General features: G+C 70.6%; 57 protein-coding genes (1 of these 57 cut by a window edge). 16 read left to right on the top strand and 41 right to left on the bottom strand.

The features are described 5' to 3' along the window. From ispG to KBY90_RS06895, 3 genes are all read left to right on the top strand, one after another. Positions 1-940: the 3' portion of a (E)-4-hydroxy-3-methylbut-2-enyl-diphosphate synthase gene (gene ispG / locus KBY90_RS06905; protein WP_254967775.1), read on the top strand. The gene continues 317 nt to the left of window position 1, outside the view; only the last 940 of its 1,257 coding nucleotides appear in the window; its start codon lies off the left edge, out of view; it ends in the stop codon at positions 938-940. Between the two features lie 113 nt (positions 941-1,053). Further along, complete coding sequence (locus KBY90_RS06900) at positions 1,054-2,403, top strand: S41 family peptidase (RefSeq protein ID WP_254967774.1); 1,350 nt, start codon at positions 1,054-1,056, stop codon at positions 2,401-2,403. A gap of 83 nt (positions 2,404-2,486) precedes the next feature. Then, positions 2,487-2,696 (top strand): DUF6737 family protein, encoded by a 210-nt coding sequence (locus KBY90_RS06895; protein ID WP_254967772.1) that lies wholly within the window; start codon positions 2,487-2,489, stop codon positions 2,694-2,696. Positions 2,697-2,742: 46 nt separating this feature from the next. Here the strand turns inward: KBY90_RS06895 and KBY90_RS06890 are convergent, their stop codons facing one another. Together KBY90_RS06890 and mfd are read right to left on the bottom strand one after the other, a co-directional pair. After that, positions 2,743-2,910: a hypothetical protein gene (locus KBY90_RS06890; RefSeq protein ID WP_254967771.1), complete on the bottom strand. Its 168-nt coding sequence runs from the start codon at positions 2,908-2,910 to the stop codon at positions 2,743-2,745. 99 nt (positions 2,911-3,009) lie between these two features. Next, complete coding sequence (gene mfd, locus KBY90_RS06885) at positions 3,010-6,621, bottom strand: transcription-repair coupling factor (RefSeq protein WP_254967770.1); 3,612 nt, start codon at positions 6,619-6,621, stop codon at positions 3,010-3,012. A 131-nt stretch (positions 6,622-6,752) separates the two neighbouring features. Between mfd and KBY90_RS06880 the strand changes: the two genes are divergently transcribed. Continuing rightward, positions 6,753-7,637, top strand: coding sequence for a hypothetical protein (locus KBY90_RS06880; protein WP_254967769.1), 885 nt, complete (start codon positions 6,753-6,755; stop codon positions 7,635-7,637). Here KBY90_RS06880 and KBY90_RS06875 read toward each other — a convergent pair. After that, positions 7,608-8,360: a hypothetical protein gene (locus KBY90_RS06875; protein ID WP_254967768.1), complete on the bottom strand. Its 753-nt coding sequence runs from the start codon at positions 8,358-8,360 to the stop codon at positions 7,608-7,610. The two genes, KBY90_RS06880 and KBY90_RS06875, sit on opposite strands and share 30 nt — an antisense overlap. Before the next feature lie 51 nt (positions 8,361-8,411). Between KBY90_RS06875 and KBY90_RS06870 the strand changes: the two genes are divergently transcribed. Genes KBY90_RS06870 through KBY90_RS06860 form a run of 3 tightly spaced genes read left to right on the top strand, consistent with a single transcriptional unit; the run spans position 8,412 to position 10,348 of the window. Beyond that, a complete protein-coding gene (locus tag KBY90_RS06870; RefSeq protein ID WP_254967767.1) occupies positions 8,412-9,188 on the top strand; it encodes a TerC family protein in 777 nt (258 codons plus the stop codon). A gap of 9 nt (positions 9,189-9,197) precedes the next feature. Then, positions 9,198-9,605 (top strand): DUF6464 family protein, encoded by a 408-nt coding sequence (locus tag KBY90_RS06865; RefSeq protein ID WP_254967766.1) that lies wholly within the window; start codon positions 9,198-9,200, stop codon positions 9,603-9,605. Next, the gene (locus KBY90_RS06860) at positions 9,605-10,348 is read left to right on the top strand and encodes a hypothetical protein (protein WP_254967765.1); all 744 of its coding nucleotides are present in this window, start codon (positions 9,605-9,607) and stop codon (positions 10,346-10,348) included. The genes KBY90_RS06865 and KBY90_RS06860 overlap by 1 nt, the downstream gene beginning before the upstream one ends. 36 nt (positions 10,349-10,384) lie before the next feature. Here KBY90_RS06860 and KBY90_RS06855 read toward each other — a convergent pair whose 3' ends face one another. Further along, on the bottom strand, positions 10,385-10,507 hold the full coding sequence (locus tag KBY90_RS06855) for a hypothetical protein (protein WP_254967764.1): 123 nt from the start codon (positions 10,505-10,507) through the stop codon (positions 10,385-10,387). Positions 10,508-10,676: 169 nt separating this feature from the next. On the opposite strand from KBY90_RS06855, the gene KBY90_RS06850 reads away from it, so the two are divergent. Both KBY90_RS06850 and KBY90_RS06845 read left to right on the top strand, forming a co-directional pair. After that, positions 10,677-11,894: a DEAD/DEAH box helicase gene (locus KBY90_RS06850; protein ID WP_254967762.1), complete on the top strand. Its 1,218-nt coding sequence runs from the start codon at positions 10,677-10,679 to the stop codon at positions 11,892-11,894. Positions 11,895-11,944: 50 nt separating this feature from the next. Then, positions 11,945-12,163: a hypothetical protein gene (locus KBY90_RS06845; protein WP_254967761.1), complete on the top strand. Its 219-nt coding sequence runs from the start codon at positions 11,945-11,947 to the stop codon at positions 12,161-12,163. On the opposite strand, the gene KBY90_RS06840 is transcribed toward KBY90_RS06845, so the two are convergent. From KBY90_RS06840 to KBY90_RS06785, 12 genes are all read right to left on the bottom strand, one after another. Continuing rightward, positions 12,136-12,288 (bottom strand): hypothetical protein, encoded by a 153-nt coding sequence (locus KBY90_RS06840; protein ID WP_254967760.1) that lies wholly within the window; start codon positions 12,286-12,288, stop codon positions 12,136-12,138. The two genes, KBY90_RS06845 and KBY90_RS06840, sit on opposite strands and share 28 nt — an antisense overlap. Positions 12,289-12,441: 153 nt before the next feature. Further along, positions 12,442-13,521 (bottom strand): methionyl-tRNA formyltransferase, encoded by a 1,080-nt coding sequence (fmt, locus tag KBY90_RS06835; RefSeq protein ID WP_254967759.1) that lies wholly within the window; start codon positions 13,519-13,521, stop codon positions 12,442-12,444. Between the two features lie 42 nt (positions 13,522-13,563). Then, positions 13,564-15,012: a TldD/PmbA family protein gene (locus tag KBY90_RS06830; RefSeq protein WP_254967758.1), complete on the bottom strand. Its 1,449-nt coding sequence runs from the start codon at positions 15,010-15,012 to the stop codon at positions 13,564-13,566. A 2-nt stretch (positions 15,013-15,014) separates the two neighbouring features. Beyond that, a complete protein-coding gene (locus tag KBY90_RS06825) occupies positions 15,015-16,445 on the bottom strand; it encodes a TldD/PmbA family protein (protein WP_254967757.1) in 1,431 nt (476 codons plus the stop codon). Positions 16,446-16,526: 81 nt separating this feature from the next. After that, the gene (acsF, locus tag KBY90_RS06820; protein WP_254967756.1) at positions 16,527-17,630 is read right to left on the bottom strand and encodes a magnesium-protoporphyrin IX monomethyl ester (oxidative) cyclase; all 1,104 of its coding nucleotides are present in this window, start codon (positions 17,628-17,630) and stop codon (positions 16,527-16,529) included. A 92-nt stretch (positions 17,631-17,722) separates the two neighbouring features. Continuing rightward, the gene (locus tag KBY90_RS06815; protein ID WP_254967755.1) at positions 17,723-18,223 is read right to left on the bottom strand and encodes a DUF2996 domain-containing protein; all 501 of its coding nucleotides are present in this window, start codon (positions 18,221-18,223) and stop codon (positions 17,723-17,725) included. A 52-nt stretch (positions 18,224-18,275) separates the two neighbouring features. Beyond that, positions 18,276-18,809 (bottom strand): hypothetical protein, encoded by a 534-nt coding sequence (locus KBY90_RS06810; RefSeq protein ID WP_254967754.1) that lies wholly within the window; start codon positions 18,807-18,809, stop codon positions 18,276-18,278. Then, positions 18,806-19,462, bottom strand: a complete 657-nt coding sequence (locus tag KBY90_RS06805) for a flavin prenyltransferase UbiX (protein ID WP_254967753.1) — start codon at positions 19,460-19,462, stop codon at positions 18,806-18,808. The genes KBY90_RS06810 and KBY90_RS06805 overlap by 4 nt, the downstream gene beginning before the upstream one ends. Before the next feature lie 3 nt (positions 19,463-19,465). Then, positions 19,466-21,817, bottom strand: coding sequence for an RNB domain-containing ribonuclease (locus KBY90_RS06800; RefSeq protein WP_254967752.1), 2,352 nt, complete (start codon positions 21,815-21,817; stop codon positions 19,466-19,468). Between the two features lie 142 nt (positions 21,818-21,959). After that, complete coding sequence (locus tag KBY90_RS06795) at positions 21,960-22,268, bottom strand: TMEM165/GDT1 family protein (RefSeq protein ID WP_254967751.1); 309 nt, start codon at positions 22,266-22,268, stop codon at positions 21,960-21,962. A gap of 88 nt (positions 22,269-22,356) precedes the next feature. Then, positions 22,357-22,779: a TMEM165/GDT1 family protein gene (locus KBY90_RS06790; RefSeq protein ID WP_254967750.1), complete on the bottom strand. Its 423-nt coding sequence runs from the start codon at positions 22,777-22,779 to the stop codon at positions 22,357-22,359. Beyond that, a complete protein-coding gene (locus KBY90_RS06785; RefSeq protein ID WP_254967749.1) occupies positions 22,776-23,132 on the bottom strand; it encodes a YkgJ family cysteine cluster protein in 357 nt (118 codons plus the stop codon). Before KBY90_RS06785 ends, KBY90_RS06790 begins: the two co-directional genes overlap by 4 nt. A 120-nt stretch (positions 23,133-23,252) precedes the next feature. On the opposite strand from KBY90_RS06785, the gene psb30 reads away from it, so the two are divergent. Next, on the top strand, positions 23,253-23,360 hold the full coding sequence (gene psb30 / locus KBY90_RS06780) for a photosystem II reaction center protein Ycf12/Psb30 (protein WP_254967748.1): 108 nt from the start codon (positions 23,253-23,255) through the stop codon (positions 23,358-23,360). Positions 23,361-23,379: 19 nt separating this feature from the next. On the opposite strand, the gene recJ is transcribed toward psb30, so the two are convergent. Next, positions 23,380-25,314 carry a single-stranded-DNA-specific exonuclease RecJ gene (gene recJ / locus KBY90_RS06775; protein ID WP_254967747.1) on the bottom strand — a complete coding sequence of 645 codons (1,935 nt, stop codon included), beginning with the start codon at positions 25,312-25,314 and terminating at the stop codon, positions 23,380-23,382. A 55-nt stretch (positions 25,315-25,369) separates the two neighbouring features. On the opposite strand from recJ, the gene KBY90_RS06770 reads away from it, so the two are divergent. Genes KBY90_RS06770 through KBY90_RS06760 form a run of 3 tightly spaced genes read left to right on the top strand, consistent with a single transcriptional unit; the run spans position 25,370 to position 27,560 of the window. Further along, the gene (locus KBY90_RS06770; RefSeq protein ID WP_254967746.1) at positions 25,370-26,107 is read left to right on the top strand and encodes an HAD-IA family hydrolase; all 738 of its coding nucleotides are present in this window, start codon (positions 25,370-25,372) and stop codon (positions 26,105-26,107) included. After that, positions 26,104-26,451, top strand: coding sequence for a DUF565 domain-containing protein (locus tag KBY90_RS06765; RefSeq protein WP_254967744.1), 348 nt, complete (start codon positions 26,104-26,106; stop codon positions 26,449-26,451). The genes KBY90_RS06770 and KBY90_RS06765 overlap by 4 nt, the downstream gene beginning before the upstream one ends. Beyond that, complete coding sequence (locus KBY90_RS06760; RefSeq protein ID WP_254967743.1) at positions 26,451-27,560, top strand: hypothetical protein; 1,110 nt, start codon at positions 26,451-26,453, stop codon at positions 27,558-27,560. The genes KBY90_RS06765 and KBY90_RS06760 overlap by 1 nt, the downstream gene beginning before the upstream one ends. Here the strand turns inward: KBY90_RS06760 and rpmF are convergent. Further along, a complete protein-coding gene (gene rpmF, locus KBY90_RS06755) occupies positions 27,521-27,700 on the bottom strand; it encodes a 50S ribosomal protein L32 (RefSeq protein ID WP_254967742.1) in 180 nt (59 codons plus the stop codon). The genes KBY90_RS06760 and rpmF overlap by 40 nt on opposite strands. Positions 27,701-27,789: 89 nt before the next feature. Between rpmF and ftsH the strand changes: the two genes are divergently transcribed. Further along, positions 27,790-29,706 (top strand): ATP-dependent zinc metalloprotease FtsH, encoded by a 1,917-nt coding sequence (gene ftsH, locus KBY90_RS06750; RefSeq protein ID WP_396122548.1) that lies wholly within the window; start codon positions 27,790-27,792, stop codon positions 29,704-29,706. Here ftsH and KBY90_RS06745 read toward each other — a convergent pair. The 3 genes from KBY90_RS06745 to thrC form a co-directional block, all read right to left on the bottom strand. Next, positions 29,650-30,633, bottom strand: a complete 984-nt coding sequence (locus KBY90_RS06745) for a cupin domain-containing protein (RefSeq protein ID WP_254967741.1) — start codon at positions 30,631-30,633, stop codon at positions 29,650-29,652. The two genes, ftsH and KBY90_RS06745, sit on opposite strands and share 57 nt — an antisense overlap. Before the next feature lie 126 nt (positions 30,634-30,759). Then, entirely contained in the window at positions 30,760-31,035 is a 276-nt protein-coding gene (locus KBY90_RS06740; RefSeq protein WP_254967740.1) for a MoaD/ThiS family protein, read from the bottom strand. A gap of 42 nt (positions 31,036-31,077) precedes the next feature. Further along, on the bottom strand, positions 31,078-32,361 hold the full coding sequence (thrC, locus tag KBY90_RS06735) for a threonine synthase (protein ID WP_254967739.1): 1,284 nt from the start codon (positions 32,359-32,361) through the stop codon (positions 31,078-31,080). 137 nt (positions 32,362-32,498) lie between these two features. Between thrC and KBY90_RS06730 the strand changes: the two genes are divergently transcribed. Then, positions 32,499-35,339, top strand: coding sequence for a UPF0182 family protein (locus KBY90_RS06730; protein ID WP_254967738.1), 2,841 nt, complete (start codon positions 32,499-32,501; stop codon positions 35,337-35,339). A 178-nt stretch (positions 35,340-35,517) separates the two neighbouring features. On the opposite strand, the gene fba is transcribed toward KBY90_RS06730, so the two are convergent. The 15 genes from fba to KBY90_RS06655 form a co-directional block, all read right to left on the bottom strand. Further along, complete coding sequence (fba, locus tag KBY90_RS06725; RefSeq protein ID WP_254967737.1) at positions 35,518-36,591, bottom strand: class II fructose-bisphosphate aldolase; 1,074 nt, start codon at positions 36,589-36,591, stop codon at positions 35,518-35,520. Positions 36,592-37,088: 497 nt separating this feature from the next. Further along, a complete protein-coding gene (locus KBY90_RS06720; protein ID WP_254967736.1) occupies positions 37,089-38,171 on the bottom strand; it encodes a Gfo/Idh/MocA family protein in 1,083 nt (360 codons plus the stop codon). A 16-nt stretch (positions 38,172-38,187) separates the two neighbouring features. Further along, positions 38,188-38,640 (bottom strand): hypothetical protein, encoded by a 453-nt coding sequence (locus KBY90_RS06715; protein ID WP_254967735.1) that lies wholly within the window; start codon positions 38,638-38,640, stop codon positions 38,188-38,190. A 22-nt stretch (positions 38,641-38,662) separates the two neighbouring features. Beyond that, positions 38,663-39,538 carry an acetyl-CoA carboxylase, carboxyltransferase subunit beta gene (accD, locus tag KBY90_RS06710; RefSeq protein ID WP_254967811.1) on the bottom strand — a complete coding sequence of 292 codons (876 nt, stop codon included), beginning with the start codon at positions 39,536-39,538 and terminating at the stop codon, positions 38,663-38,665. 56 nt (positions 39,539-39,594) lie between these two features. Further along, complete coding sequence (locus tag KBY90_RS06705; RefSeq protein WP_254967734.1) at positions 39,595-40,428, bottom strand: A24 family peptidase; 834 nt, start codon at positions 40,426-40,428, stop codon at positions 39,595-39,597. Positions 40,429-40,452: 24 nt separating this feature from the next. Next, positions 40,453-40,746, bottom strand: a complete 294-nt coding sequence (locus KBY90_RS06700) for a hypothetical protein (protein WP_254967732.1) — start codon at positions 40,744-40,746, stop codon at positions 40,453-40,455. Positions 40,747-40,914: 168 nt separating this feature from the next. Continuing rightward, a complete protein-coding gene (locus KBY90_RS06695) occupies positions 40,915-41,817 on the bottom strand; it encodes a phosphoribulokinase (protein WP_254967731.1) in 903 nt (300 codons plus the stop codon). Between the two features lie 72 nt (positions 41,818-41,889). Continuing rightward, positions 41,890-42,990 (bottom strand): 3-isopropylmalate dehydrogenase, encoded by a 1,101-nt coding sequence (gene leuB, locus KBY90_RS06690; protein WP_254967730.1) that lies wholly within the window; start codon positions 42,988-42,990, stop codon positions 41,890-41,892. 38 nt (positions 42,991-43,028) lie between these two features. Then, on the bottom strand, positions 43,029-44,132 hold the full coding sequence (gene lpxD / locus KBY90_RS06685; RefSeq protein ID WP_254967729.1) for a UDP-3-O-(3-hydroxymyristoyl)glucosamine N-acyltransferase: 1,104 nt from the start codon (positions 44,130-44,132) through the stop codon (positions 43,029-43,031). A 39-nt stretch (positions 44,133-44,171) separates the two neighbouring features. Continuing rightward, positions 44,172-45,251 carry a glutamate 5-kinase gene (proB, locus tag KBY90_RS06680; protein WP_254967728.1) on the bottom strand — a complete coding sequence of 360 codons (1,080 nt, stop codon included), beginning with the start codon at positions 45,249-45,251 and terminating at the stop codon, positions 44,172-44,174. Between the two features lie 8 nt (positions 45,252-45,259). Next, positions 45,260-45,772: a YqeG family HAD IIIA-type phosphatase gene (locus KBY90_RS06675; RefSeq protein ID WP_254967727.1), complete on the bottom strand. Its 513-nt coding sequence runs from the start codon at positions 45,770-45,772 to the stop codon at positions 45,260-45,262. Continuing rightward, a complete protein-coding gene (locus tag KBY90_RS06670; protein ID WP_254967726.1) occupies positions 45,769-46,317 on the bottom strand; it encodes a DUF3727 domain-containing protein in 549 nt (182 codons plus the stop codon). The genes KBY90_RS06675 and KBY90_RS06670 overlap by 4 nt, the downstream gene beginning before the upstream one ends. 39 nt (positions 46,318-46,356) lie before the next feature. After that, entirely contained in the window at positions 46,357-46,839 is a 483-nt protein-coding gene (ruvX, locus tag KBY90_RS06665) for a Holliday junction resolvase RuvX (RefSeq protein ID WP_254967810.1), read from the bottom strand. Then, complete coding sequence (locus KBY90_RS06660) at positions 46,836-47,918, bottom strand: hypothetical protein (RefSeq protein WP_254967725.1); 1,083 nt, start codon at positions 47,916-47,918, stop codon at positions 46,836-46,838. The genes ruvX and KBY90_RS06660 overlap by 4 nt, the downstream gene beginning before the upstream one ends. Positions 47,919-48,027: 109 nt before the next feature. Then, entirely contained in the window at positions 48,028-49,215 is a 1,188-nt protein-coding gene (locus tag KBY90_RS06655; protein WP_254967724.1) for a F420-0:Gamma-glutamyl ligase, read from the bottom strand. 80 nt (positions 49,216-49,295) lie between these two features. On the opposite strand from KBY90_RS06655, the gene KBY90_RS06650 reads away from it, so the two are divergent. After that, the gene (locus tag KBY90_RS06650) at positions 49,296-50,672 is read left to right on the top strand and encodes a PhoH family protein (RefSeq protein ID WP_254967723.1); all 1,377 of its coding nucleotides are present in this window, start codon (positions 49,296-49,298) and stop codon (positions 50,670-50,672) included. A gap of 27 nt (positions 50,673-50,699) precedes the next feature. Here KBY90_RS06650 and KBY90_RS15165 read toward each other — a convergent pair whose 3' ends face one another. The 5 genes from KBY90_RS15165 to KBY90_RS06635 form a co-directional block, all read right to left on the bottom strand. Next, positions 50,700-50,834: a hypothetical protein gene (locus KBY90_RS15165; protein ID WP_396122550.1), complete on the bottom strand. Its 135-nt coding sequence runs from the start codon at positions 50,832-50,834 to the stop codon at positions 50,700-50,702. Between the two features lie 23 nt (positions 50,835-50,857). Then, on the bottom strand, positions 50,858-51,250 hold the full coding sequence (locus KBY90_RS06645) for a dihydrofolate reductase family protein (protein ID WP_254967722.1): 393 nt from the start codon (positions 51,248-51,250) through the stop codon (positions 50,858-50,860). A gap of 124 nt (positions 51,251-51,374) precedes the next feature. Continuing rightward, the gene (locus KBY90_RS15160) at positions 51,375-51,743 is read right to left on the bottom strand and encodes a hypothetical protein (protein ID WP_396122549.1); all 369 of its coding nucleotides are present in this window, start codon (positions 51,741-51,743) and stop codon (positions 51,375-51,377) included. Next, positions 51,740-52,135, bottom strand: coding sequence for a hypothetical protein (locus KBY90_RS06640; RefSeq protein WP_254967721.1), 396 nt, complete (start codon positions 52,133-52,135; stop codon positions 51,740-51,742). The genes KBY90_RS15160 and KBY90_RS06640 overlap by 4 nt, the downstream gene beginning before the upstream one ends. Before the next feature lie 206 nt (positions 52,136-52,341). Continuing rightward, on the bottom strand, positions 52,342-54,456 hold the full coding sequence (locus tag KBY90_RS06635; protein WP_254967720.1) for a P-loop NTPase fold protein: 2,115 nt from the start codon (positions 54,454-54,456) through the stop codon (positions 52,342-52,344). Positions 54,457-54,568 lie beyond the last annotated feature (112 nt).

The raw sequence follows: 54,568 nt of genomic DNA, 5'->3' as shown, positions 1-54,568 counted from the left end.
GAGCACCTACCAGCCGGTGCCGCTGGTGGCCGACGTGCACCACAACGGCATGAAGATCGCCCTGGAGGTGGTGCAGCACGTGGACAAGGTGCGCATCAACCCGGGACTGTTCGTGTTCGACAAGCCCGACCCCAACCGCACCGAATTCACGGATGCGGAGATCGCCGCCATCGGCGAGCGCATCACCGCCACCTTCGAGCCCCTGGTGAAGGTGCTCAAGGAGCAGGACAAGGCCCTGCGCATCGGCGTCAACCACGGCTCCCTGGCCGAGCGGATGCTGTTCCGCTACGGCGACACCCCCCTGGGGATGGTGGAGAGCGCAATGGAGTTCATCCACATCTGCGACCGCCTCGACTTCCACAACATCGTGGTGTCGATGAAGGCCTCACGGGCGCCGGTGATGATGGCTGCCTACCGGATGATGGCCGACCGCATGGATGCGGAGGGGTTCCACTACCCCCTGCATCTGGGCGTGACCGAGGCCGGCGACGGCGACTACGGCCGGGTGAAGAGCACCGCCGGCATCGCACCGCTGCTGGCCGAGGGCATCGGCGACACGATCCGCGTCTCGCTCACCGAGGCTCCCGAGAAGGAGATCCCCGTCTGCTACTCGATCCTGCAGGCCCTGGGCCTGAGGAAAACGATGGTGGAGTACGTGGCCTGCCCCAGCTGCGGCCGCACCCTGTTCAACCTCGAGGAGGTGCTGCACCAGGTGCGCAGCGCCACCGCCCACCTCACCGGCCTCGACATCGCCGTGATGGGCTGCATCGTCAATGGCCCCGGCGAGATGGCCGATGCCGACTACGGCTATGTGGGCAAGACCCCCGGCACCATCTCCCTCTACCGCGGCCGGGAGGAGATCCGGCGGGTTCCGGAGGCCGAGGGGGTGGAGGCCCTGATCGCCCTGATCAAGGAGGACGGCCGCTGGGTGGACCCCTGAGGCCTTCGGGTCACGCTCAGCATCCAGGCGCTGAATCGCCCATGGCTCCCGGGATCGTCGGTCCGGGAGCGCTAGCTTGAAATCACTCTCGCGGGCCGCCGGGGTCCTCAGCAATGGCCAGGATGCGCAGCGGTCTGGTGGTGGTGGTCGGACTGGGCGCCTGCGCCGCCACCGCCGTGATGGCGCGCGAGGCTGTGGCCCCGTCCACGGGCAGCCCGCGCGTTCTGGACAGCCCCAAGGAGGTGATCGACCAGACCTGGCAGATCGTCTTCCGCGACTTCCTCGACACCAACGGCAAGTACACGGCCGAGCAGTGGCGTGACCTGCGCCGCGACGTGCTGGCCCGCAGCTATGCCTCGCCCAAGGACGCCCACGAGGCGATCCGCGGCATGCTCGCCACCCTCGACGACCCCTACACCCGCTTCCTGGACCCGCGGGAGTTCAGGGAGATGCAGATCGACACCTCCGGTGAACTCTCCGGGGTGGGCATCCAGCTGAGCCTCGACAAGGACACCAAGGAGCTGGTGGTGGTGGCGCCGATCAAGGGCTCCCCCGCCTCCCGTGCCGGCGTGCAGCCCAAGGATGTGATCACCGCCATCGATGGAAAGAGCACCAAGGGCATGAGCACCGAGGACGCGGTGCGGCTGATCCGCGGCAAGGTGGGCACCACGGTGAACCTCTCGCTGCGCCGCGACAACCAGAGCCTGGAGGTTGCCCTCACCCGCGAGCTGATCGAACTGCACGCGGTGGATCACCAGATCAATGTGACCCCCGACGGCACCAGGATCGGCTACATCCGTCTCAAGCAGTTCAACGCCAACGCCACCAAGGACATGCGCGCGGCCCTGCGCGAGCTGGAGAAGGAGGACGTGGCCGGCTATGTGCTCGACCTGCGCAGCAATCCCGGCGGCCTGCTGATGGCCAGCGTGGAGATCGCCCGCCAGCTGCTCAACGAAGGCACGATCGTCTCCACCCAGACCCGCCGGGGCATCACCGACGTGCAGCGGGCCAACGGCCGCGCCCTCACGGCCCGGCCGATCGTGGTGCTGGTGAACGAGGGGTCGGCCAGCGCCAGCGAGATCCTCTCCGGCGCCCTGCAGGACAACAAGCGGGCCGTGCTGGTGGGTGAGAAGACCTTCGGCAAGGGTCTGGTGCAGTCGGTGCGCAGCCTCTCCGACGGCAGCGGCATGACCGTGACCATCGCCCGCTACCTCACCCCCAGTGGCCGCGACATCAACAGGCACGGCATCCAGCCCGATGTGCAGGTGAAGATGAGCGAGCAGGAGGCCCAGCGCCTCAGGCTCGAGGACATCGGCACCCGCCGCGACAGCCAGTACCGGGTGGCCGAGAGCACCCTGGTGAAGAAGCTGCAGAGCGCCAGCAGCCCCGCCCGCGGCTACATGCCCGGCAGCGCCAACCTGCCCTCGGCCCTGCCCCGCGCTGACGCCACCGTGCCGCGCTGAGCTTGGACCAGCCGGATCCCGCTCAGCTGGACACCGGCCAGCCACAGCTTCAGTTTCCAGCTGAGCCTGGGCCGGCAGAGCTCGTGCCCGGCCCTTCGATCTGGGACCTGAAGCCCTGGTGGTGCCAGCCCTGGAGCATCCTGCTCACGGGGCTGCTGGGGATCGCTGCCAGCTGGTTGGTATGGCAGCGCTGGTGGCTCACAGCAGCGGCGGCCGTGGCGGTGCTGCTGTGGTGGTGGCTGTTTCTGGTGCTGGCTCCCGAGGCCTACCACAGGAGCCGGGGCAGCAGCTGAGGTGCAACACGAGCCGGGGCAGCCGCTGAGGTGTGGGGACGGGCGCTCAGGCCACCGGCTGCATCAGGCCGCCACCGGGGCCGGAATCGTCGTCGTCGTTGCGGCCACCGTCCTGGAGCAGGGCGTAGAGGCCCAGCGCCAGCACGCTGACCAGGGTGGACACCAGCGGCAGCACCCCGCCGGACGAGCGGCCCACCTCGATCAGTTCACCCATGCCTGCCGCTCCGCTGGTGCTTCATGAAAGTTCTCATCAATGTAACAAAGATTTGCCGCGTTGCCGTTGCCGGCCGCCCAGCTCACGCCGCCCGGCCGTTCACACCGCCAGCACCGCCTCGTTCTGCGCCGCCTGCTGCTCGACGCGCTGGGCCTCGGTGAGGCCGTCGGCGCCGGGGATCTGGGCGGCCATCTGGGCCAGCCACCCCTTGAGCTCCTCCACCTGCTTCTCCATCGGCAGCACCCCCAGGCCACGGGCCAGCACCTTGGCGGTGGCACCCCCGCCCGCCTGATACACCAGCCGCCCATGCAGGTGCTGGGGCAGACCCTGGCGCAGCAGCCGGAAGGCGGGCTCCTCCATCGGCGTCTCCAGGGCGATGTTGGGCTTCTCCGGCTTGATGCGTGAGAAGCCGCAGCGCCTGGCCAGCAGCTTGAGCTCCATCAGCTGCAGCAGGGCGGTCACCGGCGCCGGCATGGCGCCGTAGCGGTCGACCCAGTCGGCCGCCAGCTGCAGCAGCGCCTCGGGGGTGCCGCACTCGGCGGCGGCGCGGTAGGCGGCCATCTTCTCGTCGTTGTCGCTGATCCAGTCGCCCGGGATGAAGGCGGTGATCGGCAGGTCGATCTGGGTGTCGTCCACCGCCGGGATGTCCTGGCCCTGGATCTCGGCCAGACACTCCTGCAGCATCTCCATGTAGAGGTCAAAGCCGATGGTTTCCATCTGGCCGCTCTGCTCTACCCCCAGCAGGTTGCCCACGCCGCGGATTTCCATGTCGCGCATGGCCAGCTGGTAGCCGCTGCCCAGCTGGGCGAATTCCTGGATCGCCCGCAGCCGCTGCCGCGCAGCCTCGCTCAGGGAGGCATCGCCGGGATAGAACAGCCAGGCGTGGGCCTGGATGCCGCTGCGGCCCACCCGGCCGCGCAACTGATACAGCTGGGCCAGGCCGAACTTGTGGGCGTCCTCGATCAGGATTGTGTTGACGCGGGGGATGTCGAGGCCGCTCTCCACGATCGTGGTGCAGAGCATCAGGTCGGCCTCACCGGCGTTGAAGGCCACCATGGCGCTCTCCAGCTCGCCCTCGGCCATCTGGCCGTGGGCCACCAGCAGCTTCAGGCCCGGGATCATCAGCCGCAGCCGCTCGGCCACCTCCTCGATCCCCTCCACCCGCGGCACCACGTAGAACACCTGGCCGCCGCGATCCAGCTCCTGGCGGATGGCGCTGCGCACCGCCTCCTCATCGAGGGCGGCCAGGTGGGTCTTGATCGGCCGGCGCAGGGGCGGCGGCGTGGTGATCAGGCTCATCTCGCGCACGCCGGAGAGGCTCATGTAGAGGGTGCGCGGGATCGGCGTGGCGCTCAGCGTCAGCACGTCCACGTCCTTGCGCAGGGCCTTGATCTTTTCTTTCTGGTTCACGCCGAAGCGCTGCTCCTCATCCACCACCAGCAGACCCAGCTGCCTGAAGGCCGTGCCCTTGGAGAGCAGCTGGTGGGTGCCCACCACCACGTCCACGGTGCCCTCGTTGAGCCCTTCGAGGATGGTTTTGCGCTCGCCGGCGGTGCGGAAGCGGTTGAGCAGGCTCACCTTCACCGGGTAGGGGGCGAAGCGCTCACTCAGGGATCGCCAGTGCTGCTGCGCCAGCACCGTGGTGGGGGCCAGCATCGCCACCTGCTTGCCGGCGGTCACCGCCTTGAAGATCGCCCGGATCGCCACCTCCGTTTTGCCGAAGCCCACATCGCCGCACACCAGCCGGTCCATCGGCGAGGGCTGCTCCATGTCGCGCTTCACATCTGCGATCGCCTTCACCTGATCGGGCGTGGGCTCGTAGGGGAAGGAGTCTTCGAGTTCGCTCTGCCAGGGGCCATCGGCGGGGTAGGCGAAGCCCGGCGCCTTGTGGCGCTCGGCGTAGAGCTTCACCAGATCCACCGCCACCTTGCGGATCGCCTTCCTGGCCCGCTCCTTGGCCCGGGTCCATGCGGTGCCGCCCATGCGGTTGAGCTCGGGCGGCGTGTCGCCGGTGGCGCGGTAGCGGCCCAGGCTGCCCAGCTGGTCGGCGGCCACCCGCAGCAGGCCGTCGGCGTACTGCACCACCAGGTAATCCCGCGATTCGCCGCCGATCGCCAGCTTCTCGAGCTTCAGGAACTTGCCGATGCCGTGGTTGCGGTGCACCACGAAGTCGCCGGGGCGCATCTTGTTGGGGTCCACCGTGCGGCTGGCGGCCTTGCGGCGGCGGCGCACATAACCCGTGGCGGCCAGGGCGTGCTGGCCGAAGAACTCCCGGTCGGTGATCAGCACCAGCCGCCAGGCCGGCAGCTGCAGGCCCTCGAGCTCGGCGGTGCCCCGGCTCTTGAGGGCCACCGGCGTGCCCTGCTCCACCAGCCGCTCGATCGCCGGCAGGTCGCCGGGGTTGGGCACGAAGCGGCTGACGCAGTCGTGCTCCTCCAGCAGCGCCACCGCCCGGCTGGGCTGGGCCGAGAGCAGCCACACCGTGGCCTTGTCGCGCTGGAAGCCCTTGATCAGCTCGGCCAGCTTGCCGAAGGCGTTGGGGTAGGCCGGCACCGGCCGGCTGGTGAGATCGAAGCTGTTGCCGTGGCCGTCGCTCTCGTGCAGCTCGGCCAGGTCGAAGCCCGTGAAGGCCTGGCTCGCCTCGGCCAGGGTGTCGGCCGGCGGGCGGTGTTGCACCGGGGGCAGGCTGGTGCCGGGCTTGAGACCCAGTTCGGCTTCTGTTTCGGCGTGGTGCTCCACCACATGGTCGAACCACTGCTGGCCGTGGGCCAGACAGGCGCGCCGCTCATCGATCGCCACCAGGGTGGCGGCGGGCAGGTAGTCGAGCAGGGAGGCGGGCCGGTTCCAGGCCAGGCCCATCAGCCTCCTCAGCCCCTCGGGCGTGCCGCCCTCCAGCAGCTGCTCGAGGGCCTCAGAGCTGAGCAGCTGTTCCAGGCCCTCGGGCATGGCCTCGCGCAGGGCAGCCGCGATCAGCGGCCCGTAGCCGCTGGGGGTGAGCCGCACCACCTCGATCGGATCGAGGGAGCGCTGGGTGGCGGGGTCGAACTCGCGCAGCTTCTCCAGCTCCTCGCCGAAGAACTCCAGGCGCACCGGCAGCTCGCTGCTCACCGGGAACACGTCGACGATGTCGCCGCGGCGGCTCCAGCTGCCCTCCTGCTCGATCGTGGGCACGCGCTCGTAGCCCAGGCGGGTGAGGGTTTCGCCCAGCTCCTCGAGATCGAGGGTGTCGCCCTTGCGCAGGCTCAGGCACTGCTCCTTCAGCGCGGCCGGGGGCGGCAGGTGGGGCTGCAGGGCCCGCTCGGTGGCCACGATCGCCAGCCGCTGCTGGCCGTTGGCGTTGCTCTCCTCGCTGCCCAGATCCAGCAGCTCGCTGAGCACCTGCAGCTGGCCCCAGGTGATCTCGCTGGTGGGATCGAAGGGCTCGTAGGGGCTGCCCTCGCTGGTGGGGTAGAGCTGGCAGCTGCGCCAGCCCATCAGCTCCAGCAGCGCCGCCCAGCGGCCCGCCTCCTCCAGGGTGGGCACCACCACCAGCAGCGGCGCCGGCCCCTCGGCTCCCGCCCCGGCCTGGGCCGCCAGGGCGCTGCTGATCAGGGAGCGCGCCGCCCGGCCCGCACCGCTCAGCCGCAGGCGCTCGCTGCGCCCGATCCGCGCCAGCACTTCCCCGGTGAGGGGCACCTGCTGCAGCTGGCGCACCAGGGGGGACAGGGGCATGGGGGGCGGGCAGACGGCCCACGATCTTCGCAATCGCCGTGGGCGTGCCGCTGCACTCCGCCCCGGCGCCCGGTCAGAATCCCCCGGTGGAGCACTATCACTGCCCCCACTGCCGTGCCAGGCCGCTGGCGATGCGACGCCGTCCCGACGGCGTCTGGATCTGCCAGCACTGCGGCGCCTCCCTGAAGCGGCGCCGGGGCGTGGGGCCTCTGGCGCTGTTGGTGGGGGGGCTGGCGGCCCTCGGCTTCGGCCTCACCGTGCTCCCGCCGGCGGCGGAGGTTCAGCGGCGGCTCACCGGTCTGGAGCTGCCGGCCGTCCACGACCTGCCCCTGCTGCTGGATGCGCCGCCCCAGCTGGCCGCGCTGCTGCCGCCCCCCGGCCCGGGCGGCCTCGAGGGCATCGATGAGCCCACGCTGATGGACCAGCTGGCGCGCGCCGACGCCGCCTGGATCCCCAGGGCCGAACCACTGCCCGACGGCCGCACCCGCTATCACTACAAGCGCCGCAGCGGTGATCCCCAGCTCTCGGTGGCCGAGATCCGCTCCCTGATGCTCAATCCGCCCAGCTTCGGCCAGGAGCGTGAGGCCATCCGGGAGCTGCTGGCCGACCTCGTCGGGGTGGGCGTGCGCATCCAGCTCAGCCAGCCGCTCAAGCGGGGCGCGGCGGGTGAGTGGGATCCGCGGGAGCGCAGCCTGCGCATCAAGCCCACGGTGCTGCAGAGCGGCAGTGCCGAGTTCTTCCAGGTGCTCAACCATGAGGCCATCCATGTGGCCCAGAGCTGCAGCAGCGGTCACCTGCGCGCCTCGCCGCGGCCCCTGGGCCTGAGCGAGCAGGTGCCCTCCGCGCTCCAGCCTGTGCTCAACGACCCCCTCTACAGCCAGGCCTCGCTGCTGGAGCGCCAGCTGGAGCGCGAGGCCTACGCCAACCAGCACCGCCTGGGATACGGGGCGGAACTGCTGCGCCGCCATTGCCGCCCCGCGGCCGGTTCAGCCGCCCTCGGCCTGGCCTCCCCCTGACGGCGGCGGGTTGCCGCCGGGCTGAAGCAGCGACTCCTCCAGCAGCATGTTGAACTGCAGCAGCTGGGCATCGCTGAGCTGCTGCCGGCTGGTGAGCGCGAAGTGCCGTTCCAGGAACTGCCGGCCCTGGCCGGCGTTCCAGCCCAGCTGGCCGAGCAGCTGATCGCACTGCCCCAGCAGCTCGGCCCGGCGCAGGGGCACGGGCGCCTGGGCCGGATCGCTGCCCTCCGCCAGTCCCTGCAGCAGTTCCAGATAGGCGATCAGGTCGCGGTAGGTGGTGATGCGGCTGCGGCTGGGATGGCCGAAGGCCCGCTCCAGGAAGGTGGCCTCCTGGTCGCGCTGCCAGCCGATGCGGCGCAGCTGCAGGTCGATGCGGGTGAGCTCCGCGCTCCAGTCCTCCGGATCGGCGGGCGGTTCCTCGGCCGGCGGCGGGACTGGCTGCGGCGGCGCATCGGCCGGCGGCGGCTCCGGCACGGTTTCCGCCGCAGCCTCCGGCGGAGCTGGGGACGGCAGCTCCGGACGCGCTGGGATCGGCGCAGCCACGGCTGCGGCAGCGGGGCTGCCCAGCCGCTGCCGCAGCCGCTGCAGCGCCCGCTCCTCTGCCACTTCGGCCGTGGCGGCCTCGCCGAGGGCACGGCCCAGGGTGTTCCCCTCCCGCCGGGCGGTGACCTCCACCACCCGCGTGCCGGGCTCGGCATGCACCAGCCGCGCCAGGAACTGCATCGCTGACTGTCCGAAAATGGCCTTCCTAGAGTGATCCCCCCGCTGATCGAGATGGAAGCCGGAACGATCGACTCGCTCACGCCGATCCTGCAGTCGGCGGATCAGTGGCACGAAATCCTGCTGCTGCTGCCGCTGCTGGTGGCGCTGGAGGCGGTGCTCTCCGCCGACAACGCCATCGCCCTGGCGGCCATCTCGCGTCGGCTTCATGACCGCTCCCGGCAGGAGATGGCCCTCAACCTGGGTCTGCTGCTGGCGCTGGTGTTCCGCATCGGCCTGATCCTGGCGGCCCGCTGGGTGCTGAACTTCTGGCCGCTGCAGCTGGCGGCCTCCGCCTACCTGCTCTGGCTCTGCGGCCGCCACCTGATGCTGGTCTTCGCCGGCAAGGAGGAGGGGTTCGAGGCCGATGTCTGTGACGCCGATGCGTCACGTGCCCATGTGGGCGGCCATCCAGGCGAGCACCTCAGCGCCACCCTGGGCAGCGTGGTGGCCACCCTGGCGTTCACCGATCTGGCCTTCTCCCTCGACAGCGTGGCCGCTGCGGTGGCGGTCAGCGACCGGCTGGGCCTGGTGATCGCCGGGGGCGTGATCGGCGTGGTGGCGCTGCGGCTCACCGCCGAGCTGTTCATCCGCTGGCTGGAGATCTACCGCCATCTGGAGACTGCCGGCTATCTGGCCGTCGGTCTGGTGGGGCTGCGGCTGCTGCTGCGCCTGGGGCTTCCCGATCTGGCGCCCCCCGAGTGGCTGCTGCTGGCCGTGGTGGGCGCCCTGTTCCTGTGGGGATTCTCCGAGCGCAATCCGGCGCGACGGCTGCTGGCGGAGGCCGACTGAGGGCCAGCGATGCGGGTGGAGCTGCGCGAGATCGGCAGTGATCGGCTGCTGGAGCACCTGGAGGTGGAGGCCCTCAGCGAGGTGCCCCAGCCCGGCCGCTGGCTGGAGTGCGGCCCGCGCAGCTTCCTGGTGCTGCAGCGCCGCCATCGCTACCGGCTGCGCAGCGGCCGCTACGAGCTGGCGGCGGTGGCCCTGCAGGTGAAGATCCAGCGCCGGCCCGGCGATGCCCGCCGCTGGGGCGGCGGCTGGGTGATCGGCGATCCCCAGTGCCGTTTCAACGCCCGCAGCCCGCTGCTGCGCTGCGCCGTGCTTCCCGAGGGGCCCTGCGATCGCTGCAGCCACTTCAGTCCGCTTTCCTCGGGGCCGCTTTCCTCGGGGCCGCATTCCTCGGGGCCGCGGTCAGCAGGGCCGCTCTGATGGCGATCGCCGCCGCGCCACCGCCGATTCCGGCCGAGGCCCTGCGCTGGCATCGCTGTCAGCGGGTGCGGGGCCACGGTGTGGCCTCCGGCACGGCGCCCGGCAGCCCCTATCCCGCCGGCACGATCGCCCTCCAGATCCCTCACTTCGCCCGGCTGGGGCTGGACCTCTCCAGCTGCCATCCCGGCACCCTCAACCTGCGCGTGCCCGGCGGCCGCTGGCTGCTGCGCCAGCCCGCCTGGCATGTGGAGCGGCTGGCCTGGACCACCCTCCACCCTCCTGAAACCTTCTCCTTCTGGCCCTGCCTGCTGCGCTGGCGGCAGCCGTCCTCCTGCCCTGCGGTCACCTGCCACCAGCCCGCCGCTCCGGTGGCGGGCTGGATCTACCGGCCTGATCCAGCCACCAAGGAGCGCCACCACCAGCCGGACGACCAGCTGGAGGTGCTGGCCCCCTGGATCGAGGCCGTGGGCCACGACGCGGCACTGGAGCTGGAACTGGAGCTGGGGGTGGACGGCCGGCACTGCCGCCTGATCGAGCCGGTGCGGCTGCGCAGCCGCTTGCTGGAGTTCCTCAAGTTCCGGGTGCTGGCGGCCCAGGAGGGCTTCTTCGCGGGCTTTGACGGCGCGGAGGGGGCGACGGCCCTGCGCCGCTGGCTCGGCTCCCAGGGCTGCGCCGAGCTGCTCGACCTCGAGGACGCCGAGCTGCTGGGGGTGCTGCACACGGCCAGGCAGCTCTACACCTGAATCAATCCCGGCGTCCCTGCTCATGGGTCCAGGGATTCAGCCCGTAGGGTGAAACGCCACCGCACCAGCGTTTCCCATCACCAGCACCACCCCCGGCTCGCGGCGCCGGCGCCGGCCCGCCGGCAGCACCACCCGGCCGGCCTCCTCGCAGAGGGCCACCGCCGCCGCGGCTCCTGCGGAGTCCGTCAGCCCGTCCTCCCGTCAGGCCGCCACCGCACCGCCCACCACACCGCCCACCGCACCGCCCGCCGCACCGCCCGCCGATCGAGCTCCTGAGTGCGCCGCCGCCTTCGCCGACCTCGGGCTGGGCCTGCCGATCGTCAAGGCGGTGGCCGTCAAGGGCTACAGCCAGCCGTCGCCGATCCAGCGGCAGTGCATCCCGGCGGTGCTGGAGGGCCGTGACGTGATGGCGGCCGCCCAGACGGGCACCGGCAAGACCGCCGGCTTCACCCTGCCGATGCTGGAGCGGCTGCGCCACGGCCCCCATGCCCGGGGCGGCGTGGTACGGGCCCTGGTGCTCACCCCCACCCGCGAGCTGGCCGCCCAGGTGGCGGAGAACGTGGCCGCCTACGGCCGCTTTCTGGATCTGCGCAGCGACGTGGTGTTCGGCGGCGTGAAGATCAATCCCCAGATCAACCGGCTGCTGGCCGGCGCCGACGTTCTGGTGGCCACACCCGGGCGGCTGCTCGATCTGCAGCAGCAGGGCGCCATCCGCCTCGACCGGGTGGAGATGCTGGTGCTGGATGAGGCCGACCGCATGCTCGACATGGGCTTCATCCGCGACATCCGCCGCCTGCTGGCGCTGATGCCGGAGCGGCGCCAGAACCTGCTCTTCTCCGCCACCTTCAGCGGCCCGATCAAGGCCCTGGCCCACGGTCTGCTGCACAACCCGGTGCAGCTGCAGGCGACGCCGGAGAACCAGGCTGCCCCCACGGTGGAGCACCTGCTCCACCCCTGCGACATGGCCCGCAAGTCCGAGCTGCTGTGCCACCTGATCGCTACGGGCGACTGGCAGCAGGTGCTCGTGTTCGCCCGCACCAAGCACGGCGCCAACCGCATGGCCGAGACCCTCAGCAAGGCCGGCATGGCCGCGGCGGCCATCCATGGCAACAAGAGCCAGGGCGCCCGCACCCGGGCCCTGGCGGGCTTCAAGAGCGGTGAGCTGCGGGTGCTGGTGGCCACCGACCTCGCCGCCCGCGGCATCGACATCCACCAGCTGCCGCATGTGATCAACCTCGATCTGCCCAACCAGGCGGAGGACTACGTGCACCGCATCGGCCGCACTGGCCGGGCCGGCCATCCCGGCCACGCCATCTCCCTGGTGGCGGCCGAGGAGCATGAGCTGCTCCGGGCCATCGAGAGGTTGCTCGGCAGCCGTCTGCCCAGCCGGGAGGTGCCTGGCTTCGAGCCCACGGTGCTCTCGGCGCCACCGCTCGATCTCAGCGGCGGCCGTGGGCGGGGGGGGCGGAGCGCTCGCCAGCCGGTTGCTCCCGCCCGCAGCCGTCGGTCTGCAAACGGCAACAACCGACACAACCGCAACCGCTGACCTCCGCTCGGATAGGGGCGCCAGAGCGTTCCTCCCCCGACCTGCCTCCTATGCCCTACGAGCCCGGATCACCGCAGTGCCGCGTGCTGATCGACTGCAAGAGCCAGATCGAGTCGATGCTCCTGGCGCTCGGCCGCATCGAGGACAGCGGCCCGATCCGCGAGCAGCTGCGGGCGGTGCACCAGCAGCTCGAGGACCTGCACGGGCGCTACCGCCGCTCCCAGCCCCAGCTGGGGTCCGATCAGCCTGCCATGCGGGTGATGTCCTGACAGGTGGCGTAGGCGCAGGGGAGGGTTGCGGCGGTGCGGGTCGGACCGTCGCTGCCGGGAGCGCAGACCGCATACAGGCCGTTGGTGTGGCGGTAGATGCGGCAGCCATCGCCGGTTTCGGCCACGAACGAGAGGCTCCTGGACGCCGCTCCTGAATGTTCTTCCGGCTGGCCCCCGGGCCGGGTGGCTGTGCTGGTCCTGCCCGCGCTGTTCGTGCCGGCGCTGGTGATGGTGGTCATGGCTGGTGCCCCCGCCGTGCAGCCGGTTGTGCTCCCTCTCTAGCGATGCCTGTCGGTCTCCGAGACGTGTGAGACCCCTGACAACACAGAACGAGACATCGTCCCCAGCCGGTCGCCGGGGCGCAGGCCCAGCTGCTGCAGCAGCGCCTGCCCCGCGCAGGCCGCCCGCCCCGCCAGCTGGGCCTCCCGCAGCAGCAGCGGACAGCCGCCGGTGGCCAGCACGGCGCCGACGCCGGGCTCCACGGCCAGCACGGTGCCCGGGGCGTCGCCCAGCCGCTCCGCCCAGCGCCTGCCGCAGAGGGCGGCCGCCTCGGCGCTGAGCTGATCGCTCAGGCGCACCACCAGCGGCTCGGTGGCCAGCAGGCGCAGGCGCTGCTCGCCCCAGGTCGTGTGGGCGCCGGGATGGAGCCCCATCACTCGCCGGTGGATCGTCAGCGCCGGCTCAGCCCAGTCGATCGCGAAGTCTTCCTTGCTGAGCAGCCGTGCGTAGGTGATGCCCTCCTCGCTCTGGCGCCGCACCTCCAGCCGCGCCAGCCGCTCGGCCTGCGGGCCGGGGCCGGCCGCCTCGATGCGGGGCATCGCCTCCACCAGCAGCTCGGCGGTGAGGCTGGCCAGCCGCCCGGCCAGCTGGCTGGCGTTCTCCAGCAGCCCGATCGGGATCGCCCGTTCCACCAGCACCGGTCCGGTGTCCAGCCCGGGCTCCATGGCCATGATGCCCACGCCGGTGTGGCTGTCGCCCTCGATCAGGCTCCACTGGATCGGCGCCGCCCCCCGCCAGCGCGGCAGCAGGGAGCCGTGGCCGTTCCAGCAGCCGAGCGGCGGCTGCTCCAGCACCTCCGGCGGCAGGATCTGGCCGAAGGCCACCACCACCGACGCGTCGGCGCCCAGGGCCGCCAGCTCGGCCTGGATGGCCGGTTCCCGGCGGATGCGTTCCGGCGTGAACACCGGCACGCCCAGCTCCAGGGCGCGGGCCTTCACGGAGCTGGGCATCAGCTCCTTGCCGCGGCCGCGGCGCCGGTCGGGCTGGCTCACCACCCCCACCAGCTCATGGCCGGCGGTCACCAGGGCATCGAGGCTGGGCACCGCGTAGGCCGGGGTGCCCCAGAACAGGATCTTCATGGCCCCCAGCTTGGGCTGCCCACAGACCCCCCGCTCCGACGGTCAGGCGTCGCCGGTGATCGACAGATCCTCCACCCACACGTGCGGGCAGAGGCCGTCGGGGGTGATCTTCGCCTCGCCCTCGAAGCCCACGATCGCGTTGAGCAGCTGGCGGATGTCGCCGGCCACCGTGGCGGCCTCGATCGAGCGGGCCTCGCCGCCGCGCACCAGCCAGCCGTCGAAGGGCAGCGAGAAGCTGCCCTGGCTGGCCTTGACGCCGGCATGCAGGGCCGAGAGGGAATCGATCACCACCAGCCCGGGGCCATCGCTCTGGCCCGGCGCCCGGTGGTCGAGACCCTGCTGGCCGCCGTCGCTGCCGGGGGTGGGCCCCACCTCGAACCAGTCGGGGCTCACCGACACCTTGGCGCCCATGCCGGCGTGGCCGGTGGGCTCCACCCCGAAGGCCCGGGCCGTGGCCTCGGAGTGCAGGAAGTGACGCAGCACACCGCCTTCCACCAGGGCCAGGGGGCGGGTGGGCGTGCCCTCGCCGTCGAAGGCCGCGGCGCCGATGTTGCCGGGATGCAGGCCGTTGTCGTGGATCGACAGGAATGGCACCGCCAGGGGCTGGCCGATGGCGTTGCGACCGCTGAGGCTGACGCCGTCGAGCACGGCCCGGGCATTGAACAGGCTGGAGAAGGCGCCGATCAGATCGAGAAACGCCTCCGGGGTGAACACGCAGGTGTAGCGGCCGGTGTCGATCGGGCCGTAGTCGAGGTGGCTGATCGTGCGCTCGGCCGCCTCGTCGATGCAGCCGGCCACATCGAGGTCGTCGACGCCGTAGGCCATGCGCACGGCGCCGGCGCTGCGGGGCTTGCGGCCGGTTTCCTCCGCCCGGGCGTAGAGGTAGAGGCTGGCGGTGCTCAGGCGCTGCTGGCGGCAGGCGCCGGCGCTGTTGAGGTAGAGGCGCTCGCTCAACCGCTGGGCCAGGCCGTTGTAGGGCACGGTGCCGATCGCGGGGTGGCGCTCCAGCAGCTGCCGCTCGGCGTCCTGGAGGGTGTCGAGCAGGCGCAGGATCGGCCGCGCCGGCCGCAGGGGCTGCTCCAGCTCCGGCAGCGGCGCCGTCGCCAGGGGCGAGAAGGCGGGGGTGTCGTCGGGGTTGCCGAAGGCACTGGCGGCCCGCGCCCCCACCAGGGCCGTCTCCAGGCCGGCATCGGAGAGGTCGGAGGTGCTGGTCACTCCCACCAGTCCCTCGTCGTTCCAGACCCGCACGGTGATGGCGCTGCGCTGGGCACCCTTCATCTGCTTGGCCTCGCCCCGGTCCACCTGCACCGAGATGTCGGTGCTGCAGGAGGCGCCCAGGTCCCACTGGCGGATGCCGTGGCTGGCGGCGAGGCGCTCCAGCGTGCCGCGCAGGGCCGCTGCATCCAGCCCGCTCGCGGCGGCGTTGTCAGCGGTGGCGGTGGCGGTGGCGGTGGCGGTTGACGGGGTGACGGCTGCGGTGGTCGGTGTCATGGTCAGCGGCCCCCCACGGTGATTGTGTCCACCTTGATGTGGGGCTGGCCCACGGTGACGTTGACGCTGCCGCTCACCGAGCCGCAGAAGCCGGCGGCCAGCTCCAGGTCGTTGGCGCACATCGAGATGCGCGGCATCACCTCCTTGGCCTCCCCGATCAGGGTGGCCCCCTTCACCGGCCTGGTGAGCCGGCCGTTCTCGATCAGGTAGCCCTCCTCCACCGAGAAGTTGAACTGGCCGGTGGGGCCGACGCTGCCACCCCCCATGGATTTGCAGTAGAGGCCGTGGTCCACCGAGGCGATCAGCTCCTCGGGGGTGTGGGGACCGGCGGCGATGTAGGTGTTGCGCATGCGGCTGGCGGCGGCGAAGCCGTGGCTCTGGCGCCGGCCGCTGCCGGTGCGGGCGTGACCGGTGCGCAGCTCGCCGGCCCGGTCGGACAGGAAGCGCTGCAGCACGCCGTTCTCGATCAGCACGGTGTGCTGGGGCTCCATGCCCTCGTCGTCCATCGACAGGGAACCGAAAGCACCGTCGCTGACACCCTCGTCGATGGCCGTCACGGCCTGGTGGGCGATCGCTTCGCCCACCTTGTCGGTGAAGGGGGTGGTGCCGCGCTCCACCTGGGTGGTCTCCAGCAGATGGCCGCAGGCCTCGTGGAAGATCACCCCGCCGAAGCGGTTGGCCAGCACCGCCGGCATCTGGCCGGCCTCCACGTAGTCGGCGTAGAGCATCGTGCCGGCGCTCTCGCACACCTCCCGGGCACTGGCGTCCACGTCCCACTCGCGCAGCTGGTCGGGCCGGCCGGCGCTGCCGTAGCGGCGGCCGATGCTGGCGCGGTGCTCGCCGTCCGCCGCCAGCACACTCAGCCCCAGGGACTGGTGCAGGCGCACGTCGCGGGCGAAGGTGCCGTCGCTGGCGGCCACCAGCACCTCCTGCCAGTCGCGGGCGTAGCTGCCGCGGCGCACCTGCAGATGGCGGCCCACCTGCTCCAGGCGCCGGGTGCCTTCCAGCAGCCGGCCGGTGGCCTCGGGCAGGCCGGGACAGCGCTGCAGCCAGTCCCCCTTGCCGAGTCCGTGGTCGCGCAGGTCGGGGAGGCCGTCGAAGCGGCTCGCCGCCACGGCGCTGAGCTCCAGGCCGAGCATGCCCAGGGCCTGCTCCAGGGCGGCCATCAGGCCGGCCTGGCTGAGGTCGTTGGTGCTCACGAAGCCGTCGCGCAGACCCCGGAACACCCGCAGCCCGGCTCCCATGCCGAAGGCCGGGCTGACGCTGGTGATGCCGTCCTGCTCGGCCAGCACGCCGACGTGTTCGATGCGCTCCAGGAACACCTCCACCAGGTCGGCCCCGGCGGCCCGGCCGGCGGCCAGCAGGGGCTCGAGCCGGTGTCGCCAGCCGGCGTCCAGCTGCTGCAGGCGGGGCGGGGGAGCGGTGACGACCATCGGCATCGAACGCGGTCCGCTCGTCCTAGCAAATGCACCCCCGGACCTGGACGCCACGGCGCCCGGTCCGGGGGCCCGGGTTCAGCGCACGGCCGGCTGGAACTCCTCGCTGCGGACCGGCTTCATCAGGAACAGCTGGGCCATCTGCAGGCCGTTGGCCAGCCAGTAGGGCAGCTTGCGCAGGGTCTTGAGCGGAGCAGGTGCCGCGCTCTCGTCGGCGGCGCTCAGCCGGGCGTTGTTGGCCACCAGCCGCTCCAGTCCGTCCCAGAAGCGGGGGTTGCGCACGTCGAGCACCACCGGGAACACCCGGGCGGAGGTCTCGTTGGTCTTGTCGATCACGTACTTGTCGTACTCCCGCGCATCCAGGCCCAGCGCTTCATAGAACTCCTTGCGGGCCACGTCGCGGACGTACATGGTGGCGAACACCGCCAGCAGGAAGAAGCGGCACCACAGGCGGGAGGTGAAGCCGCGCACGGTGTCGGGCTGGGCCTTCATCAGGGCGTCGAAGAAGTCGCCGTGGCGGTTCTCGTCCTGGCACCAGTTCTCGAAGAAGTTGAAGATCGGGAAGATCTTGCTCTCGGGGTGCTTCTCGAGGTGGCGGTAGATGGCGATGTAGCGCCAGTAGCCGATCTTCTCGCTCAGGTAGGTGGCGTAGAAGATGAACTTGGGCTTGAAGTAGGTGTAGGCCTTGTTGGCGGTGAGGAAGCCCAGGTCGAGCTGCAGCCCGAAGTCGCTCATCGCCTTGTTGAGGAAGCCGGCATGGCGGGCCTCATCGCGGGCCATGTGGGCGAAGCACTCGGCCAGCAGCGGGTTCTTCTCCTTGATGCGGCGGCTGAGTTCCTTGTAGAGCAGGAAGCCCGAGAACTCGGAGGTGCAGCTCTGCTCGAGGAACTCCACGAACACCTTGCGGGTTTCTGGGTCGAGCTTGTCGGCGGCGCCTTCGAACTCGGCGTTGCGCACGAAGTGGTGGCGGTTGTAGTCCTTGCGGAACTCCTCGCAGATGGCCTCCAGCTCGACTTCGTTGGGCCGCAGATCCATCGCCGCCATGGCGTCGAAATCCGTGGTGTAGAAGCGGGGGGTGAGGATCGTGTCCTTCACCGGGTCCTTGATGGCCGGGGCGTCGGGGGTGCCGACCGGCTGGCCGGCCGGGGCAGCGGTAGGAGCGACTGCGGAGGGGGGCACCATCGAGGGGCTGCACGGGGCGGTGACGGCATCGTAAGGGCCATCCAGCCGCCGGGGGTGGTCGATGTAAAGCGACGCTGCAGTGCCGGTGCAGTTCAGTTGGGGCCGAGCCACTTCTGGCCGTTGAGCCGTTGCACCAGCCGCGACACCAGCAGCGCCTGGCTCATCTTCTTCTCATCGGACAGGAACGGCTCCAGGAGGGTGGGTTCGCTGCCCGATTCGGCCAGGGCCACCGTCTTGGCTGAGCCGATGTCCTCGGCGGTGAAGCAGAGCCAGAAGCGCCGCTCTCCCGGCAGCTCGCCCGCCACCATCCAGCAGGGGCCACCCACCACCGGCATGCTCCCCTGCTCGAAGCGCAGCTGCGGCTCCGGTCCTCCGTAGCTGCGGATCTCCCGGGCCAGGGCCGGCAGGAGCGCGTCGGGCACGAAGCTGGCGAAGGGGGCGTCCTCCGGAGCCGGCGGCCTGGCCGGTTTGGCCTCGGCCTTGGCGGCGGGCTTGACGGTGGCCGTGGGTCCGGGCTTGGCGGCCGGAGGTGCGGCTGCCGCCTCGCTGGCGGCTTCGGCTGGAGTGGGATCGCTTGGAGTGGGATCGCTCACTGGAATCAGGGCCCCGCGCGTCGGCGGCCCGACTCTAGTCAGGGCTCTGGTCTCACCAGTCCTCGCCCGGCAGGGGCTCCCAGCCATCGTCGCCGCCAGCCTGCGTGGTGCCGCTGGCCGGGGTGGCGCCGCCACCTGCGCCATGCCGCTCGCCGCCCTGACGCTCGGCCGGCGCGGCGGCGGCAGCCGGGCGGCGGATCACCCGGTAGGTCACCGCGACGGTGGGTGCCGGCTCCCCCGGCGGGCGGCTGGGGCCGGCTGCGGACGCCGCCGCCTGCGCCGGGGGGGGCGGCGGCGCTGCGTTGCGCGGGGCGCGCCGATCCTCCGCTTCCGGCCACACCTCGCGGACCACCTGCCGCTGGAGCGGTGGCCTCTGGCCCTGCAGGGCCAGGGCGGTGGCGCCGGCGCTGAGCACCGCCCCGCCGCCGGAGGCCAGCAGCAGCCACACCCCGATCGGCAGCGGCGGCGAGGTCCAGGTGAGCAGACGCATGCGCACCGCCGGCCGCGGGTTGACCGCCCCGATCACCAGTACCGCCAGCAGCGGGGCCAGCAGGGGCAGCAGCAGCAGTCGGCGCAGCAGGCTCAAGAGGCGGCGTCGCGGCGGCCAGGGCCAGAGTCTGCACGCCGCACCGGGCCCTGCCAACGCCGCAGCATCCCCAGGTCGTAGCCGAGCAGGTCGAACACCCGGATCACCAGGAAGTCCACCATGTCCTCGATCGTGCGGGGCTGGTGGTACCAGGCCGGCACCGGCGGGGCGATGCGCGCGCCCGCTTCGGCCAGGCTGGTGAGGTTGCGCAGATGCACCAGGTTCCAGGGGGTCTCCCGGGGGCAGATCACTAGGGGCCGGGCCTCCTTGAGGTGCACGTCGGCGGCCCGCTCCACCAGATCCAGGGCCACGCCTGTGGCGATGCGGCCCACGGTGCCCATCGAGGCCGGCAGGATCACCATGCCTCGGGTGCGGAAGCTGCCGCTGGCGATCGCGGCCGCCTGGTCGTTCCAGCGATGGCAGCGCAGCTGGCCGCCGCTGCAGCCTGTGCGCTCCCGCCAGAAGCGTTCCTGGGCCCGCGGATCGCCCGGCACCTGCACCCCCAGCTCCGCCTGCCAGACGCCGATCGCCCCCCGGCTGGTCACCAGTTCCACGGCCTCACCGGCCTCCAGCAGCAGTTGCAGGGCACGCTGGGCCAGGGGCTGGGCCGAGGCGCCGGAGATGGCCAGCACGACCGGCGCTTCCGGGGCCACGGTTCAGACCTCGCTGAGCACGGGCACCGGGGCGAAGTGCTCCTGCTCCTCGTGCGCTGCAGCGTCGGCGTTGACGTCGGCGTCGGCGTCCTCGGCGTCCGCCTCCCGCTCGTCGAGGGGCTCCAGCTCGGGCTGCACCACGGCCAGATCGATCTGGTGGCGCAGGGCATCCACCTTCTGGATCTCCACCTCCACCGCGTCGCCCAGCATGTAGGTGCGGCGGTTCTTGCGGCCCACCAGCCGGTTCTGCCGCGACCGGTACTCGTACCAGTCGTCCTTGAGCGAGCTCACGTGCACGAGGCCCTCCACGTTGGAGGGGGGCACCTCCACGAAGAAGCCGTAGCTCTGCACACCGCTGATCACACCCGGGAGCACCTGGCCCACGAGCGGTTCGGCCTGACGGGCCTGAGCCATCGCCAGCAGGTCGGCTTCCAGCTCCGCACGGAACCGCCTGCGGCCATTGAGCCGCTGCACCAGACCGTGCTCGTGGGCCTGCTGCAGGTCGGCAAGCTGGTCCGGCTCCAGCAGGGGCCAGTCGATGCTGCCGTGGCAGGCGGGCGACGCCAGATCGACGCTGGTCTTGTGACGCGGACTGGGCCGGTCCTTGCCCTGGGTGAGCAGCACCACCAGCAGGCGCTGGTTCCAGATGTCCGCGTAGTGCAGCCCGGGACAGCTCCAGGGGGCCAGGGCCGCCTCCTCACCCGTCAGCCCGGCCAGGGCGACGCTGCCGGGGGTGGTGCTCAGCTGCACGGGCTGCAGCACCCCGCAGAGCTGCTGCTGCAGCGAGCGGCTGCGGCTGCTGGCGGCGAAGGCCACCGCCAGCTCGGCGGCGCCGGCATGGCCCTCCTCACCCAGCTCCAGGGGGATTTCCAGCGCCAGCGCGGCCTTGGCCACGTCGTTGAGGTCGCCGCTGTCGGGTCCGGGGTTGAGCGCGAAGATCGCCGGCAGGCCCAGGGCCGCCAGGTGCTCGCCCAGGGCCCGGTCGGCCAGCAGCACCGCCTCGCGCAGGATGGCGCCGGGGTGATGGGGCGGCAGGGCCACCAGCCAGCCCTGCTGGGCCGGGCTCGGCGAGGGAACGGTGAGATCGGCGAGGCAGGCGATCGGCGGCATCGGCAGGTCGAGCTCGATCGAACCGCTCTCCAGCCGGCGCTCGCGCAGCCGCTGACTGAGCTCCACCAGCTGCTCGAGCTGCTCCAGGGCGTTCTTCACCGGCTTGAGCGCCGCCGGCACGGTGCGGCTCTTCGGCTTGCGCTCCACCAGGGCGGTGAGGGCGGCCAGGTCGACCGCGGCCAGCGGCTTGATCCGGCTGCGGCAGAAGCGGTAGCCCTGCAGCCGGCCGTCGCCGTCGAGCTCCAGGGCCACCGACACGGCCGCCTGTTCCTCTCCCGGCGCGAACGCCGCCGCCTTGGTGAGGGCGGGGCTGAGCAGGGGCAGCCACTGGCGCCCCACGCAGAGCGCATCGGCCTGGTCCCGCAACCACTGGTCGAGGCTGGTGCCGGCACTGACGCGTTCGGCCACCGCGGGACTGTGCAGCCACAGGGTCCAGCCCCCCTCGCGGGCTTCCAGGGCCAGCGCCGGCAGGGGCGGCGCCCCCTGGCCCGACCACAGCTGCGGCAGCAGCGCCGCCTGGCCGGTGAGGTCCTCCCGTTCGGCGGCGACGGGAGTGCGCAGGCTGGCGCGGGGGCAGGCGGGGCGGCTGTTGAGCCGGTGCTTGGTGAGCAGCAGCTCCAGGTCGGCCTCCTCGCCGCCGTTCACGGGCAGCCGCCGGGCCACATGCCCCTGGGGAGCGAACTGCGCCACCGGATAGCGGTCGATCACCACCTCCACCACCGACTCCTGCTCCGGGTCGAGGTGCTCGGCGTCGCCGGCGGTGAGCACCACGGTGGTCAGCAGGCGGTCGTCCAGGGGGGTGGCCACCAGCTGCTCCTGCTGCTGCTCCACCTGGGCCAGGAGGGAGGGGGTCTGGCGTTCGAGGATGCACTGCACGCCGCCTTCGGGGGAACGGCGCCGGCCGCCTTCCCGGGTCACCTTCACCAGCACCCGATCGCCGTTCCAGGCGTGGTTCAGCTGGTGTTCACGGATGTAGATGTCCTCGCCGCCGTCCTCCCGCAGGGCGAAGCAGAACCCCTTGCTGGAGCAGCGCAGCCGGGCGGGGATGAGATCGGGGGCGTCGCTGCGCTGCAGACCGGCTTCGCTCTCCTGGATCAGGCCCAGCCTGATCAGGCCATCGAGGGCGATGCGCAGCTGCTGCTTGTCGGTGGTGTGGCTCAGCCCCAGGGCTTTCTCGAGCCGGGTCGGGGGTAGGGCCTCGTGGGCGGGAAGCTGGTCGAGCAGGTCGGCGACCGTGAACTTCATGGGGTAGCGGGTTGTTTGGCGGTGGCCATCGGGAATCGCCCCAGGGGGCGCGCGGGGATGGCGATCGGGAGTGGCGGGACCGGGCTCGGAGCGATGCCCTCGACCCTCCTCCAACTGGGCCGATTGTATGCAGCCGCGCGCCTCAGACCTCCTCGGCGTCCACTGCGCCGGCCTCGGCCCTGGCGGCCTTGCGGATCAGGCGGATCCCCAGCACCAGGAAACCGCCCGAGGCGGCCAGCTGCAGCAGGTTGGTGGGGATCACCGCCGACAGCGACCCGCCGGCCGCCGCCCCCAGCAGGCTGGCCAGCACGAGGGCGAGGGAGCTGCCGGCGAACACCGCCAGCGGCCGGCTGGAGGTGCCGCTGATGCTCACGATCGCCAGCTGGGTCTTGTCGCCCAGCTCCGCCAGGAAGACGGTGACGAAGGTGGAGGCAAGCAGGCTGAGGTCCATTTCGCGGGTAGCGGGCGGCAGGCGGCTTTGGGCAGTGGGCAGCAGGCGGGAGGTGGGCTGTGGTGCGGCGGGTTGTGCCCGGGCGGACTCAGCCCAGGGGGAGATCCGGGGGCGGGGCGTTGAGCTGCAGAACCGCCTGACGGCCCAGCCAGAGGCTCAGTCCCACCATCAGCAGGCCGGCCAGCCGTTCCAGCTCGTGGGCCGGCAGCAGCCGGGCCAGCCAGCGGCCCAGCAGCACCCCCACCAGGCTCGAGCTGATCAGGGCCAGGGAAGCGCCGATGAACACCAGCAGCGGCCGCCCGGACTGAGCCGAGAGCAGCAGGGCCGCCAGCTGGGTCTTGTCGCCCAGCTCGGCGAGGAACACGGTGGTGAAAGTGGTGGCCAGGGCGCCGAGGAAGGCCCCGGTTCCCGCTCCGTGCGGGCTGGAATCGCCAGCCGGCCCCGCTGCGGGCTCCAGAGCGGGCTCCAGAGAGGTGGCCGGGGAGCTGCTGGGATCCTCGCTGCTGGTCATGATCGGCGGATCGCGCGCAGGAAGCGGCGCATCACCTTGCCACGGCCGCCGTACTCGCTGCGGATCTGCTGCTTGCAGCAGGCGATCGCCAGGGCATCGGCAGCCTGGCCTTCGGCGCCGAACAGCGCCATGAGATTGGCCACGCGGCAGAAATCCGGCCTGCCGTCGTACACCCGGCATCGCCGGCCGCCGGTGTCGTAGTGGCGGCACCAGCCATCCGCGCCCACCAGCGTCAGGTACTCCTGCCGCTGGGCGGGGTTCAGAGCCTCCAGGGCCTCCTGCCGCAGCTCCGGATCCAGCCGGCAGCAGGCGCCGCAGCCGGCGATGCAGGTCCAGGTGGGGGCTGGCTTCACGGGGTGATGCGGCGGGGGAAGTCGCGTGACAACCGGTCACAGAGCCAGGGCTGCAGCCGGCCGGGCCGTGGCCGGGCCCTACTCTGGCGCCCAGCGATTCGCTCCAGCGCACCGGCACCCATGGGCATCGACTTCCACCTGATCGCCAACTTCACCGCCCTGGCCCTGATCACCCTGGCCGGTCCGGCTGTGATCTTCATCCTCTTCTACCGCCGCGGCGCCCTCTGAGGCGCGCTCTGGGAGCCGTTCAGGCGGCCAGGCCCAGGGCCATGGCCGCGTCCTGCAGCAGGGCCCTTAGATAGGGGTGGTCCGGACTGCTGGCGCTGTGCAGTTCCTCACCGGTGGCGTTGCGGATCACCAGCCCCTCCCCGTCGCGGCGGCACCAGTAGAGCCGGTCTCCGCGCTGCAGGATCACTTCGCCCTCTCCATGCTCGCCCGTCGCACTGGGCCGCACCCCCACCAGCTCCAGCTGCAGCCGCTCCCGCTCCTGCCAGCGGTCGAGCCGCAGCCGGTAGGCCACATCCAGCCAGCGCGGCAGCCGGGCTTCCCCCTGCCAGCGCCAGCCGATCGCCCGCAGCCGGGCGCCGTCCTGCTCCAGCTCCAGCTGCAGGTGGCCGCCCCGCAGCAGCTTCTGGCTCACCAGTTCGCAGCCGCTGCTCCAGTACACCGGCTGGGGGTGGCCGATGCCGAACGGTTCCAGCCGCCGCTGCTGGCGCAGGAACTCCCGGTCGATCGCCGCCAGGCGCAGCAGTGCCTCCGGTTCCACCGGATGGCTGCCACCGCGCTCCTGCAGCCATAGCCGGGCCCGCTCCTCCAGCCGCTGTCGCAGCGCCTCGAGCCGCTCGGCGCGCACGCTGAAGCCGCCGGCGGCCGGGTGGCCGCCGAAGCGCTCGAGCAGTTCGGCGCAGGCCTGCAGGGCCCCATCCACGGCGAAGCCCCGCGGAGCACGCACCGAGGCCCGCAGGCGGCCGTTGCCCTCCCCCGCCAGCAGGGCGCAGGGCCGGTTTAGCCGTTCCACCAGCCGTGCGGCCACGATGCCGATCACGCCGTGGTGCCAGTGGTTCTGGGCCAGCAGCAGGAAGGCAGGCCGCTCGCTGCCATCGGCCTCCAGCAGCGCCAGGGCCTCGGCCTCGATCGCCTCGCAGAGCTCCCGCCGCTGGCGGTTGAGGGTCTCGCAGTCGCGGGCCAGCTCGAGGGCACGCTCAGGCTCGCCGGTGGTGAGCAGCTCCACCACCAGCCGCGGGTCCCCCAGGCGCCCCACGGCGTTGATGCGGGGGGCGATGCGGAAGGCCACCGCCTCGGCATCGAGGGGCTGCCCCTCGATGCCGGCCAGGCGCTGCAGGGCCTGCAGTCCCGCCAGGCCGCTGCTGCTCAGGCGGGGCAGTCCGTCGATCAGCCAGCGGCGGTTCACCCCCTGGAGCGGCGCCATGTCGGCGATGGTGCCGACGCAGAACAGGTCCATGGCCATGCGCAGCCCCTCGGCGCTGCCCATCCGCCGGCACAGTGCCGCCGCCAGCACGTAGGCCAGACCCACGCCGGCAAGGCCGCGGAAGGGCGAACCCTCCGGCGTGCGCTGGGGGTGCAGCAGGGCCAGATGGGGCGGGAGCGTGGCCGGAATGGTGTGGTGATCGGTGAGGATCACCTCCACTCCCAGGTCCCGGGCCCGCTCCAGGGCCTCGTGGGCGGAGACGCCGTTGTCGACGGTCACCAGCAGGCCCACCCCCTCGCCCGCCAGCTCCTCCACCATGGCGGCGTTGAGGCCGTAGCCGTCCTCCATGCGGCTGGGGATGGCTCCCCGGGGGTTGGCTCCGAGTCGGCTCAGCACCCCCACCAGCAGGGCCGTGCTGGTCATGCCGTCGGCGTCGTAGTCGCCGCAGATCGCCACCGCCTCGCCGCCGCGGCAGGCCTGCTCCAGCCGTGCCGCCGCCACGGCCAGGTCGGCGAAGTGCTCGAGCGGCTCGGGGGCCGCCGGGGGGGCGAGCAGGGCCGCCACCGCCTCGGCGCTGGTGTGGCCCCGCCGTGCCAGCAGGGCCAGCAGAGGCTCGGGGAGTGGTTCGGCTCCGGGCGGGTTGAGCTGCCGCAGCGCTGTCGGATCGCTGAGCGCTCCGAGGGCCGCGGGAAGCTGCCAGCGCTGCTCGTGAAGGGCGGGGAGCAACGCGGCGACGGCGGTTCGGCCCCCCATTGTGGGCGTCCAGGTGGGCTGCCTAGGCTGGCGGGCCAGCGTGCGCGGCTTGCCGATGGCCCTGCGGGCCCTGCTCTGGGATGTGGACGGCACCCTGGCGGAGACCGAGCGCGACGGCCACCGCCTGGCCTTCAACCGGGCCTTCGCCGAATACGGCGTGCCCCTGCACTGGGAGGCCGAGGAGTACGGCCACTGGCTGGCGATCAGCGGCGGCCGTGAGCGCATCCGGGCGGCGCTGGTGGCCCTGGAGGATGCCGAGCCCGATCCCCGCCGGGTGGAGGCCCTGCAGGCCTGCAAGCAGCGCCACTACGCCGAGCTGATGGCCGCCGGCAGCCTGGGCCTGCGGCCGGGGGTCGCCGCCCTGATCGGCGCCGCGGCGGCGGCGGGTCTGCGCCAGGCGATCGTCACCACCAGTGGCCGTGCGGCTGTGCAGGCCCTGGCCGAGCGGCTGCTCGGTTCCCTGGCGGAGGCCTTCGATCTGTGGGTGTGCGGCGACGACGTCGCGCGCAAGAAGCCCGATCCCGAGGCCTACGTTCTGGCTCTGCGCGGCCTGGCTCTGGAGGGTGGGGCCGCGCTGGCGATCGAGGATTCGCCCGCCGGTCTGGCGGCGGCCACCGCCGCCGGCCTGCCCTGCCTGCTCACCCTCAGCCACTACGGCGGCCTGGAGCCCCTGGAGCGCTTCGCGGCGGCGCGGGCGGTGGTGTCCGCACTGGGGGGCGAGGGCCGGGTGCTGCGCGGCCCGGCTTGCCCGGCGGAGGGAATCACGCTGTCCTATCTGCAGCACCTGCCATGAGACCCACGCCCCTGCAGCGCACCCGCTTCCAGCGCCTGAGCGAGGGCCTGGCCGAGCTGATCGCCGGTCAGTTGCGCGGCAGCTGGCGTCACCGCAGCGCCGTGCTGCTGGCCCTGCTGCTGGGCTTCTATGCCGGCGGGAACGTCACCTCCTACGTGCTGCCCCTGTTCCCCGGCGGCCGGCCGGCGATGGTGCTCGCCGTGGTGGTGCTGCTGGAGCTGGTGGTGCGCCTGCGCGGGCGCATGGTGCGGGACCAGCCCGGCCTCGGCTGGCGGGTGGTCGACAACCTGCGCCTGGGGCTGGTGTACGCCGTGGTGCTGGAGGCCTACAAGCTGGGCACCTGATGGATGCGGTTCTGGCACGTCATTGCGGCATCGCCGACCCGCAGGGCTGGCGGCCGGTCCTGCCGGAGGGCCTGGAGACCGGGCAACAGAACGGGCAGCCCATCGAGCAGCCCATCGAGCAGCGGATCGATCGGGCGCTGATCCGGGAGTTCGCGTTGCCGCTGCTCTGCCGCCTGCGGCTGCTGGTCCAGCGGGGACTGCGTCCTTCCATCGGTCTGAACGCGCCGGTTGGTGCCGGCAAGAGCACGCTCTGTCGCCTGCTCGCCCAGCTCGCCCAATCGCAGGGGCTGCGGCTGGCGGTGGCTTCGATCGATGATCTCTATCTGCCCTGGCCGCAGCGCCTCGCGGCCCTGCAGGGCAATCCCTTCGCGGTCAGCCGCGTTCCCCCCGGCAGCCACGACGTGGCGCTGCTTTGCCGCAGTCTCGACCGCTGGCGGGCCGGTGATGCCCTGGTTCTGCCCCGTTTCGACAAGACCCTGCGGGGCGGCGAGGGGGACCGCTGCGGCGAGCAGGTGTCGCAGGCGGATGCCCTGCTGCTGGAGGGCTGGCTGCTGGGATGCCGGCCGCTTGGTGCCGCCCTGGGGGCGGTGGACCTGGAGGCGGTGGGCCGCGGAGCGCCGGACCCCAGCGCGAACGACAATGGGCCACTGGCAGCTGGCGCGTCGCTGGCAGCTGGCGACCGGCTGGCCCTCAGCGCTGCCGAGCGGGCCTGGCTGCCCCGCTGGGACCAGGCCCTGCAGGGTTACCTGCCGGCCTGGCGACGGCTGGACGAGCTCTGGTTGTTGCGGCCGCAGCGCTGGAGCTGGCCCCGGCGCTGGCGCTTCCAGGCGGAAGCCCGGCAGCGGCGTGCCGGGGGCCACGCCCTGGCGGCCGAAGCCCTCGAGCGGCTGGTGCGGGCCAGTCTGTGCAGCCTGCCTCCGGAGCTCTACCAGGACCCACTGATCACCCGGCCGCTGGACTCAGGCTCCGGCCTGCCGGCAGTAGCGGTGGGTGTGCTCGATGGCCGCCGCCGGCTGATCGCGGCCCGCGGGCTGATCGCCGCGGATCCCGCCCGGGAGCGCGTGTCCGATCAGTCCTCGGAGCCGTCTTCCTCGGTGTCGATGGGGTAGACGAATCCCTGGGCGCGGCCGCTGAGCACGGCCTTCCCGAGGGACATGGCGCGCTGCGCCGCGACGGAGGCCTTGGCCTTCCAGGTGGCGTGGCGCTGGTTGCGCTTGCCCTTCGATGTCTTCTTCTTGGGAACAGCCATCCCCGTGCTCTCTTGCGGCCAAACAACGATCTTCGGCTGCGGACTGGCCCTCCGTCAAATCGCTAGGCTCGCGGCAGCGTCGGATTGCCGTGAGCGTCAGCCCCCACACCGTCGCCTCGGCCCCGCCTCCAGACGGCAAGGGTGCAGATGGCAAGGGTGCGTCCGCCGAGCCTGCCCCGGTGTCGCCCGCCGCCCGTGGCGCCAGGCTGCTGAACCCGGACACCCCCCCGCCCTCCTACAGCCAGCTGCTCCGCGATATCCGCGAGGGCCGGGTGAAGGACCTGGAGCTCTCGCCCCGCCAGAGGGAGGCGCGGGTGCGCTTCGAAGACGGGCGCGAGCAGCGGGTGCCGGTGTTCGCCAATGACCCGCAGCTGCTGCGCACCGCCGAGCAGGCCGGCGTGCCCCTGACGGTGCGGGACGACCGGGCCGACGCCGCCACCGCCGCGCTGGTGTCCAACGGCCTGCTGGTGCTGCTGCTGCTGGGTGGCCTGGCCCTGCTGTTGCAGCGCTCGGCCAAGGTGGCCAACAGGGCCCTGGGGTTCGGCGCCAGCAAGCCCCGGCTGCAGCCCGAAGGCGGCGTCACCGTGCGCTTCGAGGACGTGGCCGGCATCGCCGAGGCCAAGGAGGAACTTCAGGAGGTGGTGACCTTCCTGAAGGCACCCGAGCGCTACACCGCCATCGGCGCCCGCATCCCCAAGGGAGTGCTGCTGGTGGGTCCGCCGGGCACCGGCAAGACCCTGCTGGCCCGCGCCATCGCCGGTGAGGCGGGCGTGCCCTTCTTCTCCATCGCCGCCTCCGAGTTCGTGGAGATGTTCGTGGGTGTGGGTGCCAGCCGGGTGCGGGACCTGTTCCGCAAGGCCAAGGAGAAGGCTCCCTGCATCATCTTCATCGACGAGATCGACGCCGTGGGCCGTCAGCGCGGGGCTGGCATCGGCGGCGGCAACGACGAGCGCGAGCAGACCCTGAACCAGCTGCTCACTGAGATGGACGGCTTCGCCGACAACTCCGGCGTGATCCTGCTGGCGGCCACCAACCGTCCGGATGTGCTCGACGCCGCCCTGATGCGCCCCGGCCGCTTCGACCGGCGCATCACCGTCGACCTGCCGGACCGGCGCGGTCGCGAGGAGATCCTGGCGGTGCATGCCCGCACCCGGCCCCTGGCCGAGGAGGTGTCGCTGGCGGACTGGGCCAGCCGCACCCCCGGCTTCTCCGGCGCCGACCTCTCCAACCTGCTCAACGAAGCGGCGATCCTCACCGCCAGGCGCCAGAAGAGCGCCATCGACGAGGCCGCCATGGGCGATGCCCTCGAGCGCATCACCATGGGCCTGCCCGCCGCGCCCCTGCAGGATTCGGCCAAGAAGCGACTGATCGCCTACCACGAGGTGGGCCATGCCCTGCTCACCAGCCTGGTGCCCCACGCCGACCGGCTGGACAAGGTGACCCTGCTGCCCCGGGCCGGTGGCATCGGCGGCTTCGCCCGCACCATGCCCGATGAGGACGTGCTCGACTCCGGTCTGATCAGCAAGGCCTACCTGCTGGCCCGTATGGTGGTGGCGATGGGCGGGCGGGCCGCCGAGCTGGTGGTGTTCGGACCCGACGAGGTCACCCAGGGCGCCTCCAGCGACCTGGAACTGGTGGCCCGCATCGGCCGCGAGATGGTCACCCGCTACGGCTTCTCACCCCTGGGGCCGGTGGCGCTGGAGGGCGACGACCCGGAGGTGTTCCTGGGCCGTGACTGGCTCCGGTCCGAGCCCCACTATTCGAAGGTCACTGGCAACCTGATCGATACCCAGGTGCGCGACCTGGCGCGCCATGCTCTCGACCGGGCGATCGCCCTGTTGGAGCCGCGCCGCGATCTGATGGACGCGCTGGTGGACCGCCTGATCGCGGAGGAGACGATCGACGGCGACAGCTTCCGCGCCGCCGTAGCCGCCGATGAGCAGCGGCGTTCAGCCGCCGAGGCCGCCGCTGAAGCGGATGTCGAGGCTGCGCAGGTAGGTGTGTAGCCCGGCATCCTGAATCGGCAGCAGGCGTGCCATGCGGCCGCTCTCGTTCACGTGGGCGTGCCAGTGGCCCGGGGGGGTCACGAAGGCCGCCCCCGGCTCCCAGATCGAGCGGCTGGGGTTGCGGATGGTGCCGTCGTCGTTGAGCTCGGTGCCCACGAGCGTGTAGCAGCCGGGATCGCAGTCGATCACCAGATCCAGGGCCACCGACTGGTGCCGGTGGGGGGGCTGCACGGCTCCTGCCGGTACCACGCCGAGCATCGCCCAGAGGGTGTGGCTCACCGTGCGGCTGGCGGGCAGATCGGCGTTGGCCAGCAGCAGGCTGAGCCGGTTGCTGCGCGCCGAGCTGGGATCGGCGAGCAGGGCCTGCAGTTTCTCCTCCAGCAGCGCCGCCGGGTAGTGGACGGCCTCGAAGCGTGCCGCGGCGGGCTCGGCGCCCAGATAGCGCAGCAGGGGGGCGTCGTGCACCCAGTAGAGAACGCTGTCCTGGCCGGCCTGGAACAGGGGAGCGTCGCCGTGGGGCAGGGCGATCACATCCCCCTTCCCCCAGCAGAGCTCGCGGCCGCCCCAGGCCAGGGTGCCCTCACCGTGCAGCACGTAGAAGAGCGCGCTGGTGGCGGCGGCGGCGGCCTTGAGCCCTTCGCCCGCCAGGATGCGCAGGAAGTTGGCCGACAGCGCGGGGCTGGTGGCCGGCCCGCTGCAGCCCAGCTCGGCGCTGAGATCGAGGGGGATCACCCCGGTGGATCCGCTCTGGTGGACGGTGGCACTCCAGTGGTGATCGGGGATCGGCTCGGTGAGCCCCCGCCGCACCGGATTGGCGGCCTGGCGGTAGTCGAAGATCCGGGCCTTGGCCTGCCAGCCGGCGGGTGCGCTGGAGTCGCCCGCCTGAGCCGCCGGTGCGCTCAGGGGATGGAAGGGAACCTGGGTCATGGTGGGGCGCGCCGGATGGCGGCGGTGACGGGCCGGCGGGCGGGTCGTCCCACCGGCCTCGAGGATGTAACGCTATTGAGCGGCAGCCGCTGCTGGGGCGTTGCCGCCGTCGCTACGAAAGGCCACTCAGCCGCCGGCCACGGCCGGCACGATCGACACCTCATCGCCGTCCTTGAGGGGCGTGGCTTCGTTGTCCAGGAAGCGGATGTCCTCGCTGTTCACGTAGATGTTCAGGAAGCGGCGCAGCTTGCCGCCCTCGTCGCAGAGGCGGGCGCGGATGCCGGGGAAGCGGCTCTCGAGGGCCTCCACCAGGGCGGAGACGCTGGCCGCCTCCAGTTCCACGCTGGCCTCGTTGGCGGTGAACTTCTGCAGGGGGGTGGGGATCAGAACCTGAACGGCCATGGGGTCGGGCTGGAGTCGGAGGTGGGGGATGGGTGAACGCCGTCAGGCGGCGGCGTGATCGGCCTGGGCCTGCTGCCAGGCGGCCTTGAAGCTGTCGAGCTGGGCCTCGATCGTGTAAGGCGCGCCGATGGCGTCGGCCACGGCCTCGGTGGTCTTGAGGCCGTTGCCGGTGATGTAGGCCACCGTGCGCTCCTCGGGGTTGATCCTGCCCTGCTCCACCAGCTTCTTGAGCACCGCGATCGTGGTGCCGCCGGCGGTTTCGGTGAACACGCCCTCGGTTTCGGCCAGGAGCTTGATGCCCTCGATGATCTCGGCATCGCTCACCGCGGCGATGCTGCCCTTGGTGGCGTTGGCGATGTCAATCGCGTAGGGGCCGTCGGCCGGGTTGCCGATGGCGATCGACTTGGCGATGGTGTGCGGCTTCACCGGCGTGATGAAGTCGCGGCCCTCGGCGAAGGCCTGGGCGATGGGGCTGCAGCCTTCGGCCTGGGCGCCGCTGAAGCGCACGGGCTTCTCCTCCACCAGGCCGCACTTGATGAATTCGTCGAAGCCCTTGCGGATCTTGGTGAACAGGGAGCCGGAGGCCAGGGGCGCCACGATGTGGTCGGGCAGTTCCCAGCCCAGCTGCTCGATCACCTCGTAGCCCAGGGTCTTGGAGCCCTCGGAGTAGTAGGGGCGCAGGTTGATGTTCACGAAACCCCAGCCGTAGGTGTTGGCCACCTCCGAGCACAGGCGATTCACCTGGTCGTAGTTGCCCTTCACCGCCATCAGGGTGGGGTTGTAGATCAGGGTGCCGAGCACCTTGCCCAGCTCCAGATCGCTGGGGATGAACACGCAGCACTCCAGGCCGGCGTGGGCGGCGATGGCGGCGGTGGAGTTGGCCAGGTTGCCGGTGGAGGCGCAGCTCACGGTGGTGAAGCCCAGCTCGCGGGCGCGGGTGAGGGCCACGCTCACCACCCGGTCCTTGAAGGACAGGGTGGGCATGTTGACGCCGTCGTTCTTGATGTAGAGGCTCTTCAGGCCCAGGCGCTTGGCCAGGTTGTCGGCCTTGAGCAGGGGCGTGAAGCCCGTGCCCACGTCGATCGGGTCGCCCTCGATCGGCAGGAATTCGCGGTAGCGCCAGATCGAGGCGGGGCCGGCCTCGATCGTGGCCCGGCTCACCCTGGCCTTGATCGCGTCGTAGTCGTAGACGACCTCCAGGGGTCCGAAGCACACGTCCTCGCAGACGTGGCGGGCACCGGCCGCGTAGGGCTCGCCGCACTCCTTGCAGCGCAGGCCGGTGAAGGTGGGTCCGGAGAGGGCGGACCGGGAGAGGGTGGCCGTCACGGTGGAACCCTTGGGGGAAAGCCGGAGGCTAACAGTGCAGTACCGGGCCGACGATAAAAGCCGACCTCTGTACTCGGATATCGCCGCTGGCCCGCCGCCGTGGCTCTGCCTATGGTCGGCCGGAGTGGTCTGCACCGATGCGGCGGCAACTGCGGCGCCTTCCCTGGCCGGTGCTGCTGGCCGCAGCGGTGATCCTGCTGGCCGCGCTGCTGTTCACGGCCGCCCGCACCTGGGTCGAATGGCGGTGGTTCGAGCAGTTCGGATGGGGGACGGTGCTGGTGCGGCGCTGGCTGCTGCAGGCCCTGGGTCTGGCGCTGGGTCTGGCCCTGGGCGCCGGCCTGCAGGGCTGGCTGGGCTGGCTGTGGCGCCGGCCGGTGGTCGCCGCGGGCGAGCCAGCCCGCTTCCCCCTGGCCCCCGCTCCCTACCTGCTCACGTTGCTGGTGCTGGCGGCCGCCCAGCTGCTGCCGCTGCTGCTGCTGCTGCGGCTGGCCGAGCGCCTGCTGCGCGATTCCTTTGATCCGCGCCGGCTGCATGGCCTGGTGGCCCTGGCTGATCTGCCCTGGCTGCCGGTGGCCCTGCTGATCCTCCCCCTGCTGGTGGCCCTGGTGCGTGCCCCGCTGCGCACGCCCCGGTTGCTGGCCTTCCTGGCCAGCGCCGCCGCCGCCCTGGCCCTGGCCAGGGGCTGGGGGCTGTGGAGCCTGGCCCTGCTGGTTCCCGACAGCGGCCTGCGCGATCCCATGCTCGGTGCCGACGTGAGCTTCGCCCTGGCCCGGTTCCCGGCCCTGGCCTTCGGGCTCACCCTGGCGATCGCCCTTGGCACCACCCACACGGCCGCGGCCCTGTGGGGGCTGATGGCCCGTCCCCCCCAGCTCAGCGACGGACGCTTCGGCGGCTTCTCCGCCGCCCAGCTGCGGGCCCTGCGCCTGCCCTTCGGCGTCTTCGCCATGGCCCTGGCCGCTGCCTTCTGGCTGAGCCGCCATCAGCTGATGCTCAGCACCCAGGGCTCGGTGCCGGGGGCGGGCTGGGTGGACGTGCATGTGTCGCTGCCGCTGCGCAGCCTCGCCGGTGTGCTGGCGCTGGTGACGGGGCTGCTGCTGGTGCTGCCCCTGCCGCGACGCGGCTGGCGCGGCCGCACCTTCCTGCTCAGCGGCGTGCTGCTGCTGCTGGTGCTGCTGCTGGAGGGCCTGCTGCTGCCGGTGCTGCAGCTGCTGGTGGTGAACCCGCGCGAACTGGAGCGGGAAACCCCCTACCTGGCCCGCTCCATCGAGGCCACCCGGGCGGCCTTCGAGCTGGACCGCATCAATGTGCGCAGCGTCAACCCCAGCGCCCGGATCACCCGCACCGACCTGAAACGCAGCCAGGCCACGATCCGCAACATCCGGCTCTGGGACAGCAGGCCGCTGCTGGACACCAACCGTCAGCTGCAGCAGCTGCGGGTGTTCTATCGCTTCACCGAGCCCACGGTGGACCGCTACGCGATCGCCGCCGGTGACGCTCCTCCCCAGCAGCAGCAGGTGATCATCACCGCCCGGGAGGTGGACATCTCCGGCCTGCAGCCGGCGGCGCGCACCTGGCTGAACCGTCATCTGGTGTTCACCCACGGCCAGGGCTTCACCGTCACCCCGGTGAACACCAGCACCCCGGACGGCCTGCCGGAGTTCTTCATCAGTGATCTGGGGGCCAACAGCCGCATCTCCGGCAGCCCCGAGCTGAACATCAGCCGGGAGCAGGTGAAGGCGGCGATCCCGGTGGGGATGCCCAGCCTCTATTTCGGCACCCTGCCGGGGCCCTACGGCCTGGCGCCCACCCAGGTGCGGGAATTCAATTTTCCCGAGGGGGAAGACAACTTCTACACCCACTACGGTGGCCAGGCCGGGGTGCCGCTGCGCAGCACGGCGGCGCGGCTGGCGGCGGCGCTCTACCTGCGCGAGCCGCGGCTGCTGGTGAGCGGCGCGCTCACCGCCGACACCCGGCTGCTGCTGCGCCGGGAGGTGCGGGAGCGGGTGGGGCGGCTGGTGCCCTTCGTGGCCTTCGAGGCCGAGCCCTATCTGGCCACGGTGAACCTCGGTGCCGATGCCGGCCCGTTCCCGCCCGGGCAGCACCAGTTCTGGATCGTGGACGGCTTCACCATGAGCCGCACCTATCCCTACAGCGCCCCGGTGCCCGGACGCCCGGACGTGCGCTACCTCCGCAATTCGGTGAAGGCCGTGGTTGATGCCTACGGAGGGGGCGTGGCCCTCTACGTGGCCGAACCGGAAGACCCGCTGATCACCGCCTGGCAGCGGCTGTTTCCGGAGCTGTTCCAGCCGCTGGAGGCGATGCCGCCGGCGCTGCTGGCCCACATCCGCTACCCGATCCCCCAGTTCGAGCTGCAGACCAGCCAGCTGCTCCGGTATCACGTGACCGATCCGGCCGTGTTCTACAGCGGCGACGACGTGTGGCAGATCCCCAAGGAGATCTACGGGTCCGAACTGGTGCCGATGGTGCCTTATCACATCAGCGGCCAGCTGTCGTCCGACCTGCCGCCGGAGTTCCTGCTGCTGCAGCCGCTCACACCGCTGGCGCGCCCCAACCTGGTGGCCTGGCTGGCGGCCCGCAGCGACGGCGCCAACTACGGGAAACTCGAGGTGCTGCGCTTCCCCAGTCAGACGCCGATCCTCGGGCCCGAGCAGATCACCGCCCTGATCAACCAGAACCCGACCATCAGCCAGCAGTTCGGCCTCTGGAGCCGGTCCGGGGCCCAGGTGGTGCAGGGAAACCTGCTGGTGCTGCCCGTGGGCGAGGCCCTGCTCTACGTGGAGCCGGTGTATCTCAAGGCCCGCCAGGGCGGATTGCCCACGCTGACCCGGGTGGTGGTGAGCGACGGCACCCGCATCGCCATGGAGCCCACCCTGGCGCAGGCGATCGAGGCGCTGCTGGATCCCGGCCGCTCGATCCTGGCCAGCGACGTGCCCCCCACCGCGGTCGAGGCGCCCTGAGGACAGCGACCCAACGCTGACCCCCCGGCCACTGGCGCAGGCCCGGCCACTGGCGCAGGCCCGGCCACTGGCACAGGCCCGGCCACTGGGATCGGCACCGATGCCAGCCCATCAAAAAGGGGGCGGATGCCCCCTGTCTGAACCGATCGTGGTACCGGGTCCGGGCTGTTGAGCCGGATCAGGCGGCCACGGCGGTCTTGGGATCGAGGGCGCCCTTGGCGTACAGACCGGCGTAGTAGTTGATGGTCTGCTGCTTGATCTTGCTGGCGTTGCCGGCGCACCAGAACTGCTGGTAGCGATCGAGGCACACCCGCTTCATGTACTCGCGGGCGGGCTTGTTGAAGTGGCGAGGATCGAAGTTGGCGGGATCCTTGGCGGCGGCCTCACGCACTGCGGCGGTGAAGGCAAGGCGGTTGTCGGTGTCGATGTTCACCTTGCGCACGCCGTTGCGGATGCCCTCCTGGATCTCCTCCACGGGCACGCCGTAGGTCTCGGGGATCTGGCCGCCGTACTGGTTGATCATGTCCAGCCACTCCTGGGGCACCGAGGAGGAGCCGTGCATCACCAGATGGGTGTTGGGGATGGCCTTGTGGATCTCGGCGATGCGGCTGATGGCCAGCACTTCGCCCGTGGGCTTGCGGGTGAACTTGTAGGCGCCGTGGCTGGTGCCGATGGCGATGGCCAGGGCGTCCACCTTCGTCTTGGCCACGAAGTCGGCGGCTTCGGCGGGATCGGTGAGCAGCATGTCGCGGGAGAGCTCGCCCTCGAAGCCGTGGCCGTCCTCGGCGTCACCCTTGCCGGTTTCCAGGGAGCCCAGGCAACCCAGCTCACCCTCCACGCTCACGCCGACGCTGTGGGCCACGTCCACCACTTCCTTGGTGACGGCCACGTTGTAGTCGTAGCTGGCGGGGGTCTTGGCGTCAGCTTCCAGGGAGCCGTCCATCATCACGGAGGTGAAGCCGTTGGTGATGGCGGAATAGCAGGTGGCAGGACTGTTGCCGTGGTCCTGGTGCATCACCACGGGGATGTGGGGATAGGTCTCGGTGGCGGCGATGATCAGGTGGCGCAGGAAGATCTCCCCGGCGTAGCTGCGGGCGCCGCGGGAGGCCTGCAGGATCACGGGCGAGTCGGTCTCGTTGGCCGCCTCCATGATCGACTGCACCTGCTCCAGGTTGTTCACGTTGAACGCCGGGATGCCGTAGCCGTTTTCGGCGGCATGATCCAGCAGCAGCCGAAGCGGAACGAGCGCCATGGGAAACCTCTGGTCTGGGGATGGACTGGGGGGGAGTCTAGGTGATGCCAATCGCAACGATCTGTCCGCCGCCAGCGCCCGCTCAGCAGAAAGCCCCGTCCGGCGAAGCCGGACGGGGCGGACGCGACACCGGCTGCCGGATGCGGCCTGATCAGTCGATCAGCTGCTGCCTGCGCAGGGACTGAACGGTGAACCCGTTCTGCTTGGCGGCACGGCGGGCCTCTTCGGCCTGACGCGCCAGTTGTCTGGCCGTGGTGATGGACATGGACGTGCCTCCGAGGAAAACCGGCCCGTGGGCTCGGGTGTGGATGGCGCGTTGCTTCGGGTGTGGCCTGCGGATGACTCCCTGGGCTGCCCCTACTTCCGCCGCTGGGGCTGGGCCCCATGGTCAACGTCCAGAAACAGTAGCGGTTGCTACTGACTGTCAGCGTTCACTCTGATACCGGATGGCCGTACTGCTGGGCACGTCCTGCCCCTGGATGCGGCGGCCGCCCTTCTCACTCCCGGGCCCGGTCGCAGCAGCGCTGGCTCGCCACCCCCTCCGCCAGCCCTGGCACCATCGGCCGCCCCTGGCGCACCGCCTCGCTCCACCAGCCGTGCAGACGCTCCACCGGTGCGATGCGGCCGTCCTCCCAGGTGCGGGGGAAGGCGAAGCGCGGATCGGGCTCCAGCCGCCGCAGGGGCTCGTTGCCCCGGGCCAGCCAGAGATTGAAGCCGTGCACGTAGTCGGCCTGGTTGTCGGAGCCCAGAACCGCGGTGCCCTCGCGCCCGTAGAGCTCCAGCCAGCAGCCCCGCCCGCGCCGGGTCACCGAGGCCAGGTTCACCTGGGCCGGCACCGTCCGGCCCGTCGGTCCGTCCAGCTGCAGCTGCACCAGGGCGATGTCCTCCGCGTCCACCACGCCCGTGCGGCCGCTGCCGTCGGCCAGGGGCCGCTCGTCGATGCTCGTGTTCAGCTGGGCCTGAAGCCTGCGGGTGGGTCCCACCAGCCAGTGCAGCAGGTCGAAGGCATGGGTGCCCAGGGCGCCGAGCACGCCACCGCCGGCCGCGGCCTGGGAATACCAGCTCCAGGGGCGGGTCGGATCGGCACGGCTGCCCATCAGCCAGTCGAGCTTCACCAGCACCAGCTCCCCCAGCACGCCCGCACTCACCAGCGCGTGCAGCTGGCGGAACAGGGGCACCGCCCGGTATTCGAAGTCCACCGCCACGGTGAGGCCCCGGGCCATGGCCAGCCGCTGCAGCTCCTCGGCCTGCCGGGCGCTGAGGGCCACGGGCTTCTCCAGCATCAGGTGCTTGCCCGCCTCCAGGGCCCGGCACGCCAGCTCGAAGCGCGGTTCCGGCGGTGTGGCGATCACCACCGCCTCCACGGCCGGATCGGCCAGCAGGGCCTCGAAATCGCTGTGGCCGGGCAGCTCCGCCTGCCGGCAGGCGGCCTCCAGGCGTTCGGCGCGCGGATGCCAGAGCGCCACCGGTTCGGTGCCGGGGCAGGACCGCAGCGCCGGCAGGTGCACCGCCTCGCCGAACCCGAGGCCGGCGATCGCCACGCCCAGGGGCCGGGCGGCGGCGGCGGGAGTGGTGGCCATGGACGCGGAGCGAGGTTCAGCCAGCCTGCAGCAGCGGCGCACCGGCCTCGCAGCTGGCGGCGATCACCGCCATCAGCAGCGGGTCGCCGTCGGCGGGCTGCCACTCGGCCCGGAAGCGCGGCAGGCCGTTCACCGAGGTGTCGCGGTAGAGGTTCTGGCCGCAGTCGATCTCCATCACATAGAGATCGCCCATGCGGGGGCGTGCCTGGCCGTCCGTGGCGGCGGGCTGGAAGCGGCTGAGAACGCTGAGGTTGCCGCCCGAGGTGAGCCGCAGGCTGCCTGCGTCCCACCACTGGCGGCCGGCCTCGCTGGCGGGCACCTCCCGCCACTCCACCGAGGCCGCCAGGGCGGGCGCCGGGCGCGCCGCCGGCAGCACAGGCAGGAGCAGCAGGAGGGCGCAGCAGGCGATCAGCCCGGCCAGCCAGCGGACGGCCGCCGCTTGCAGGGTCGCGGTGCCTGCGGGTCGCATCAGCGGTCGGGCGGCCGGCATCTCAGGCGGTGACGCGCTCACGGCAGCCATGGATGCGCAGCAGGCTGGCCAGGGTGGAGCGCAGCTGGGTGCGGTCCACGATCGCGTCCACGAAGCCGTGGTCCCGCAGGTACTCGGCGGTCTGGAAGCCATCGGGCAGTTTCTCGCGCAGGGTCTGCTCGATCACGCGGCGGCCGGCGAAGCCGATCAGGGCCTTCGGTTCGGCCAGGATGAGGTCGCCGAGCATGGCGAAGCTGGCGGTCACCCCCCCGGTGGTGGGGTGGGTGAGCAGGGGGATGTAGAGCAACCCGGCCTGCCGGTGCCGCTGCAGCGCCCCGGAGATCTTGGCCATCTGCATCAGGCTGAGCATGCCCTCCTGCATGCGCGCGCCACCGGAGGCGCAGACGATCAGCACGGGCATGCGCCGGGCGGTGGCCTCTTCGATCAGCCGGGTGAGCTTCTCCCCCACCACCGAGCCCATGGAGCCGCCCATGAAGCGGAAATCCATCACCCCAAGGGCCAGGGGCAGGCCGCTGCAGCGGCACAGCCCGGTCACCACCGCGTCACGCAGGCCGGTGCTGCGCTGGCTGTCGCGCAGGCGGTCGGCGTAGCTGCGCCGGTCCTTGAAGGCCAGGGGATCGGTGGGGGCCAGATCGGTGTCGAGGGGCTCGAAGCTGCCGGGGTCGGCAATCAGCCGGATCCGCTCCTCGCTGTGGATGCGGTGGTGGTAGCCGCAGCCCTTGCAGACGCTGGCATTGGCCACCAGGTCCTTGCGGTACACCACCAGCCCGCAGTCGGGGCACTTGCTCCACAGCCCGCCGCCCTCCTCCGGCTCCTGCGGGTTGCGCACGGCGGGAGCGTTCTTGCGGCGGTCGGCGAACCAGTCGAACAGCGACATGCGGGAGGCACCGCTGCGGGCGCCGGGCACGGGATGCCTCCATTAAAGGAGCCCCCCTAGGGCAGCAGCCCCAGCGTCGCCAGCCAGGCATCCCGGCCGAGCAGCCACACGGCGGCCCCGCCGGCGGCCAGGAAGGGCCCGAAGGGAAAGGGCTGCTGCCGGCCCAGCCGACCGCTGAGGCGGCCCAGCACGCCCACCAGCGCGCCGCTGAACACGGCCAGGATCACGGTGAGCCCGAGACCCGTGAGCCCAAGCCAGGCCCCCAGCATGGCCGCCAGCTTGGCGTCGCCCAGCCCCAGGGCCGGTTTGCCCAGGAGCCGTTCCCCCAGCGCGCTCACCAGTTCGAAGCCAAGCAGGCCCACGCCGGCCGCCACCAGATGGTGGAAGAGCAGCTGCCGGCCCAGCTCGGCGCTCTGGCTCCAGCCCAGCAGCGCCGTGCAGGCCAGCCCCAGCAGCAGGCCGCTGCGGCAGAGGGGCTCCGGCAGCCAGAGGCGGTCGAGGTCGATCAGGGTGAGCGGAATCAGCCAGCTCAGCAGCAGCCAGCCGGCGAGCAGCAGCGGCAGCGGCGGTGGCAGCGGGCCCATGCTCCCCGGCTGCGCGCCCACCGCCGCCACCCACAGCCCCGCGGTGAGCAGTTCCACCAGGGGGTAGCGGGCGGCGATGCCGGCGCCGCAGTGGCGGCAGCGTCCTCTCAGCCACAGCCAGCCCAGCACCGGCAGGTTCTCGAACCAGGCCAGCGGGGTGCCGCAGCGCGGGCAGTGACTGGCGGGCCGCAGCAGCGACTCCTGGCGGGGCAGCCGCCAGGCCACCACGTTGAGGAAGCTGCCCACGCAGGCGCCCAGCAGGGCCGCCAGCAGCGGCAGCGCGGGACTGGCGAGCAGGGCGGTCACGGGAGGACGGTCACGGGAGGACGGTCAACGGCTGCGGGGCATGCGGATGCGCGCACCGGCGCGGGGGGAGGCACGCCCCTGCAGCAGGTCGAGCGGCACGAACTGCTCGTCGGGCAGCAGCACCGGCTGGTCGAACACCACCCGTCCCCGCGCCCCCTGCAGCACCACCCCGCAGGGTTCCGGACCTCCGGGACAGACTTCCTGATAGCGGTAGATCACCAGCCTGGCCTGCTGAAACACCTGCTGACTGTTGATGCGATCCAGACGCAGGGCGGGAGCGGCGGACGTGGTCGCTCCCGAGATCGGAAACGACGGCATCGGTGCAGGTGGTTTGGATGCAGCTCGCTGAGATGCAGCTGGCTGCGATGCAGCAGACGGGTTCTGGGAAGGGACGTTGGTGATGGCTCACCGACTCCGGTTCACTGCCCAGATTAAGGGCGGCATCGCAGGGTGACCGCCGCCCCTGGGCTTTCTCAGCCCGGTTTCTCAGGCCAGCTTGTTCTTCTCCTCGATCAGACGGTGAATCACCGGGGTGAGGATCAGCTCCATGGCGAAGCTCATCTTGCCGCCGTTCACCACGATCGAGGTGGGGCTGGACATGAAGGAGTCGTGAATCATGTCGAGTAGGTAGGGGAAGTCGATCCCCCACTTCTCGCGGGCCCCCTTGCGGAAGTGGATGATCACGAACGACTCGTCCGCGGTGGGGATGCTGCGGATCTTGAAGGGGTTGGAGGTGTCCACCGTGGGCACCCGCTGGAAGTTGATGTCCGTGCGGCTGAACTGGGGGCAGATGTGGTTGATGTAGTCGGGCATGCGCCGCAGGATCGTGTCCACGATCGCCTCGGCCGAGTAGCCGCGCTCGGCATTGTCGCGGGCGATCTTCTGGATCCACTCCAGGTTGGTGATCGGCACCACGCCCACCAGCAGGTCCACCAGGGAGGCCACGTCGTAGCCGTCACCAACCACGCCGCCGTGCAGACCTTCGTAGAAGAGCAGGTCGGTGCCGGAGGGGATCGGCTCCCAGGGGGTGAACTGGCCGGGTTCGAGGCTGGTGCCCAGGCGGCCGTTGTGCTCCGCCGCCTCCTCCGGGGAGTGCAGGTAGTAGCGCTTCTCGCCGCTGCCGGTTTCGCCGTAGGTGCGGAACAGCTCCTCCAGCTTCTCGAACACGTTCGCCTCCGGGCCGAAGTGGGAGAAGTTCTCGCCCCGGGCGATCGCCGCCGCCATGGCCTCCTTCATGGGGCCGCGCTCGTAGCGGTGGTAGCTGTCGCCCTCCACCACCGCCGGGGTGATGCCTTCGCGGCTGAAGATGTACTCGAAGGCCCGCTTCACGGTGGTGGTTCCGGCGCCGGAGGAACCGGTGACAGCCACAACCGGGTGACGCTTCGACATGGCGCGGGAGAACGGGAGACGTGGGCGAGTTTGGCAGGTCGCCGGTCCGAACCCGCGGGCGGGCCTCCGGCGTCAGCCCGCAGACGGGCTGTTCTCCACGGCCGCCAGCAGCTGATCGCCCATGGCCATGCAGCCCAGCGGTCTGCAGCCCGGGGCCATCAGGTCGGCGGTGCGGTAGCCCGCCGCCAGCACCTGCTCCACGGCCTGCTCCAGATCAGCCGCCGCCTCCTCCTCCTTCAGGCCGATGCGCAGCAGCATGGCGGCGCTGAGCACCGTGGCCAGGGGATTGGCCTTGTCCTGGCCGGCGATGTCCGGGGCGGAACCGTGGATCGGCTCGAACAGGCCCGGGCCGCTCTCGCCGAGGGAGGCCGAGGGCAGCATGCCGATCGAGCCGCTGAGCATGGCCGCCTCGTCGCTGAGGATGTCCCCGAAGAGGTTGCCGGTGAGCAGCACGTCGAACTGGCGCGGATCGCGCACCAGCTGCATGGCGGCGTTGTCCACGTACATGTGGCTCAGCGAAATCTCGCTGAAGGAGGTGAGGTGGATCGCCTCGACGCGCTCGCGCCAGAGCTGGCTCACGTCGAGCACGTTGGCCTTGTCCACGCTGCAGAGCCGGCCCCGGCGCTGGCGGGCCAGCTCGAAGGCCACGCGGGCGATGCGGTCGATCTCGTGATCGCTGTAGGCCATGGTGTTGAAGGCCCGCACTCCGTCCTCGGCGTCCACGCGTCCCTTGGGGGTGCCGAAGTAGATGCCGCCGGTGAGCTCGCGCACCACCATCAGGTCCACCCCCTCGATCACCTCCCGCCTGAGGGTGGAGGCGTCGATCAGGGAGGGGCTGATCGCCACCGGCCGCAGGTTGGCGAACAGCCCCATCCCCCGCCTCAGACCCAGCAGGCCGGTTTCCGGCCGCTTGTCGCGGGGCAGGGTGTCATAGCGGGGTGCGCCGATCGAGCCCATCAGCACTGCATCCGCCTGCCGACAGGCCTCCAGGGTGCTGGCGGGCAGCGGTTCGCCGGTGGCGTCGATGGCGGCGCCGCCGATCGGCTGTTCGTTGAAGCTGAGGCTGAAGCCATGCCGCCGGCCCACCGCCTCCAGCAGCAGCCGGGCCACCGCCGTGATCTCCGGGCCGATGCCGTCGCCCGCGAGCAGGGTGATGCGGTGGGTCGTGGTCATGGTGCCGGCGTGGGGAGCGGGTGGGCCAGCCGCGGAGGCTAGGGCTCTGGGTGGCCGCTCCCCCGGCCTGTGCCCTTCTCCAGCTGGCGGAGGGTCCGTGCGAGCTCGGGCAGCCGGTTGAACGCCGCCGAGCAGCGCAGCCAGAGGCGGTTGGGAATCGCCGGGTAGCCGCTCACCACCTCGCCGGCGGCCACCTCGCCGTGTACCCCTGACTTGGAGCTGGCGATCGCCCGGTCGCCCATCACCGCCCGGTTGGCCAGGCCCACCTGGCCGGCCAGGATCACGCCGTTGCCGAGGCGGGCGCCGCCGGCGATGCCCACCTGGGCCGCCAGGGCGCAGCCGCGGCCGGTGCTGACGCCATGGCCGATGTGCACCAGGTTGTCGATCTTGGTGCCGGCGCCGATGCGCGTCTCACCCACCGCCGGGCGGTCGATGGTGCTGCCCGAGCCCACCTCCACGCCGTCTTCCAGCACCACGCGGCCGGTCTGGGGCATCTTGCGCCAGCCGGCGGCGGTGGGCACGAAGCCGAAGCCCTCGCCGCCGATCACGGCATTGGCCTGGATCACGCAGCCCCGTCCCAGGCGGCTGCCGGGGTGCACCACGGCACCGGCGTGGAGTTCGCAGCCGTCGCCCAGCTCCACGTCGGCGTAGAGCACCACGTGGGGGTGGAGGACGCAGCCCGTGCCGATGCGCACCCGCTCGCCGATGCACACTTGGGCGCCCACGTGGCTGCCCACCCCCACCACGGCCGAGGGATCGACCACGGCGCTGGCGTGGATGCCCGGGGGCGGCAGGGGCCGGGGGTGCAGTGCCTCCAGGGCCTCGGCGAATCCCAGGCGTGGATCGGCCAGGGCCACCCAGGCGATGCCCCGCGCGCTGAGCTGCGGGCCCAGCCCCTCGGCGTCGCTCGCGGGCAGCAGCACGGCGCTGGCGGCGGTGCTGGCCAGGGCTGCAGCCAGGGGGCTGCCGGCCTCGAGGAAGCTGAGCTGGCCGGCTTCGGCCTCGGCCAGGGCGCCGCAGCCGCTCAGCTCCGGGTCGGCGGCCAGATCGCGGCCGGTTTCGGCTCTGGCTTCGGCAGCGGAGCGCAGGCCGCTGGTGGAGCGCAGCTCGCTGAGATGGCCGAGCAACTGGCTGAAGCGCATCCCCGCAGGCTTTCGGCTGGGCGGATCGTAGGCAGGGCCCTAGAGCAGGGCGAGGCGGTCGCGGTGCACCACCTCCACCCCGGCCCGGCCCATCAGCCGCCGCAGTTCGGCGCTGTCCAGGCTGGCCAGCCCCCGGCCCAGTTCCCGGCCGTCGGGGCCCAGCAGGCGCACCGCCTCGCGGGCGGTGAAGTCGCCCTCCACCGCCGTCACGCCCACGGCCAGCAGGGAGGCGCCCCGGGCCACCAGCGCCCGCTCGGCGCCGGCGTCGAGCCGCAGCGCTCCCTTGGGCACCAGGGCATGGGCCAGCCAGCGCTTGCGGTCGGGCAGGGGCTCGGCGGAGGGCTGGAACACGGTGCCCACGCGCTGTCCGGCCAGCAGGGCGTCGAGCACCGCCGGATCGCGGCCGTCGGCCAGGTGCACGCGGATGCCGCTGGAGGTGGCGATGCGCGCCGCCGCCAGCTTGGTGGTCATGCCGCCGGTGCCCCAGCGGCCGCCGCCGCCGGCCACATGGGCCAGCCGCTCCAGTTCGGCCAGGTCGCGCACCTCCTCGATCGGTTCGGCCGAGGCGTCGCTGCGGGGATCGCCGGAGTAGAGCCGGTCCACATCGGTGAGCAGGATCAGTTCGTCGGCCTGCACGGCCACCGCCACCAGGGCCGAAAGGGTGTCGTTGTCGCCGAAGCGCAGCTCGTCGGTGGCCAGGGTGTCGTTCTCGTTCACCACCGGCACTACGCCCCAGGCGAGCAGCTGTTCGAGGGTGCGGCAGGCGTTCTGGTAGCGGCGCCGGGAGGCCAGGTCGCCGCGGGTGAGCAGCACCTGGGCCGCCGTCAGCCCGCGCACCGCGAAGGCGTCCTGGTAGAGGGCCATCAGATGGCCCTGGCCCACGGCGGCGGCCGCCTGGAGGGCGGCCACCTCGCCGGGCCGCTTCTCCATCGCCAGCACGGCGCAGCCGAGGCCCACGGCGCCACTGGTGACCAGGGCGATGGCATCGCCGCGGCGCCGGGCGCGGTTGAGGCTGGCGGCCAGATCGGCGATCACGGCGGCGGTGGGCCGCTCGCCGGAGCCGCGCAGCAGGCTGGTGCCCACCTTCACCACCCGGCGCATCCCGTTCTCCCCGTCCATCCCGGCCCTCATCCCAGCGTGGTACCCAGCCATTTCGCCAGGTGCAGTTCCAGCTTCTGCAGCCGGTCGCGCTGGCAGGGCTGGCCCAGGGGATCGATGGGCTTCACCAGCACGGTGTAGAGCCCCAGCCGGTTGCCGGCGATCACGTCGGTGAACAGGCGGTCGCCGATCAGCGCCACCTGGCGGTGGGGCAGCTGGAACTGCTGCAGCACCCGGCGCAGGGCGGCGCGGCGGGGCTTGCCGGCGGAGGTGGTGAAGGGCACGCCGATCTCCGCCGCCACGGCGCTGATGCGCTGGCGGGAGGGATTGTTGCTGAGCAGGTGGATGGGCAGCTGCCGCCGCGCCTCCTCGAGCCAGTGCCGGCAGTTCTCCGGCAGCGTGGCCTGGCGCCGGGGCAGCAGCGTGCGGTCCACGTCCAGCACCAGGGCGGCGATGCCGCGCTCGAGCAGCTGCTGCAGCGGCACCTCGGCCAGGGTGCGCTCCAGCAGCCAGTCGGGCTGCAGCAGCTGACGCAGGCTCACTGCAGGCCCTCCCGCTCCCCCAGCTCCGCTTCGATGCGGGGCTGGACGCGGTCGAATTCCTCGCCTTCCACCAGCACCGCGTCGGACCCGTCCATGCGGGCCACCACGAAGTAGGGATCGAGCGGGATGTAGAGGCCGTACTCCTGGTCGTCCACCAGGAAGCTCACCAGCAGCTCGTAGGTCTCCACCTCCTCGTCGTCCTCCTCGTCGTCCTCGTCGTCAAGGTCGTCGGGTTCCGGCTCGTCGAGTTCGCCGCTCACGGTGAGGGTCACGGCCGAGCGCACCAGGGTGAGGTCGTGTTCCTGCAGCACCACATCCGCCACCGAGAGGATCGGCTCGGTGGCCTCGATCGTGTCGATCGGCGCGGGTTCCTCCCCCTCGCGCAGGCGGAACAGGCACACGGGGGTGTCCACCGGGGTGAGCAGCACGTAGTCGTGACCGTCGAGCGGGATCAGCTGTTCCAGGAAGCAGAGCAGCTGGCGCCCCCTCTGGTCGCTCACCAGAACAGTCGGCACGTCGGTGGGGAGTTCGCCCGAGCCAGTCATGAAGGATTCCGCGGCGCTCACAGGAGTGGAGCTGTGCCCTCAGGATGGATCAACGCCGCTCAGCCTGCCCGGATCGCGTGTGGCCGCCGCCACCGGCAGCGGTTCGGGACCCTCCTGCAGCCACTGCTCCAGGAGCAGGGCGGCTGCGGCGCTGTCGAGCCTGCCGCTGCGATCACCGTGCAATCCGTGCCGCTCGGCGGCGGCCCAGCTGCTGGCGTGTTCGTTCACCCAGGCCAGGGGCAGGCCGGTGGCCCGGGCCAGCCGCTCGCCGTAGCGGCGGCAGTGGCGGCTCTGCTCGCCGGGCCGGCCGGCGCTGTCGAGGGGCAGTCCCACCACCAGGGCCTGCACGCGCCGCTGGCGGATCAGGGCCTGCAGCCGTTCCAGGTCGGCGTCGAAGCTGGCGCGGGCCAGGGCCGGCAGGGGCGTGACCGTGAGCCCCAGGGGGTCGCAGCCCGCCAGGCCGATGCGTCGCCGGCCCACATCGAGGGCCAGGGCCGAGCGTGGCCGGGGGGCGGCCGTCAGCGGGGCACCACCGGGGTGGGCAGCGGGCGGCGGCGGGGCTGCAGCTGCTGCAGCACCTCCTGGAGACGGCGGGCGGCCGCCTGGGCGGGCACCTGCAGCTCCTGGCGGCGCCAGACGCTGCGGGCCATCAGCACCTGCTCGCCGCGGGGTTCGGCCTGGAGCTCGCGCAGCCAGCGCTCCAGCGCCTTGTCGTTCACGTCGCTGCGCAGCCACAGGGAGCTCTCGGTGCCGAGGGTGCGGGCGGCCTGGACCAGCAGGGCGGTCAGGGGAGTGCCGATCAGGTGCCGCCAGCCGGGATGGACCGTGAGCTCGAGGTCGTGACCGCCGCCGGCGTGCTCGCCCAGCCAGCGCACCGCCGCCACGGCCTGGTCGCGGCAGGGGTCCATGAGCATCCAGCCGCGGCCGTTGCTGCGCTCCAGCAGGTCGTCCACGTGGCGGTCGAGCAGCTGGCGCAGCAGGCCGGGGCAGGCCGCCTGCTCCAGCTGCCAGAGGCTGCGGGCGGTGCGGCGGTTGAGCGGCCGCAGCGTCCAGTCGCCGGGGGCGGCTCCGGCGCCATCGCCCGCGCCGGTCGCTTCCGGCAGCTGGCCAGGCCAGCGCCAGAGCCGTTCGGTGCGCAGGGGCTGGAATCCCTGCTCGCGCAAGGCGGCGAGGCGGTCGCCGTCGAGGGTGGAGGCGGTGGCGATCCAGCTGCCGGCGCCGTGGGCGCGCAGGATCGCCTCCCGCAGCAGTTCGCCGGCCAGTGCCCGCTTGCCGCTCTCCAGCGCCAGGCGCAGGTGCTGCACCCGCCAGCAGCTGCCGCTGCGGTTTTCCGGGCGGGTGACGATCAGGCCCAGGGGCGTGGCGCCCCGGCGGGCGATCAGCACCTGGCGGCTGCAGCTGCTGGGGGTCGGAATGGGCAGCCACTGCAGCACCTGCCCGGGCAGTCGCAGCAGGGTGGTGCGCTGCAGCAGCGGCTGCAGGGGCACGAAGGCCGGATCGGTGAGCAGGGGCAGGTGCCAGCCCGCCAGGGGCTCGATCAGCAGGCCGCCGCCGCCGGACCCGTCTGCCCCGGACTCGGCTTCGTCACGGGGGGCCTGCACCGGGATGGATCGCGCTGAAGGGGATTGCGCCGGTGGGGATTGCGCTGTCATCCCAGGGCAGTCCGCAGGGGCCACATCAACTGTACCGACGCTGCCCGGACGCCGCTGATCAGGCGGGCCGCACCAGCACCAGAGGTGTGCGCTCGTTGGCGTTGCCGGCGGGGTTGGGCCGCAGGGCCCGCTGCAGCAGCTCCTCGTCGCAGCCGCGGCTGGCCGCGAGCACCTTCACCCGCCCCAGGTCGTTGACGTCCACCACTGCCACGCCCACCCCGAGGGCCTGGGCCATCGCCTCGCAGAAGGCCTCGGGACGGTCGGGCCCGAGCACGATCGTCTGGTCGTAGGGCGGGGTGGTGCCGGTCACGTCGTCGATCAGGCGGGCCTGCTCGCCGGCCAGGCGGTAGAACCAGCCCTTGGAGCCCACCAGCTTGAGGGCGGTGCCGGCCAGCCAGGCGCAGAGCACCCGGGCGGGGCCCACCAGGTCGATCAGGCTCTGCATGCCGCAGGCGGTGGCCAGGGAGCTGGTGGGGTGGAACACGCGGCAGAGCAGCCGGGCCAGGGCCGAGGGCCGCACGGTTTTGGGATGGTGGTAGCGGCCCTGCATCACCGCCAGGGGCGTCTCGCCGATGGTGAGCACGTCGCCGGGCTCCAGCACACCGCCGGCGTAGTGGCGCAGCACCTGTTCGGGGTCGTCGAGGGTGCCGAGCAGATGGGTGCGCACCGGCAGCACCCGGCAGCGCTCCCCCTCGCGCCAGCTGGCGGTGGCGGGCTGCTGGGGCTCGGGCCGGCGCAGGGGGATGAGGATGCCGTCGCGGGCCCGGAGGCGGCCGAAGGGCCCGTAGTTCACCCACAGCACCTCGAGCCAGAGGGTGTCGAGCAGGGCCTGCAGATCGACGCCGGGCTCGCCGCGGATCTCCACCGTGAGCCGGGCGCGGGTGGCCTTGCGGCCCTTGACGATGTAGGCGGCCCAGTAGCCGTCGGGCCGCTCTTCCTCGTCGGGATGAAGGGCGGTGACGCCGGTGCGCAGGCTGACGCCGGCCAGATCGCCGCGGCCCAGCAGGGTGGGGCGCAGCTCCAGCTCAGGCACGAACACCTCCATGCGCCGGTGGGGGTTGCTGATCGTGATCTCGCCGCTCACCTGCAGGCCGCCGCCGCTGAGGGGCTCGACGGCGAAGGGCGAGGCGGCCAGCCGCAGCGGTGAGGCCGGCCGCAGGCGGTGGCGCAGCTCCAGCCAGAGCAGCAGCAGGCCGAACAGCAGGGCGGCGAGCAGGGCCAGCTTGAGCAGAACCAGGAGCAGCAAGTGCGACGGGGCGCGAACCGCCGGAGCGTAGGCGCCGACTGTCGCCCTAGCCTCACCCGACTTCAGAGGCCGGTGGCGCGATGCGCAAGACGTTCGTGCTCGACACCAACGTGCTGCTGCACGATCCCGACGCCCTCACCCGCTTCGAGGACAACAACATCGTCATCCCCATCGAGGTGGTGGCGGAGATCGACCGCTTCAAGCGCGATCCGGCCGAGAAGGGCCGCAACGCCCGGGAGGTGTCGCGGCTGCTGGATGAGCTGCGCGGCCGGGGCAACCTGGCCGAGGGGGTGGAGATCGACGAGCAGGGTGGCGTGCTCAAGGTGGTGTTCTGCCGCAGCGACACCCTCACCACCCTGCCGCCGGAGCTGAAGGGCGGCAACGGCGACAACAACATCCTGGCGGTGGCGCTGGAGCAGCAGCAGCTGCAGGCGGTGATCGGCGATCAGCCGCCGGTGATCCTGGTGACGAAGGACACCAACCTGCGCATCAAGGCCGATGCGGTGGGCCTGATCGCCCAGGACTACACCAGCGACCGGGTGGCGATCGCCGATCTCTATCCGGGCGTGCGCGAGGTGTGGGTGAACGCCGAGCAGATGGACCGGGTGAAGGAGCCGCCCGGCCTGCCCGTGGAACCGTTGGACCTGGAGCAGCCGCTGCAGGCCAATGAGGGGGTGACGCTGATCGACCGCGCCCAGCCCAGCCACACCCTGCTGGCCCGCTACCAGGCCGCCACCGCGACGCTGCAGCCCCTGCAGCGGGTGTCGAAGGTGAAGCTGGGGCGGATCCACGCCCGCAACCGCGAGCAGACCTTCGCCCTCGATCTGCTGCTGGATCCGGCCGTGCAGCTGGTGACGCTGGTGGGCAAGGCCGGCACCGGCAAGACCCTGCTGGCCCTGGCCGCCGGGCTCAACCAGGTGGCCGAGGAGCGGCTGTACGAGCGGATGCTGGTGACCCGGCCGGTGATCTCCCTGGGCAAGGAACTGGGCTTCCTGCCCGGCGACATCGAGGAGAAGATGGGCCCCTGGATGCAGCCGATCATCGACAACCTCGATTTCCTGCTCGGCGGCGACGACCACCACAAGGGCACGAGTTCCCGTGGCGGCAGCCGGCCGCCGCGCAGCAACTGGAGCGACCTCAAGGGCATGGGCCTGCTGGAGGTGGAGGCGATCAGCTACATCCGCGGCCGCTCGATCCCGGGGCAGTACATGGTGGTGGACGAGGCCCAGAACCTCACCCCCCACGAGGTGAAGACGATCGTGACCCGGGTGGGCGAGGGCACCAAGATCGTGCTCACCGGCGACCCCTATCAGATCGATAATCCCTACGTGGATGCCGAGAGCAATGGCCTCACCTGGCTGGTGGAGCGCTTCAAGGGCCAGGCCCTGGCCGGCCACGTGACGCTGCAGCGGGGCGAGCGCAGCGAGCTGGCGGAGCTGGCGGCGAATCTGCTGTGACTCATCTCCGTCCGTTCGATCAGCTTGCTAGACCTTCGGTTGCCGCCGGTATGTCGATTTCACTATTCCGGATTCAAGGGCTACGCTGCTCTCCAGTTTGAGCTTCAACTCTTGTGCCGTCTCTGGGAAGAGCGGTCTGCCAGAACCGAGAAGGATCGGCACGGTCGCGACGGTTATGCTGTCGATCAGGCCTTCCCGCAAGAAACCGTGGATGGTACACCTCCGTCGACGTAGATTCTGGAAAGACCCTCGCTCTCCAGGTCGCGAAGCAGATCAGCCGGTTGGGCCGAGCGGATCCGGATATTGGCCCCTTCAATCAGCGGTGTCTCGCTGAGAGTAGTGCTCAGGACAACGATTGGAAGCGCTCCGTACGGCCAAGGGCTGAACTGCTTCACCGTATCGAACGTCATCCGACCCATGACGAGACAGTCGACGGTCTTCAATAGCTCGACGAAGTCAGACATGTTTCGCTCGGTTTCCTCAGGTCCTGTGATGTCGAGCCAATCAATTGACCCGTCCGAGTGAGCGATGTAGCCATCGAGACTGGCTGCAATGTAGACGATTACTTCCGAGCTCATGTCTTCCCTCCAGTAGGGCTAAGGCTGCCCCGAGTGGCAGGCAGGGATTGTATGCTGGAGCCAGATTCTTTCAGGAGGCCGTTCCACTTGATGGACTTGTTAGGCCAAGATATATCCCATGAAACTAGTCGCCTTGTGCTGCTAGACGGATTTCTAGCGCCCATGCGTCACCCTTCTTAGCGGGATGACGAACTGCATGGCGAATAAGCCACTGTAAATCCTTGGATGGATCCTCCTTCAACCAGCGTTCACATATGGAAAATGCTACTTCTGGATGGTCTTTTGCGATGTCCCCAAGATGATTGGCGACGCTGCGGCGAACATAGAGAGATTTATCGTTCTTTAGAGTTTCCAGCAAGTGTAATGTTGGTTGCGGATTGGTGATAAGCGAAGGAATGCGCTTTCCCCATGGCAATCTTGGACGCGTGCCCTCGACGCAAAGTCGCCTTACATGAGGGTTGGGGTCATTTAACCAATCTGAGACCTTTGTCAGCGTGCGCTCTTGCTGATGGATGAGAAACGTGCGATTGCAAACTCAGGCGTGAAGCGTGAGGTTAATGCGTACAATGCCCCCATTGATGCTTCAAACGGGTCTTTGCCGCTGTTGTATTCAATTTCTTGCCCGTATTCAGAAATGAAGAAGCTGTGCGGCAGATAGAAAAACCCTGCCAGCCAGAATTCCTCTGCTTCTGTTTGTGCGGGTGTGAGTGACGCAATAATGATATCAATCGCCTCTGAATAACCTCTAGGAAGAAACTGATGCAGGGCTTTAGCGATTTGCTGGCCTCTCTGCATCAATTCAAGCTGCTCAATGTCTGTTAATGCGGACTCGCGGAATCCTTTGACATCAAATGCGTTGTGAACGTATAGGATATTTTGAGCCAAGCACTCGACGGCCTCTTAGTCGAGCAATACCTTAAGTGGCGTGCCCTTTTGAATTGATCTCGGTGCGCAAGGAATTGTGGGGGCTCGTAAAGTCATTGTGCCGCCTGCGATGCTCATGCTTTATGTGGGCCTAACGTCCGGCATCTGCCGCGCGCTGCCTTCTGCGCGTCGGCTGCATGCGGTTGTTAGGCAACTCCGTCCTGAACCTAGTCATCGCCGAAGTCCTTAGGTCGCCATCCCGAGAGGTATTTGTCCGCGAGTTCAAGCAAGTCGCCGATGTTCTCCGGCCTGGATGCCTTAAGTGCTTCGATACGCTGGCGAAGCGCAATCTCGTTACCGCATACTTCGATCAATGCATCCCAGGCGAGCCGTGGCTTGCGGCGAACTACCCGGCTGCCCATTGATTGACTTCGTACTTCGCTCCGGGCCGCTTTCAGGAGCGCCTGTGTGACTGCCACCGAGCCAGGAACCGTGAACGCAGGCTCTTCAAGCCCAGCACCCCTCTTGGTAATAATGAGAATTCGGAGAAGATCCGTTTCCCGCGCCAGAGTATCCGCGTCGCTAGCGCGAACTGCATCACGCCACTCCTTTTCCAGGCTTTTCGCAGCTGTCTCGGACACAAGTTTGTGCCCTGCGCCCTCTCTATATCCGACGTCCGTAATTAGCTCAAGCCTTGATGACAAAGACGCAACGTGAGGAAGTATCTCGCGAACCGCTGCCTCCACCGCTTGAGGGTCCTTCAGTGATCGCACGAGGCGATAAACAACTCTCCCAACAACCAATCGTGTATCTAGATCGAACATCCCGCGCTGGCGCTCGGGAAGGCTTGGTAGAAGATTGAGGAGCACGATCGTAGCCGGAACTACATGCTCGGGGCCGAACTGGTCTTCATATACTTCGAGCGATGAAATAACGTCCTGCAGTCGTTCAACTGGCAGGGAGTGGAGATAGGTTTCGAAGGCAGTCCGATCAGTCATGCGTGTCCATGCGTTCTCAGCTTCCGCAAAGGACTGAAGTCGCTCGCCCATGACCCGCTCTAGATAGAAGCGCAAAACATCTTCATGCGCCACTCGTCGTTCCCGAAGCCACCGGTTCTTCCAATCGCCGCCGAAGTGAGTGCCGCCCAAGTGCCGCTGGCCCGCGGGAAACAGTCGTTGAACTAAGTCTCGCACGACCTCTACACGGTCGCCGGCGGCCTTGATTAGCACCTCGATCTGTTGCTTAAGGTGGGGTAGGTCTCCCCGGTGGCCATAGCCATCCGAGGTATTTGTGAGTCCGTCAACGGTAGAGTGCAGATTGCGGAATACGTCAGGGAGAAATACGCGAATTGCCTCAAGCGCTAATACATCAACAAGAGCAACCTGTCCGCCCAAGTCGAGCACTGTCCCATGAATTGCGGCCGAATATCGCCGAACGTCCCGCATGTTTCGGATAAGAGGTCGAACGACCTCAATAAACACATCCGGCCACACTTCCGGATCGAAATTCCCTGGGTTCTGAATGCTGCCGAGTGCTTTATCGATTGCTGCGAAGATCTGCGAGTTCAGTACATCTGCAGGCACGGCTGGCAGGTCGATGCCTATCTGTAAAATCTTCTCAAGGTAGTCGCGCCCTGGTATTCCTTGTTCGGCGAGGGCCTGCTCGACCCTAATGCGATCGAACGCCAACAAATAGATAACATTGGGGAAGTTGGCCGTAAGCCGTACCAACTTGAATACATCCCTGATTTCAGGCGTGGTTAGCCGGTCGATGTCATCTAGGACCACTACGATTGGGTTCGGAAGCTTAGAAAGAGCATCGCGGACCTTTGACTGGCGACCCCGAATGCCCTCTTTCTTCCGTTGCAGTAGCTTAGCCAGAATCTTGCTTGCTGCTCGACCGCGCTCGATCCACGGGCCTACAAGCGGTAGCCACGCAAGGCCGGAGAAGGTTTCACCATAGTCCTCGACAAGCTTGCCGATCTCGGCGAGATCTCGTTGCAGCTTTAGCTGAGCAGAGAGTTCTACGAAGAAAGCCTGAACAAGCTGATCCGCACCGCTAAACATCCAAGGGTTGAATTCAAGTACCGTAACGCCTGCCTGCCTCAGTCGTTTGTGAGCAAGATTGACGAAGGATGTTTTGCCGGAACCCCAAGGCCCTAGGACTCCCACAACAACGCCTTCGGTTGAATCAAGGGCGAGAACCTGCTCCGCGAATGATTGTGCGAGTTTAGTGCGCCCAAGCGCGTCGTCTTCCGGCCTGGTAATTGGATTGTCTGCGGTGACCTTGGCTGCGTTGCCTGCGATCTGAGGCATGCGCTCCATCCCGGAGACGTCATCCACCGTCTCGGTGCTTTCTCGTCGAAACCAGCGTCGTATCCAGCCCATAGCCTTCCGATCTGCCTAACAAGTCATTGGAGGGTTCTGTGAACCACCTCCATCAGCCCTTCGCTTT

It is taken from the genome of Cyanobium sp. CH-040 (assembly GCF_024346135.1).
In the GTDB taxonomy this organism is placed as follows: domain Bacteria; phylum Cyanobacteriota; class Cyanobacteriia; order PCC-6307; family Cyanobiaceae; genus NIES-981.
This window is presented reverse-complemented; position numbering and strand designations above follow the sequence as displayed.

Excerpts from the sequence above, each read along its gene's own strand:
- recJ (WP_254967747.1), bottom strand. The coding sequence starts at position 25,314 with ATGGGGGGCCGAACCGCCGTCGCCGCGTTGCTCCCCGCCCTTCACGAG.
- KBY90_RS06650 (WP_254967723.1), top strand. The coding sequence starts at position 49,296 with ATGCGCAAGACGTTCGTGCTCGACACCAACGTGCTGCTGCACGATCCC.
- KBY90_RS06700 (WP_254967732.1), bottom strand. The coding sequence starts at position 40,746 with ATGCCGTCGTTTCCGATCTCGGGAGCGACCACGTCCGCCGCTCCCGCC.
- psb30 (WP_254967748.1), top strand. The coding sequence starts at position 23,253 with ATGGGCATCGACTTCCACCTGATCGCCAACTTCACCGCCCTGGCCCTG.
- KBY90_RS06645 (WP_254967722.1), bottom strand. The coding sequence starts at position 51,250 with ATGAGCTCGGAAGTAATCGTCTACATTGCAGCCAGTCTCGATGGCTAC.
- KBY90_RS06880 (WP_254967769.1), top strand. The coding sequence starts at position 6,753 with ATGCGACGCCGTCCCGACGGCGTCTGGATCTGCCAGCACTGCGGCGCC.
- KBY90_RS06730 (WP_254967738.1), top strand. The coding sequence starts at position 32,499 with ATGCGGCGGCAACTGCGGCGCCTTCCCTGGCCGGTGCTGCTGGCCGCA.
- KBY90_RS06695 (WP_254967731.1), bottom strand. The coding sequence starts at position 41,817 with ATGTCGAAGCGTCACCCGGTTGTGGCTGTCACCGGTTCCTCCGGCGCC.
- lpxD (WP_254967729.1), bottom strand. The coding sequence starts at position 44,132 with ATGCGCTTCAGCCAGTTGCTCGGCCATCTCAGCGAGCTGCGCTCCACC.
- KBY90_RS06860 (WP_254967765.1), top strand. The coding sequence starts at position 9,605 with ATGGCGATCGCCGCCGCGCCACCGCCGATTCCGGCCGAGGCCCTGCGC.
- leuB (WP_254967730.1), bottom strand. The coding sequence starts at position 42,990 with ATGACCACGACCCACCGCATCACCCTGCTCGCGGGCGACGGCATCGGC.
- KBY90_RS06825 (WP_254967757.1), bottom strand. The coding sequence starts at position 16,445 with ATGGTCGTCACCGCTCCCCCGCCCCGCCTGCAGCAGCTGGACGCCGGC.
- KBY90_RS06875 (WP_254967768.1), bottom strand. The coding sequence starts at position 8,360 with ATGCAGTTCCTGGCGCGGCTGGTGCATGCCGAGCCCGGCACGCGGGTG.
- KBY90_RS06760 (WP_254967743.1), top strand. The coding sequence starts at position 26,451 with ATGGATGCGGTTCTGGCACGTCATTGCGGCATCGCCGACCCGCAGGGC.
- proB (WP_254967728.1), bottom strand. The coding sequence starts at position 45,251 with ATGGACGGGGAGAACGGGATGCGCCGGGTGGTGAAGGTGGGCACCAGC.
- KBY90_RS06745 (WP_254967741.1), bottom strand. The coding sequence starts at position 30,633 with ATGACCCAGGTTCCCTTCCATCCCCTGAGCGCACCGGCGGCTCAGGCG.
- fba (WP_254967737.1), bottom strand. The coding sequence starts at position 36,591 with ATGGCGCTCGTTCCGCTTCGGCTGCTGCTGGATCATGCCGCCGAAAAC.
- KBY90_RS06865 (WP_254967766.1), top strand. The coding sequence starts at position 9,198 with ATGCGGGTGGAGCTGCGCGAGATCGGCAGTGATCGGCTGCTGGAGCAC.
- acsF (WP_254967756.1), bottom strand. The coding sequence starts at position 17,630 with ATGGTGCCCCCCTCCGCAGTCGCTCCTACCGCTGCCCCGGCCGGCCAG.
- KBY90_RS06800 (WP_254967752.1), bottom strand. The coding sequence starts at position 21,817 with ATGAAGTTCACGGTCGCCGACCTGCTCGACCAGCTTCCCGCCCACGAG.
- KBY90_RS06790 (WP_254967750.1), bottom strand. The coding sequence starts at position 22,779 with ATGACCAGCAGCGAGGATCCCAGCAGCTCCCCGGCCACCTCTCTGGAG.
- KBY90_RS06870 (WP_254967767.1), top strand. The coding sequence starts at position 8,412 with ATGGAAGCCGGAACGATCGACTCGCTCACGCCGATCCTGCAGTCGGCG.
- KBY90_RS06715 (WP_254967735.1), bottom strand. The coding sequence starts at position 38,640 with ATGCGACCCGCAGGCACCGCGACCCTGCAAGCGGCGGCCGTCCGCTGG.
- fmt (WP_254967759.1), bottom strand. The coding sequence starts at position 13,521 with ATGAAGATCCTGTTCTGGGGCACCCCGGCCTACGCGGTGCCCAGCCTC.
- KBY90_RS06765 (WP_254967744.1), top strand. The coding sequence starts at position 26,104 with ATGAGACCCACGCCCCTGCAGCGCACCCGCTTCCAGCGCCTGAGCGAG.
- KBY90_RS06720 (WP_254967736.1), bottom strand. The coding sequence starts at position 38,171 with ATGGCCACCACTCCCGCCGCCGCCGCCCGGCCCCTGGGCGTGGCGATC.
- KBY90_RS06795 (WP_254967751.1), bottom strand. The coding sequence starts at position 22,268 with ATGGACCTCAGCCTGCTTGCCTCCACCTTCGTCACCGTCTTCCTGGCG.
- KBY90_RS06740 (WP_254967740.1), bottom strand. The coding sequence starts at position 31,035 with ATGGCCGTTCAGGTTCTGATCCCCACCCCCCTGCAGAAGTTCACCGCC.
- KBY90_RS06830 (WP_254967758.1), bottom strand. The coding sequence starts at position 15,012 with ATGACACCGACCACCGCAGCCGTCACCCCGTCAACCGCCACCGCCACC.
- KBY90_RS06900 (WP_254967774.1), top strand. The coding sequence starts at position 1,054 with ATGGCCAGGATGCGCAGCGGTCTGGTGGTGGTGGTCGGACTGGGCGCC.
- mfd (WP_254967770.1), bottom strand. The coding sequence starts at position 6,621 with ATGCCCCTGTCCCCCCTGGTGCGCCAGCTGCAGCAGGTGCCCCTCACC.
- KBY90_RS06890 (WP_254967771.1), bottom strand. The coding sequence starts at position 2,910 with ATGGGTGAACTGATCGAGGTGGGCCGCTCGTCCGGCGGGGTGCTGCCG.
- rpmF (WP_254967742.1), bottom strand. The coding sequence starts at position 27,700 with ATGGCTGTTCCCAAGAAGAAGACATCGAAGGGCAAGCGCAACCAGCGC.
- KBY90_RS06845 (WP_254967761.1), top strand. The coding sequence starts at position 11,945 with ATGCCCTACGAGCCCGGATCACCGCAGTGCCGCGTGCTGATCGACTGC.
- accD (WP_254967811.1), bottom strand. The coding sequence starts at position 39,538 with ATGTCGCTGTTCGACTGGTTCGCCGACCGCCGCAAGAACGCTCCCGCC.
- KBY90_RS06770 (WP_254967746.1), top strand. The coding sequence starts at position 25,370 with ATGGCCCTGCGGGCCCTGCTCTGGGATGTGGACGGCACCCTGGCGGAG.
- KBY90_RS06670 (WP_254967726.1), bottom strand. The coding sequence starts at position 46,317 with ATGACTGGCTCGGGCGAACTCCCCACCGACGTGCCGACTGTTCTGGTG.